Annotated in this window: 50 protein-coding genes, 1 tRNA gene and 1 other RNA gene (1 of these 52 cut by a window edge); 44 read left to right on the top strand and 8 right to left on the bottom strand. The window is 38.5% G+C overall.

Features of this window, described 5'->3' with window-relative positions; translation table 11 throughout:
• Positions 1-214: 214 nt before the first annotated feature.
• Positions 215-826, bottom strand: coding sequence for a TetR/AcrR family transcriptional regulator (locus BLR83_RS07085; RefSeq protein WP_074561008.1), 612 nt, complete (start codon positions 824-826; stop codon positions 215-217).
• A 410-nt stretch (positions 827-1,236) separates the two neighbouring features.
• Between BLR83_RS07085 and BLR83_RS07075 the strand changes: the two genes are divergently transcribed.
• From BLR83_RS07075 to tsf, 18 genes are all read left to right on the top strand, one after another.
• The gene (locus tag BLR83_RS07075; RefSeq protein ID WP_074561006.1) at positions 1,237-1,515 is read left to right on the top strand and encodes a DNA repair protein; all 279 of its coding nucleotides are present in this window, start codon (positions 1,237-1,239) and stop codon (positions 1,513-1,515) included.
• Positions 1,516-1,533: 18 nt separating this feature from the next.
• Positions 1,534-2,145: a signal peptidase I gene (lepB, locus tag BLR83_RS07070; RefSeq protein ID WP_074561005.1), complete on the top strand. Its 612-nt coding sequence runs from the start codon at positions 1,534-1,536 to the stop codon at positions 2,143-2,145.
• A gap of 35 nt (positions 2,146-2,180) precedes the next feature.
• Positions 2,181-6,698, top strand: a complete 4,518-nt coding sequence (locus tag BLR83_RS09925) for a SpaA isopeptide-forming pilin-related protein (RefSeq protein WP_159427756.1) — start codon at positions 2,181-2,183, stop codon at positions 6,696-6,698.
• Positions 6,699-6,827: 129 nt separating this feature from the next.
• Positions 6,828-8,324, top strand: a complete 1,497-nt coding sequence (locus BLR83_RS07060) for an isopeptide-forming domain-containing fimbrial protein (RefSeq protein ID WP_074561004.1) — start codon at positions 6,828-6,830, stop codon at positions 8,322-8,324.
• A 142-nt stretch (positions 8,325-8,466) separates the two neighbouring features.
• Positions 8,467-9,294 carry a class C sortase gene (locus tag BLR83_RS07055; protein WP_074561003.1) on the top strand — a complete coding sequence of 276 codons (828 nt, stop codon included), beginning with the start codon at positions 8,467-8,469 and terminating at the stop codon, positions 9,292-9,294.
• 161 nt (positions 9,295-9,455) lie between these two features.
• Positions 9,456-11,351 carry a M13 family metallopeptidase gene (locus BLR83_RS07050; RefSeq protein ID WP_074561002.1) on the top strand — a complete coding sequence of 632 codons (1,896 nt, stop codon included), beginning with the start codon at positions 9,456-9,458 and terminating at the stop codon, positions 11,349-11,351.
• 229 nt (positions 11,352-11,580) lie between these two features.
• Entirely contained in the window at positions 11,581-12,450 is an 870-nt protein-coding gene (locus tag BLR83_RS07045; RefSeq protein ID WP_074561001.1) for a helix-turn-helix domain-containing protein, read from the top strand.
• Positions 12,451-13,037: 587 nt separating this feature from the next.
• Positions 13,038-13,253, top strand: coding sequence for a hypothetical protein (locus BLR83_RS07040; RefSeq protein ID WP_015695792.1), 216 nt, complete (start codon positions 13,038-13,040; stop codon positions 13,251-13,253).
• 49 nt (positions 13,254-13,302) lie between these two features.
• On the top strand, positions 13,303-14,031 hold the full coding sequence (locus BLR83_RS07035; protein WP_074561000.1) for an ATP-binding cassette domain-containing protein: 729 nt from the start codon (positions 13,303-13,305) through the stop codon (positions 14,029-14,031).
• Complete coding sequence (locus BLR83_RS07030) at positions 13,973-15,331, top strand: hypothetical protein (RefSeq protein ID WP_074560999.1); 1,359 nt, start codon at positions 13,973-13,975, stop codon at positions 15,329-15,331. Before BLR83_RS07035 ends, BLR83_RS07030 begins: the two co-directional genes overlap by 59 nt.
• Complete coding sequence (locus BLR83_RS07025; protein WP_074560998.1) at positions 15,318-15,593, top strand: hypothetical protein; 276 nt, start codon at positions 15,318-15,320, stop codon at positions 15,591-15,593. The genes BLR83_RS07030 and BLR83_RS07025 overlap by 14 nt, the downstream gene beginning before the upstream one ends.
• A 357-nt stretch (positions 15,594-15,950) precedes the next feature.
• On the top strand, positions 15,951-16,472 hold the full coding sequence (locus BLR83_RS07015; protein ID WP_234793117.1) for a transporter: 522 nt from the start codon (positions 15,951-15,953) through the stop codon (positions 16,470-16,472).
• 257 nt (positions 16,473-16,729) lie between these two features.
• Entirely contained in the window at positions 16,730-18,580 is a 1,851-nt protein-coding gene (locus BLR83_RS07010) for a beta-glucoside-specific PTS transporter subunit IIABC (protein ID WP_074560996.1), read from the top strand.
• 12 nt (positions 18,581-18,592) lie between these two features.
• Entirely contained in the window at positions 18,593-20,050 is a 1,458-nt protein-coding gene (locus tag BLR83_RS07005; protein WP_074560995.1) for a glycoside hydrolase family 1 protein, read from the top strand.
• 13 nt (positions 20,051-20,063) lie between these two features.
• On the top strand, positions 20,064-20,924 hold the full coding sequence (locus tag BLR83_RS07000) for a PRD domain-containing protein (protein WP_074560994.1): 861 nt from the start codon (positions 20,064-20,066) through the stop codon (positions 20,922-20,924).
• A 106-nt stretch (positions 20,925-21,030) separates the two neighbouring features.
• Positions 21,031-21,101, top strand: a tRNA-Cys gene (locus tag BLR83_RS06995).
• Between the two features lie 295 nt (positions 21,102-21,396).
• Positions 21,397-22,164, top strand: a complete 768-nt coding sequence (gene rpsB / locus BLR83_RS06990; protein WP_074560993.1) for a 30S ribosomal protein S2 — start codon at positions 21,397-21,399, stop codon at positions 22,162-22,164.
• Positions 22,165-22,272: 108 nt separating this feature from the next.
• On the top strand, positions 22,273-23,310 hold the full coding sequence (gene tsf / locus BLR83_RS06985; RefSeq protein ID WP_074560992.1) for a translation elongation factor Ts: 1,038 nt from the start codon (positions 22,273-22,275) through the stop codon (positions 23,308-23,310).
• Between the two features lie 99 nt (positions 23,311-23,409).
• Here the strand turns inward: tsf and BLR83_RS06980 are convergent, their stop codons facing one another.
• Complete coding sequence (locus BLR83_RS06980; RefSeq protein WP_074560991.1) at positions 23,410-23,874, bottom strand: COG2426 family protein; 465 nt, start codon at positions 23,872-23,874, stop codon at positions 23,410-23,412.
• Positions 23,875-24,130: 256 nt separating this feature from the next.
• On the opposite strand from BLR83_RS06980, the gene BLR83_RS06975 reads away from it, so the two are divergent.
• A complete protein-coding gene (locus tag BLR83_RS06975; protein ID WP_039696152.1) occupies positions 24,131-24,592 on the top strand; it encodes a CtsR family transcriptional regulator in 462 nt (153 codons plus the stop codon).
• Complete coding sequence (locus BLR83_RS06970) at positions 24,589-27,030, top strand: ATP-dependent Clp protease ATP-binding subunit (protein ID WP_074560990.1); 2,442 nt, start codon at positions 24,589-24,591, stop codon at positions 27,028-27,030. The genes BLR83_RS06975 and BLR83_RS06970 overlap by 4 nt, the downstream gene beginning before the upstream one ends.
• A gap of 84 nt (positions 27,031-27,114) precedes the next feature.
• Here the strand turns inward: BLR83_RS06970 and dusB are convergent, their stop codons facing one another.
• From dusB to gshAB, 3 genes are all read right to left on the bottom strand, one after another.
• Positions 27,115-28,092 (bottom strand): tRNA dihydrouridine synthase DusB, encoded by a 978-nt coding sequence (gene dusB / locus BLR83_RS06965; RefSeq protein ID WP_039696154.1) that lies wholly within the window; start codon positions 28,090-28,092, stop codon positions 27,115-27,117.
• Positions 28,085-28,951: an Hsp33 family molecular chaperone HslO gene (hslO, locus tag BLR83_RS06960; RefSeq protein WP_039696155.1), complete on the bottom strand. Its 867-nt coding sequence runs from the start codon at positions 28,949-28,951 to the stop codon at positions 28,085-28,087. Before hslO ends, dusB begins: the two co-directional genes overlap by 8 nt.
• Positions 28,952-29,070: 119 nt before the next feature.
• The gene (gene gshAB, locus BLR83_RS06955; protein ID WP_074560989.1) at positions 29,071-31,320 is read right to left on the bottom strand and encodes a bifunctional glutamate--cysteine ligase GshA/glutathione synthetase GshB; all 2,250 of its coding nucleotides are present in this window, start codon (positions 31,318-31,320) and stop codon (positions 29,071-29,073) included.
• A 412-nt stretch (positions 31,321-31,732) separates the two neighbouring features.
• Here gshAB and BLR83_RS06950 point away from each other — a divergent pair, with 412 nt between their 5' ends.
• From BLR83_RS06950 to perR, 8 genes are all read left to right on the top strand, one after another.
• Positions 31,733-33,025, top strand: coding sequence for an adenylosuccinate synthase (locus BLR83_RS06950; protein ID WP_074560988.1), 1,293 nt, complete (start codon positions 31,733-31,735; stop codon positions 33,023-33,025).
• Between the two features lie 243 nt (positions 33,026-33,268).
• On the top strand, positions 33,269-34,516 hold the full coding sequence (locus BLR83_RS06945; protein WP_074560987.1) for a YkvI family membrane protein: 1,248 nt from the start codon (positions 33,269-33,271) through the stop codon (positions 34,514-34,516).
• Between the two features lie 131 nt (positions 34,517-34,647).
• On the top strand, positions 34,648-35,592 hold the full coding sequence (locus tag BLR83_RS06940) for an AEC family transporter (RefSeq protein ID WP_074560986.1): 945 nt from the start codon (positions 34,648-34,650) through the stop codon (positions 35,590-35,592).
• A 298-nt stretch (positions 35,593-35,890) separates the two neighbouring features.
• Positions 35,891-37,240 carry an MATE family efflux transporter gene (locus BLR83_RS06935; protein WP_074560985.1) on the top strand — a complete coding sequence of 450 codons (1,350 nt, stop codon included), beginning with the start codon at positions 35,891-35,893 and terminating at the stop codon, positions 37,238-37,240.
• Between the two features lie 16 nt (positions 37,241-37,256).
• On the top strand, positions 37,257-38,087 hold the full coding sequence (locus BLR83_RS06930; RefSeq protein WP_074560984.1) for a MerR family transcriptional regulator: 831 nt from the start codon (positions 37,257-37,259) through the stop codon (positions 38,085-38,087).
• A gap of 135 nt (positions 38,088-38,222) precedes the next feature.
• Positions 38,223-40,859 (top strand): DNA polymerase I, encoded by a 2,637-nt coding sequence (gene polA / locus BLR83_RS06925; RefSeq protein WP_074561116.1) that lies wholly within the window; start codon positions 38,223-38,225, stop codon positions 40,857-40,859.
• Positions 40,860-40,964: 105 nt separating this feature from the next.
• Positions 40,965-41,387, top strand: a complete 423-nt coding sequence (locus BLR83_RS06920) for a CoA-binding protein (RefSeq protein WP_074560983.1) — start codon at positions 40,965-40,967, stop codon at positions 41,385-41,387.
• A 230-nt stretch (positions 41,388-41,617) separates the two neighbouring features.
• Positions 41,618-42,118 (top strand): peroxide-responsive transcriptional repressor PerR, encoded by a 501-nt coding sequence (gene perR / locus BLR83_RS06915; protein ID WP_039696162.1) that lies wholly within the window; start codon positions 41,618-41,620, stop codon positions 42,116-42,118.
• Positions 42,119-42,203: 85 nt separating this feature from the next.
• On the opposite strand, the gene BLR83_RS06910 is transcribed toward perR, so the two are convergent.
• Positions 42,204-42,956, bottom strand: coding sequence for a DUF975 family protein (locus BLR83_RS06910; RefSeq protein ID WP_074560982.1), 753 nt, complete (start codon positions 42,954-42,956; stop codon positions 42,204-42,206).
• A gap of 265 nt (positions 42,957-43,221) precedes the next feature.
• Between BLR83_RS06910 and tgt the strand changes: the two genes are divergently transcribed.
• The 11 genes from tgt to BLR83_RS06855 all read left to right on the top strand — a co-directional run bounded on the left by tgt (position 43,222) and on the right by BLR83_RS06855 (position 51,938).
• Positions 43,222-44,364 carry a tRNA guanosine(34) transglycosylase Tgt gene (gene tgt, locus BLR83_RS06905; RefSeq protein WP_074482369.1) on the top strand — a complete coding sequence of 381 codons (1,143 nt, stop codon included), beginning with the start codon at positions 43,222-43,224 and terminating at the stop codon, positions 44,362-44,364.
• A 146-nt stretch (positions 44,365-44,510) separates the two neighbouring features.
• Entirely contained in the window at positions 44,511-44,813 is a 303-nt protein-coding gene (locus BLR83_RS06900; protein WP_419177387.1) for a CHY zinc finger protein, read from the top strand.
• A 2-nt stretch (positions 44,814-44,815) separates the two neighbouring features.
• Complete coding sequence (locus BLR83_RS06895; RefSeq protein WP_074560981.1) at positions 44,816-45,346, top strand: biotin transporter BioY; 531 nt, start codon at positions 44,816-44,818, stop codon at positions 45,344-45,346.
• Between the two features lie 54 nt (positions 45,347-45,400).
• Positions 45,401-46,177, top strand: a complete 777-nt coding sequence (locus BLR83_RS06890) for an MBL fold metallo-hydrolase (RefSeq protein ID WP_074560980.1) — start codon at positions 45,401-45,403, stop codon at positions 46,175-46,177.
• Positions 46,177-46,683, top strand: a complete 507-nt coding sequence (tadA, locus tag BLR83_RS06885; protein ID WP_074560979.1) for a tRNA adenosine(34) deaminase TadA — start codon at positions 46,177-46,179, stop codon at positions 46,681-46,683. Before BLR83_RS06890 ends, tadA begins: the two co-directional genes overlap by 1 nt.
• A 26-nt stretch (positions 46,684-46,709) precedes the next feature.
• Positions 46,710-46,807: signal recognition particle sRNA small type (gene ffs / locus BLR83_RS06880), an RNA gene on the top strand.
• Between the two features lie 188 nt (positions 46,808-46,995).
• Entirely contained in the window at positions 46,996-48,345 is a 1,350-nt protein-coding gene (locus BLR83_RS06875; protein ID WP_074480136.1) for a glucose-6-phosphate isomerase, read from the top strand.
• Between the two features lie 224 nt (positions 48,346-48,569).
• Complete coding sequence (dapD, locus tag BLR83_RS06870) at positions 48,570-49,268, top strand: 2,3,4,5-tetrahydropyridine-2,6-dicarboxylate N-acetyltransferase (protein WP_074560978.1); 699 nt, start codon at positions 48,570-48,572, stop codon at positions 49,266-49,268.
• Between the two features lie 57 nt (positions 49,269-49,325).
• Positions 49,326-50,459 carry an N-acetyldiaminopimelate deacetylase gene (locus BLR83_RS06865; RefSeq protein WP_074560977.1) on the top strand — a complete coding sequence of 378 codons (1,134 nt, stop codon included), beginning with the start codon at positions 49,326-49,328 and terminating at the stop codon, positions 50,457-50,459.
• A 283-nt stretch (positions 50,460-50,742) separates the two neighbouring features.
• The gene (locus BLR83_RS06860; protein WP_074560976.1) at positions 50,743-51,270 is read left to right on the top strand and encodes a 5-formyltetrahydrofolate cyclo-ligase; all 528 of its coding nucleotides are present in this window, start codon (positions 50,743-50,745) and stop codon (positions 51,268-51,270) included.
• Positions 51,267-51,938, top strand: coding sequence for a rhomboid family intramembrane serine protease (locus tag BLR83_RS06855; RefSeq protein WP_074560975.1), 672 nt, complete (start codon positions 51,267-51,269; stop codon positions 51,936-51,938). The genes BLR83_RS06860 and BLR83_RS06855 overlap by 4 nt, the downstream gene beginning before the upstream one ends.
• Positions 51,939-51,998: 60 nt before the next feature.
• On the opposite strand, the gene galU is transcribed toward BLR83_RS06855, so the two are convergent.
• Together galU and BLR83_RS06845 are read right to left on the bottom strand one after the other, a co-directional pair.
• A complete protein-coding gene (gene galU / locus BLR83_RS06850; protein ID WP_074561114.1) occupies positions 51,999-52,913 on the bottom strand; it encodes a UTP--glucose-1-phosphate uridylyltransferase GalU in 915 nt (304 codons plus the stop codon).
• Positions 52,914-52,978: 65 nt separating this feature from the next.
• Positions 52,979-53,995: an NAD(P)H-dependent glycerol-3-phosphate dehydrogenase gene (locus tag BLR83_RS06845; protein ID WP_015695767.1), complete on the bottom strand. Its 1,017-nt coding sequence runs from the start codon at positions 53,993-53,995 to the stop codon at positions 52,979-52,981.
• A gap of 200 nt (positions 53,996-54,195) precedes the next feature.
• Here BLR83_RS06845 and BLR83_RS06840 point away from each other — a divergent pair, with 200 nt between their 5' ends.
• From BLR83_RS06840 to BLR83_RS06820, 5 genes are all read left to right on the top strand, one after another.
• A complete protein-coding gene (locus tag BLR83_RS06840) occupies positions 54,196-54,963 on the top strand; it encodes an epoxyqueuosine reductase QueH (protein ID WP_074560974.1) in 768 nt (255 codons plus the stop codon).
• A 26-nt stretch (positions 54,964-54,989) separates the two neighbouring features.
• Positions 54,990-55,436, top strand: a complete 447-nt coding sequence (locus BLR83_RS06835; protein WP_074480130.1) for a dUTP diphosphatase — start codon at positions 54,990-54,992, stop codon at positions 55,434-55,436.
• Between the two features lie 35 nt (positions 55,437-55,471).
• Complete coding sequence (gene radA / locus BLR83_RS06830) at positions 55,472-56,833, top strand: DNA repair protein RadA (RefSeq protein ID WP_074560973.1); 1,362 nt, start codon at positions 55,472-55,474, stop codon at positions 56,831-56,833.
• A 117-nt stretch (positions 56,834-56,950) separates the two neighbouring features.
• Positions 56,951-57,448: a beta-class carbonic anhydrase gene (locus BLR83_RS06825; protein WP_074560972.1), complete on the top strand. Its 498-nt coding sequence runs from the start codon at positions 56,951-56,953 to the stop codon at positions 57,446-57,448.
• Positions 57,449-57,475: 27 nt separating this feature from the next.
• Positions 57,476-57,671, top strand: partial view of an aldo/keto reductase gene (locus BLR83_RS06820; RefSeq protein WP_074560971.1) — the 5' end (the start) only. 731 nt of this gene lie beyond the right edge of the window; only the first 196 of its 927 coding nucleotides appear in the window; it begins with the start codon at positions 57,476-57,478; its stop codon lies beyond the right edge, outside the window.

The raw sequence follows: 57,671 nt of genomic DNA, 5'->3' as shown, positions 1-57,671 counted from the left end.
CTATAAGTTGTGGATAAGGTGGTATTTTTATAAGTTGTTTAGCCAACTAACTATTAAAATCCTGTCAACTAAAAAATTATAGTGTCAACCTTTGGCAAAATGAAAACGGTAAATCTGTCAATGTTAGCGGTTTTCCTGTCAACTTTACCAAAAAAAGCTGTCAAGAAAGGTTTTACAGACATGATCACAAAAAATTTCTGAAAAATAAATATCCCTATCTTTTATCTCTTATCGCAATATGTTCTTCTGAAGGAGCATTGAAGTAACTAGGAATAGAATTAAAAAGAAGGGATAAGTTTTTTGCAATGAGTTCAGGTTCTTCAGGCTCGTCTTTACTTAACCAAAATTGTAGGATGTTAAGATAAGCACCGAATAACCCTTTGGAAATGTAATCGATGTTGCTATCTACAGTATCGTAAACACACCATGGAAGATTGATGGTTTTGTAGATTTGGGCAGATTTTTGATTGAATTTTTCTGTAAGCAGCGCAAAGTGACCACTTTTAACAAGTGATGAAATAAATGCTCTGTTGTCATACATAAAATTCAAGGTAACTAAGAAGACGTCTTCAGGTTTTTCCGCCACGATAAAGTTATCGCGTTGGTGGTAGTATCCTTTGACAAAGTTTTCTAGACAGAAATCCATTAAGTCAGCTTTATCATCAAAGTAGCGATAAAATGTTCGGCGTGAGATAGTGGCCTTGTCTAAGATTTGATAGATAGTGATTTTGTCATAATGTCGTTCAGTAATCAGTAGATAAAGTGCTTTTGATAAACGTTGTTTAGTTTCTAAAACTTGTTGATGTTTTTTTGATAAATTTGTCATAAACAATCCTCTACTTGAATGATGTAATATTTCTGAAAAGACCAAAAATTATACCTAATCAATTTAGCATTGTAACATAAAGCTAAAAATTAAGCTACATCAATCCTATGATTATGTCAATATTCGACTTTAGAAGTTTATCATTGTTAGCTTTCCTAACAACGATAGAGGACGAAATATTAAGAAAATTAGAACTAGGAAACAAAATCTTAAAAAAAGTATCACTTGCACAAAATCCCTTTTCAAAATCACGAAAAAATATTATAATGTTCTTCAAAACGCCTAGATATATAAAACGACAAAATGAAAAAATGTTTATCTAGTCTTTATTTTTTCAAAATAAGAATAAATATACATTTAAAATTATGTGAGTTTTATGTGAAAACGAATACTAAAAAGGAGGTCCTACCGTGCTTGATGCTAAACAATTAAGAAAACTGCGTCGCTCAGATTTGTTTGAGTTGCTTGTGGAGCAGGCAAAAGAAATCGAAGAACTTCAAGATCAAGTTAAAGAACTTGAAGGTAAACTTGAGCGTCGTGAGCTAGAAGTCACTGATGCGGGTTCTATCGCTGAAGCAGCCTTGGCAATTAGTAAAGTTTTTGAAGAGGCACAGGCAGCAGCGGATACGTATCTTTATAACGTAAAACGTATGGCAGATGCCAAGAATAATGCGGATGATGAAGCGTAAGAAGCTGAGGTTTTTAACATGAAACCATTAGATAAAAAATCACAGAAAATTAATTTATCCGATTTACCAAAAGCTGATGAGCTTTCAAAAGAATTGGGAAAGATTAAATATCGTGAACGCTATATTCGTACTTTACGCAGTACTGTTTTTACGTTAGTAACGGTAGCAGCATTGGCCGTACTGGTTGCGACAATCTGGTTACCTGTTTTACAAATCTACGGAAATTCAATGACTCCTACTTTGAAAGCTGGGGACATGGTTGTTTCTGTTAGCAAAAAGCATTTGAAACAGGGAGATGTTGTAGCTTTTTATTATAACAACAAAGTTTTGGTAAAACGTGTTATTGCAACCTCAGGCCAATGGGTTAACATTGATAAAAAAGGAAATGTCACTGTTGACGGGAAAAAGATTAACGAGCCTTACCTACAAAGTGGTGAGAAAAATTATGGAGAAACTAATATCGAGTTACCCTATCAAGTACCAGATGGTAAGTACTTTGTGATGGGAGACCACCGAGAGGTTTCGGTAGACTCACGTAATAAAGCTGTCGGCCCAGTAGATAGTGAACAGTTAGTTGGGAAACTAAGCTTAAGAATTTGGCCACTTAACCGAATGGGGTCAATCGATTAGAAAGTTAACAAAATTATGTTTAGAAAGGAGTTTGGATGTTAAAGCTATGGGCAAGGTTAGCGATTTTAGTAAAAAAGCGAGTCCGAGATAGTATTATCGCAAAGATTGCTTTGGTGCTATCTCTAGTCGTTGTCTTTTGTACGACATATTTACTAATATTACCAGCCCTAACAATTAGTACGGGAAATAGTTCGTCTGTTTTTCAATCCTCAGATGGTGCCTCATCTCAGGTTGAGTCCACGACGAATGATTCCCAAAAAGAAAATAGCCAGACAGAAGCTTCTTCACAAGCCAGTCCGACTGAGTCAAGTCAAGAAAAAAAGGATATGTCACAAGCAGGCACTTTGACTGCTGAAACGTCAGATGTGACGGTAACGGTCTCTTATGAGGGAGATACCTTTACAGAGCCAGTTCAATTAAAGGTAAAGCCTGTTTCTGACACGACTGCCATTGATAACAAGTTAACATCGCTTCTAAGCGAAAGTAAGCAAAGCTTATCACAAGCACACTCTTACGATATTTCATTTGTCACAGATGATGGCAAGGAAGTTGAACCAAGTAAAGACGTCAAAGTGTCAATGGCTTTTAAAAATGACTTATCCACAAGCGATGACAAACAAGCTGGTTGGAAGTTGTATCACTTTGTGGATAACGATGTTAACCAAGTTCAAGATTTGACTGAATCGACAGATACAGACATTAAAGAAACTGGTGACGGAGCAGTCGAAAGTGTTGATTTCAAGTCTAATACCTTCTCAATATACACCCTAGCGGGTGTAACCTACGCTGACTTTTCAGGGTATTTGACGGGATATAGTTATAATGAAAAATCTGTTCAAGAGGATTTATCAACAGAAGAATTAAGCGTCTTATTGCATTTGGATTTTAAGATTAACCAAAAAGACGTTGCTAAAGAAAAACATTATTACTTAGCTTTGCCAGATGATACGGCGATTGGTAAAGATTTAAAACTTGGTACGGAATACACTGGACGTGATAACAATAATACCGATGCTTTTAAGTACCAATTCAAAAAAGATGATTCGTCAGGTAAATATTATTTGCTGATTACATTCTTAGATAGTTATGTTGCTAGCATGGGACAAGGTGTTCAGTCAACAGGTTATATTGATTACGAAGCAGTCTTTGGCTTAACTCATAGAACAAGTCATGATAGCTACACGGTCAAGTTTAGTGATGGTGTGACAATTGAAATTCCACCAGAAAAAGTAACTAAAAATTATGATTTATCAACATCAAAAACTGGAAAAGTTTCATATGATGGTGATACACCGTATATCGATTACACTGTCACAGTGGATTCTAAATACGGAACGCCGGGTAATATTGATTTAACGGATAGTTTGACAGCAGATGGTGTATCAATTGCTGATGTTACAAATGTATCAATTACCAAATCAACTTATACTGGAGATACAAGTCATGTGACTGGAACAGAAACTGTTTCTACTAAGCCAAACTTTGATAAGGCTAATAAAAAGTGGAGCTTGACTCTTCCGCAATTAGTCAGTGGTGGAACAGATTCGAATGGTAATCCGATTGGTCATTTTTACACAATCACTTATCATTATAAATTTGCTGGTTTATCAGCAGGTAAAACTGTACAGGTTAATAATACTATCAAAGCTGTTTCTAAAAATGATCAAGATAAACGTGAGGCAAGTAGCAGTACTAGCGTTACGTTAAAATTAAATGATATTAAAAAGTCTGGTAAATACGATAAAAAGACTGGAAAGATTACTTGGACAATCACAGTAAACCCAGATAGTAATGATATTGGTGGTGCTACCTTAAAAGATGATTTCTTTAAGAAAGCTGAGTCGATAGAAGTTACATTGAAAGATGGATCTAGTGCTTCTGGAACTTATCGCTACTACGATTCTAATAATAATAAGTTAGATGACAATATAACGGATTTTAGTAAGGTCTCTTATATTCGTTTTAGTGGTCAAAAAGGCAAAAAGTCAAATACTAAAACCTATGTAATTACCTATACAACAGATGCTAAAAATTCAAGTTGGAATAAAAAAACTGTGAAAAATACAGTTACCTTAGATGATGATGGTGATAAAACTTCATCTTCTGCTAAACCAAGTGTTCCAGGTGATGGTAATCTAGAAAAAACATCTCTTGGAGAAAATGACACATCAGACACAGGTGTCAAGACACTTAGTTGGCAAACTAAAATCACTATGCCAGCAAGTGGTGTGATTGAAAAAGGAACGAATTTTAGGGATTTTCTAACAGATCCATACAATCAAAATTCAGAAGTTCACTGGTACACCAAAGCACAGTTGCAAGACTTGTATAAAAAACTTGTTAAAATCTTTGGTGATAGTAAGTTTACTTTGAAAGCTTGTCAAAAACCATGGGATGGTTATACCAACTATGAAGATTTAGATAACAATACTAAATATACTGAGTTTCAAATTATTTTAACCGATGATTTCAAATCAAGTAAAAATATTGTTCTTCAATACCAATCAACAGCTAAGCTAAATGGCAATGCTAATCTTGATTTCTGGAATACGATTAGTTCTGCAGACCATTCTAGCCAAGCGAAGTATCACCATACTGATAATTCAAATGTTATCAAAATGGATGGTGATGAAAATCACGCAACGACCAAGAAAACTAGCACGGATGGTGTTGTTACTTGGAAAGTTAAGGTTAATTTGAGTGACGATGCTAAGACTATGACGGTAACAGATAATTTACCAAAAGGTGTTCACCTAACCGGTCTGGTTTTTGGTCGTCACTACAGTCAAACGCCTGTAACGATTTCTGGTAATAGCATTTCAGCTATAACTGGTCAGTATGAGTGGGGCGCTACGAACATGAAGGTTGACGGAAGCATTTCAGGTGATAATGTTGTCACATTGAATTTTTCAACAACTGATGGTAGAACCCTTAAACAAAGTATTGGTGATAACAATGATTTTTGGTTAACTTACACGACAGCTTACGATAAGTTACCTGAATCAGGTAAGAAAGTAACGGATACTTTAACCAATACGGTTTCAGTTCTTGTTGATGGTAATAAAGATTACGGTTCAGATAGTCAAACTCAAATCATTACCTTTGGTAAAGACAAGCAAGTTGTCAAACCAATTACTAAGACAGGTAGCTGGGATAACACCAACAGAGTCTTGCACTACAGTTTATCAATTAATCCAGAAGCTGAGGATTTAGTAGATGGTACTGATAAGCTAACGCTGACAGATGTCATGAGTATTTATGGGACGGACATATCTCTTGCTTTAAACCAAGCTTCCGTTAAGCTTTATTATGCTGACAGCAATCAAGAAGTTCCCTCTAGTGATTGGTCTTGGAAAGTGTCGTCGACAGATGATGGTTGGGGTAATTTGACAAGTACTTTAACAATCAGTCTAAAAGATGAGACAGCTTATAAGCTGAAGTATGATTATACTTTGATTAAGAAGAATCCAGATTTGACAGCTACTTACTGGCCTAAGAATACGGCAACTTTATCAGGAGTTAGTGAGGGTTCTACTGATACGACAACCGCCGTAGCTTGGCAAAGAATTGGTACTGATGCTGGTATTGATACTGAGCATGCTTATGTTATCAATAAAGTTGATTCAAGTAACTATGCTAAAGGGCTTAAAGGTGCGGTCTTTACGGTTTATAAGGCTGATGGTGATTGTGATGACCGTAATGACGAAGTCGTTGGAGAATATGTCAGTGATGAAAATGGACATATTTCGATTTCAAAAACCTTGTTGGAACCAGGTAAATGTTATCAAGTTTATGTTCCAATTCTAGGATGGATTACAGTAGGTTGGATAGATCCAAAAGAAAACTTTGAAGATAATCAAGCCTACTACTTCAAAGAAACCTCTGCTCCACCTGGTTATGAATTACCTAAGAATCCTGAAAAGCATTATTTCTACTACTCTCCAAATGAATGTGATGCTTATGACGATTATTATAAAAAGGTATATGGAGCTGTTAACTTAGCCAAGACCAGCGCTTCGGTTTATGTTGAAAATAAAAAAATCAAGCAAACGAACTTAACCGTTAAGAAACAATGGTTAAAATCTGACGGCAGTAAAACTGAGCGTACGGATGGTTCAATCACTTATGATGTGATTCAGGTAGCGACTAACCAATGTGGTCAATCTTTCGAGTATGTTTATAAAGCCGGTGAAGTATTGACCCATGCTGATAATTGGACGCGAACGTATAAGAATCTGCCAGTTTCTGGTTATGATGCTTGTGGAAACAAGTACATTTTCACTTACTATGTCCGTGAACAAACCGTTTCTGGTTATGATACTAGTTATTCAAATGGTTCTGATAGTTCGAAAAATCCAGCCGATATGGTAACGGATGCTGAGGATGGTCAGATTACCATTAAAAATAAATCTCAAAAGCAATATGAATTGCCTGAGACTGGTGGTAGTGGTGTGAAGATGCACTATGTGATTGGTGCAAGCTTAGCACTGCTCTCCCTAGGATTAATCATCCTAAAAGTTTACAGAGATTATCAAAAAGGAGGTGACTCCTAATGATAGAGTTCCTGGTAAAGGTGGTGATGCCTGATTCACTACTGTAAGGATTTAGGTTATGACTTCAATTTTGGAGTTTACACAATTTAGTTTTTGTTTTAAAAAAGAAAGAAGGAAAAGGATTTTACAATGAAGAAATTCAAGTTGTTTTTAGCAGCTTTTGTTGCTACGCTTTTCGCATTTGCTGGTGTGAAAGCATCCGCTTATACTTTGACGATTGATCATGTCGCAGATAATCACACTTACGAAGCTTACCAAGTATTTTCTGGTACGCTTGCTTCAGATGGTAAGACACTTTCAGATATCCAATGGGGTAATGGTGTAACACCTTTTACATTCAAAGATAAATCAGAGGCTGCTGAGATTGCTAAAGCAATCGAAGGTCAAGAAGTTGACTCAGATGATGCTAAAGCATTCTCAAAAGTAGCTGGTGCTAACCTTACAACTCCAGCAGCTAGTGCAGAAAGTAAAGACGGACAAGCTGTTCTTACAGTTGCTGCACCTGGTTACTACTTGGTAAAAGATAAAGATGGTAAACAAAATGATAAATATTCAGCTTACACTCGTTTTATGATGGAAGTTGCTGGTGATGTCACTGCCCGTGTTAAAAATGATAGACCAACTGTTCAAAAGAAAGTAAAAGAAACTAACGATTCAACTGGTACAACAACTGATTGGCAAGATGCTGCTGACTATGATATTAATGATACAGTTCCATTCCAATTGAAGGCAACACTTCCAATTCATATTGATGATTATGAACACTATTATGTAGAATTTACAGATACATTGTCTGCAGGTTTAACCTTTGATAAAATCACTTTGGTAAAAGCAGATAATACAATTCTTAAAGAAGATCAATACCAAGTAAGTAAAACAGAAAATAAAGATGGTACAACAACACTTTCTGTTATCATTACTGACGTAAAAGCTGTTAGTGGCATCTCAAAAGACGATAAAGAAGTTACTGTAGAATACAACGCAACTCTTAATGATAAAGCTGTTCTTGGTTCAGCAGGTAACCCAAACAGCGTTGAATTGACATACTCAAACAACCCTAACGCTACTGGTGATGGTACATCTAAACCAGCAGATACTGGTAAAACTCCAAAAGATACTGTAAAAGTCTTCACTTACCAAACAATTATTAACAAACTTAACGAAAACAAAGAAGCTTTGAAAGGTGCCGGATTTACACTTTCTAAGAAAGATAAAGATGGTAACTGGAACACTGTAAAAGCTATCGCAGCTGGTGAAGCTACACGCTTCGAATTCAAAGGTCTTGATGCTGGTGACTACAAACTTGAAGAAACAACTACACCAGATGGTTACAACACAATCAAACCAATCGAATTCACAATCGACGCTAAATACGATGTTGAATCTGCTGACCCTCAATTGACAGAGCTTTCAACTAATGTTACTTCAGGTGATGTTAAATCAGATGATTTTAAATCAAATCTTTCAGACGGTTCATTGACTGTTGGTATTGTCAACCGTAAAGGTTCACTTCTTCCATCAACTGGTGGTATGGGTACAACAATCCTTTACGTAGTTGGTTCAATTCTTGTTCTTGTCGCAGCAATTCTTTTTATCACTAAAAAACGTATGGATGCTGCTAAATAAGCATAAGATTAGTTTGTAAATGTTGGGTTAGCAAGCATTGATAAATCATTAACCTTGTTAATCTGACAAAGGGAGTGGCAAGTGGCATTAAGCTTTCTTTCTACTCCCTTTACTCATGCAACAGTGGGGAGAGCTCTTTAGTATGTTGAAAAAGTTCAAAGAAAATTTTTTGACAAATTCACTTATTTTTATCTTAATAATCGGGCTGTCCCTCTTGTTGTATCCGACAGTTAGCGATTATTGGAATTCATTTCACCAATCAGAAGCTGTGGCTGGCTATGTCCAAAATGTTCAGGATATGAGTCAAGATAAGAAAGATAAGATGCTAGCAGATGCCAAGGCTTATAATCAGACCTTAGAAAAGGGTACGATGCCTGATTTGAATTTATCAAATGCTGAGAAGTCTGTTTATAATAAAACCCTTGATGTGACTGGTACAGGAATTATGGCTTACGTCGAAATTCCAAAGATTAACACGACTTTGCCAATCTACCATGGTACGGATGATGCGATTTTGCAGGTCGCTGTTGGTCATATTCCTGGAACATCTTTACCGGTTGGTGGCAAGGGAACACACGCTGTGATTTCAGGTCACCGTGGTTTGCCATCGGCTAAGCTCTTTACAGACATCGACCGTTTGGTTGATGGTGATACTTTCATGATTCAGGTTTTAGATGAAACCTTAACTTATGAAGTTGACCAAATTCTGACGGTCTTGCCAGATGATGTCTCAGCGCTAGCCATTGACCCAAATCAAGATTATGTGACCTTGGTGACGTGTACGCCTTATGGTGTTAATAGTCACCGCCTCTTGGTGCGTGGTCACCGCATTCCAAATAAAATTAAGAATGCGCGTGTGATTTCTGAGGCTAGTCGTGTTGAACCGTTGCTAGTCGCACCAATTTTAGCAATCTTTATCTTCATTTTGCTTTTGTTGGTGATTGCCGTTTATCGTAAACTGCGATACTAAGTTGTGAGTTATCCAAAAGTTGGCTTAGAGATAGGCTGACTTTTGGATTTTTTTGCTTGAGTTAAAAGCAGAGCTTGGAAATTTATCTTTGAAAATCCTTGTAACTGTTATTCTTCTGAATTTTTGATAGAATGTTCTTAACAGATTAGAAGGAGATTCCTATGACTCGATACCAAGATGATTTTTATGAAGCCGTCAATGGCGAATGGGAAAAGACAGCCGTCATTCCTGATGATAAACCGCGTACTGGTGGTTTTTCAGATTTAGCTGATGAGATTGAAGACTTAATGTTAGCAACCACAGATGAGTGGTTGGCTGGTAAAAATCTTCCAGACGATAGCATTTTGCAAAATTTTGTTAAATTCCACCGCATGACATCAGACTATGAAAAACGTGAAGCTGTTGGTGTAGCACCAGTTCTTCCTTTGATTGAAGAATATAAGAAATTGGCTTCTTTTGCGGATTTTGCCGGACAAATTGCGGATTTTGAAATGGCTGGAAAACCAAATGAATTTCCATTTGGTGTGGCGCCAGATTTTATGAATGCGCAGCTTAATGTTTTGTGGGCAGACGCACCTGGAACAATTTTGCCTGATACAACTTATTACGCTGAAGACAACGAAAAAGGTAAAGAATTGTTAGCGACATGGCGTCAGATGCAAGAAGAATTGCTAGCAAAATTTGATTTTTCAGCAGAAGAAATTAAAGATTTGCTGGATAAAACCATCGAACTCGATGCCAAATTAGCTAAATATGTCTTGTCACGTGAAGAATCTTCTGAGTATGTTAAGCTTTATCATCCTTATGACTGGGCTGATTTTACAAAATTAGCACCAGAGCTTCCTTTGGATAGTATTTTTACACAAATTCTTGGGGAAATTCCTGACAAAGTTATTGTTCCAGAAGAACGTTTTTGGAAAGAATTTGCGGCAGAATATTATTCTGAAAAGAACTGGGAATTGCTTAAAGCAGATTTGATTGTTTCAGCAGCGACAAGCTACAACAGCTATTTGACAGATGAGATTCGAGTGCTTTCAGGGACTTACAGTCGTGCTCTTTCAGGAACACCACAAGCCATGGATAAGAAGAAAGCAGCTTATTATCTAGCATCTGGTGCGTATAGCCAAGCTCTTGGCCTTTGGTATGCAGGTCAAAAATTCTCACCTGAAGCAAAAGCTGATGTAGAGCATAAGGTTGCGACGATGATTGATGTTTACAAGAAACGTCTCGCATCCGCAGACTGGTTAGCCAAAGAGACACGTGATAAAGCGATTGTTAAACTCAATGTCATCACGCCTCATATTGGTTATCCGGAAAAATTACCAGAAACTTATGCGAAGAAAATCATTGATGAGTCTTTGTCGCTCGTTGAAAATGCACGTAACCTTGCTAAGATTTCTATCGCACACAGCTGGAGCAAGTGGAACAAGCCCGTTGATCGTAGTGAATGGCACATGCCAGCTCACATGGTCAATGCTTATTATGACCCACAACAAAACCAAATTGTCTTCCCAGCGGCTATCTTACAAGCTCCATTTTATAGCTTGGAACAAAGTTCATCTGCTAACTATGGTGGGATTGGAGCGGTTATCGCCCATGAAATCTCACATGCTTTTGATACCAACGGTGCTTCATTTGACGAAAATGGTAGCCTAAACAACTGGTGGACAGAAGCAGATTACAAAGCCTTCACGGAACGTACCGATAAAATCGTTGAACAATTTGATGGTCTAGATTCTTATGGCGCTAAGGTCAATGGTAAATTGACAGTCTCTGAAAATGTGGCTGACCTTGGTGGTGTGGCTTGTGCGCTTGAGGCTGCGAAACAAGATGACGATTTCTCAGCACGAGATTTCTTTATCAATTTTGCAACCATTTGGCGCATGAAGGCACGTGATGAATACATGCAAATGCTAGCAAGCATTGATGTGCACGCGCCAGCCAAACTTCGTACCAATGTCACATTGCCAAACTTCGATGACTTCCATGAAGAATTTGACATCAAAGCAGGTGACCCAATGTGGCGTGCACCAGAAAATCGAGTGATTATTTGGTAAGTTATTATCCAGAAAATCGTTAGAAACAAGAACTTGGTTTAACCAAGTTCTTGTTTTTTGCTATTCCTTTTTTAAAAATGTGATACAATAAACATTAGTATACCTAGAATATACCTAGATTTTTAAAATAGAAATATAGACTATGATTTTTCTAAGTTGTTTAGGATAACAGCTAAAGACCTTTCTTGCTGGGAGAATTTGAAATCATAGACTCAAAAAAGGAGACTGTATGAAACTCGAAAAATCAATGCAATTGGGTGAACTTTACCGCGAACTGCGAATCGCGCGTGGTTTGAAACTAAAAGACGTTGCACGAGAAAACCTCTCTGTATCTCAACTCTCACGTTTTGAAAATGGACAATCCATGCTTGCCGCAGATAAACTCTTAATCGCCATCTCAGGTATCCACATGACTTTCTCAGAATTCGGCCACGCGATTAATAATTATCAAGAACCGGAGACGTTTCAAATAGTAAATAAGATTAACGAATTATATAATAAACAAGATATTGATGGTTTGTATAGTTTGCTTGAAAGTGAAAAAAGCTCTGAAACATTTGATGTCTATAAGCGTTTAAATGAGTTAATCATAAAAGCATCTATTCATACGCTCGATTCGACTTATACCATCACTGAAGATGAAAAGAATTTTTTGACATCATACCTTTATGAGATTGAAGAATGGACAGAGTATGAGCTTTTTGTTTTTGGAAATACAATGTCTATTCTATCTGAGTCGGATTTGATTTTTTTGGGAAAAGCATTTGTGGATCGTGATAAATTATATTTATCTCTTCCGAGTCATAAAAAGAATGCCGAAGTTGTCTTTTTAAATTTGATACTCATGTTAATAGGTTACGGGAAAACTTATCAAGCTAATTACTTTATTGAACACCTTGAAAAGATATTAACTTATCAGGATATGTTTGCTATGACTTGGCTTAATTTTCTGAAAAAAGTATTAAATCACATGGATGAAAAATCAGATGATTTATCTGATTTAGAAACATTTATTAAATGTGTAGAAGGAACGGGGAATCCGATTATGGTTGCTTTTTTGAAAGAGAATTTATCAAGTATTTTTCCAGATAAAATTTAATTTAACAAGGAAGCTAACTACAATAAGAGAGCGAGGGGCAATACAAACATTGGAACTACAAAAGTGGTTATTTTAAAAATTTGTTTTAGTGTTTGTGTAAACATAATAAGTATCCTCCAAATTTTATATATTACGTATTATTCATAAGTTTTGTGAGTAATAACATTTATTAGGGCAGGGGAAGGGATGAATGTTATTACTTGGGGCTGTTGATTATTTTGAATGGGTTTTACGGGTAATATACAAAGAATGGAAGTACCGGAACGACTGTTTTAAGTAATTGTTTAAGGGTTAGTTTAAGCATTAGTAGTATCCTCCTTAATGTTATGTCTTCATTGTATCAGCGAAAATATTAAAATCGGTTTATTTGCAAATACGCAAATAAACTTTTTTTGTTAAGCAAATATACAATTTTCAGAAATCTTAACTTTCGGATGATATGATGGTAGTGTAATCTGTTTAAATGGTTTACGTTATCGGTAATTATTTTTCGAAAAAGAACACCTGATAGATAAGAGTGATTTGCCATTTGTATGGGCATTTTTTATCCTCTTATTTTTAAAAAGTTGAAAGGAAAACATAAGATTATGTTAGGATTTATGGATAACTACTTGGTTGCTTTGCAAGCTAAATATGCTTCAAAAGTAACTGTTAAGTGGGTTTGGGCAGTTTGCGCTCTTGTTTCTGTCATTGCAGTTATTGGTTATGCGGCTTACTGTACGTCACAATCAGGAAACTTTGCTGGCGGAATCAAGTTAGGTGTTCCTGATGTTATTCATGTAACATTTAACTGTACTAAATAATATTTCTCTTCTCTTTCTTCTTAAGAGAAATTGTTAGAATAAGGAATTTATGATTAAGATTGAACACTTATCTAAAACATATAAGCGCTTGGTTTTAAATGATATTTCAGTAACTTTTCCTGAAAGACAAGTGAGTGTTATTGTTGGTATTAATGGTAGTGGAAAGACGACATTTCTAGATTGTGTCGTTGGTTTGAAACGTCCAAGTGAAGGAGAGATTTGGATTGATAGTCACCATAATCAATCGGATACCTTCAAGGAGCAAGTCTTTTACATTCCATCTGATTTTTATCTTCCGGATTACATGACAGGAAATGAATACATTCAATTCGTTTTGGCGCGTTATCCAAATGCAGACCTTGATAAGGTCGATTCTTTCTTTGAATTATATGATTTGAAGGAAGCTAAGAATCAGCTTTTAGAATCTTATTCTTTTGGGATGAAAAAGAAAGTTCAAATTATCGCTGCTGTCTTATCAAATGCTCCTTATGTTTTGGGAGATGAAGTTTTTAATGGTTTGGATTTTGAAACCACTTTGATTACAGTAAAACTATTTCAGGCTTTACTTGATCATCGCAGTTTTGTCTTAATTTCACATAATATGACCATAATCAATCACTTTTGTGACCATATCTTTTTGATGTCTAATGGGAAATTAGTTCCTTTTACTGGCGATGCTAGTCAATTGGAAGCAGAGGTGTTACGCACGGAGTCTGTTCATGATAAAATCACGTTCATTCAAAGATACGCAACTTTTGATGACAATGTTTCTGAATAATGCTTTGAAAGGTTTCTTAAATCGCCCGATTTTCAAATCAAAATGGGTAAGACGTTCCTTTGTCACTTTCCTATGCCTGCTTTATATTTTGTATTATCTCTACAACATGAAAGAGCTGGCAAAAATATCATCCATCAGAACAAATGTTCCTCTTGCTATTTTGGAAACTGGGCAGAAACAAATCTTTTTTAGCTATTTCAGCAATACATTTGTCTTGGGTTGCTTGTCCTTTCTTTTTGTTGAGGCAACCTTGGCTTTGGATAAGACATCTTTGTATTTCGTTAAAGCTTTACCATTTCGAAAACGTGATATTCAAAGGGCTTACTCTTTGTTCCGTTTGTTGTTAATGGTTGAGATTTATGAATTAGTCATGATCATTGCAACGCCTGCTATCAAGTTGGTTACAACTTCTGTGGGAGATTTTGGCTTGTTTTTCCTTAGTCAACATTTTTCGTTCTTTCTTGTTATCATCAGCTTAGAATGCTTATCTTTAGGGCTAGACAGGCTTTTGCAAAATCAGATAAAACACTTGCTTGTGATTAAACTACTCCTAGCAAATCTTATTTTAATAACTAGTTTGGCTTATTTCTTTCAATGGCGTTATGCACTAGAATCACGATTAGCTTCTTCTCCATTTTCCATTCATGAGTTGATTCTAGGAGCATTCCTTGGTAGTTTTTGCTGTCTAGTTGTCGCTGTTTATTTGCTTTTGCATTTGCCTTTGGCTGATACTTTAGTTACTAGTCGCAGTCGCTTTATTAAGGTACCTGTTCTTGATAAAGTCACCTTTCGTTATAAAACAAATTGGTATTATTTGATTTTTCCTGTGATTGTTCTTGGCATTATGGCTTATCAGAGTGGTGTAAAAGCAGTTCTGGCAGTCTTACCAACATTGCTTGCGTTTAATGGCTTATTATTACTTTCACATGGCGATAGCACAGAGGATTTCCGACATCAGTATAATCTCCTGCGGATTACAGTATGGGAAGAATACTTTGGTCAGTATTTGCTTCTTGTATTGTTGGAAATACCTTTATTGATTTGCTTTGCCTTTCATTTAGCTACTATTAACCAAGTGATGGTGTCAGTTGCTTTTGCTCAATCAGCTTTGATGCTGGGCTATCTTTTCCCAAAATCACGCGGGAATCTTAATGAGACCACGTCAATGTTTTTATTAGGGATTGTTTTTATCTTAGTCACGCTTGTTGTGAAAAATGCAAGCTTGGGTTTGATAGTTATTATCCTATTAGCAGGTATTCACTATAGTCTTCTTAGGAGGTTAAGATATGAAAGATTTTAGTCGTTGTCTAGGGATTAGTGTAGTGACCTACGCTGCCTTAGTTGTGTTTACAAGCCTTTGGAAATTATTTCAGCTTGGCGGATCGTCAGCTTCAGTAAAAACTTTGTTAGGCATCACCATTGATAACAAAATTACTGAGCACAAGATTTCCACAACATTTGGCTTGTCTTGGCAAACATTAATTGCATTTATCATTTATTTTTGCCTTGTCTATGCTTTAACCTATCTCACTGATAGATTCAGCGAAAAGAAACATGATTGACTTGTTTAGTTTAGTTGTTATTACGATTTTGTCAGTTTATGCTGCGGTCGGATTACATGAGATATTGCATTACTTGGTGGCACGAGCACTGCATTACCAAGCGTGTTTTAAACACGTTGGTGTTCTGGCTTTTCAAGTGGAGTATAGAAATCAAAACTGTCCCTTAGACAATTTCTTAATTGCTTTTATATCCCCATTTCTATTGACTATTATTGGCATTTTAATCCCTCTAAATTACTACACCCTCGTATTGAAGGTAACTTGTCTAATGAATCTGTTTAACCTCTTACCATTCACAGCAGATGGCGAGGTGATTTTACTGTCAATTGTTCAGCTAATTCAAAAGGAGAAAAAATAGTGAAAAATAAAAAAATGAAACTTGGTCTCTTTATCGTTTTGTTTGCGATTATTTTTGGTGGTGGTTATATCGTTACCAATAAATTAAATGGAACAAGTGCTTATGTTGATGAAACGGCTCAGCTGGTTAAAGATAATCCAGCTGATGTGGTTAGTCGCTTAGAAGCCAAAGAACAAGGCATGTATTATTTTGGCTTTCCAACCTGTCCGTGGTGTGTTGAGTTATTGCCTGTCTTAGACAAGGAATTACAAGCAGACCATGGTAAAGCCTATACAGTCGATGTTCGAGGTAAACATTATAGTGACTCTGACAATGCTATCGTGAAAAAATTCTCTCAAACTTATACCAAAGAAGACAAATTATACGTTCCTTTTGTCGTTGCAATTAATAGTTCAGGAGATGTTAAAGTTCACGTCGGTACGGTCGATGACCACGATGCCACTAAAGATAAAATGACTAAAAATCAAGAAAAACGTCTGGTTAAAATCCTGGACAAAATGATTACCTTTAGTCAAAGCTGAAAGATAAATATTTGTTTTTAAAGAGATGATTGATTTCTCGTTAAGGGAAATTCTGGTCGTCTCTTTAATTTTTTTAAAAACGTTTCCAAAAAAATGTTGACGCTTACAAAAAAGAATGCTATACTAATACCAGAAATTAAATAAATGGCATGTAACTGGTCAAGCAGGCATAACCGAATTAAACTGAGAGTAATGTTAGGATTACTTTGAGTTTAGTTCGGTTTTTTCTTTTTTCCAGTTACTAAAGGGGAGGTATTATGTCTGTTCAAGAATTAGCTCAAGCTATTTTAAACTTGGTTGGTGGAAGTCAAAATGTTTCTAACTTAGAACACTGTTCGACTCGTTTGCGATTCAATCTTGTTGACGATTCAAAAGCTGATTTGGAAGCTTTAAAAAAACTATCAGGAGTGCTAGGAGTTGTTCAAAATGTTCAAACACAAATCATTATTGGAAATTCAGTAGTTGAAGTATATAATGAATTAGAACACTTATTAGCTGATGGACCGAAGGCTAATGCTGACAATAAGAAAGGCCAATCAATCGGGACACGCATTTTAGATTTTGTTTTTTCCATTTTTCAACCTTTGATTCCAGCTATTGCTGGTGGAGGGATTTTAAAATCTTTCTTGATGTTATTTGCCCTTTTGGGATGGTTGGATAAAAGTACTCAAACTTATCAAATCTTAACTTTTATCGGTGATGCTCCGCTAAGATTTTTACCTTTACTAGTTGCTGTGACAACTGCTAAGAAAATGAAAGTTAATCAATTGGTTGCTTTATCAGCGGTTGCTTGTTTATTGACACCAGACTTAACGACTGTGCTTGGTGAAGGAGCTAAGTTGTTTGGTATTGGCTTGACCAATGTCAACTATGCTTATCAAGTTTTCCCAGCGATTTTGGCAGTTCTAGTCTATGCTCACTTGGAAAGATTTTTCACAAAAGTGACTCCGAAAGTGGTTCGTAGTTTCTTTGTGCCAATGTTTAGCTTGTTGATTGTTGTTCCTCTTACTTTGTTTGTTTTGGGACCACTCGGCTTTACGTTTGGTCAAGGTTTTGCAGCAGTTATCATGTTTATGTTTGCTAAGTTCGGCTGGATTGCCGTTGCAGTCTTAGCAGCATTCTTACCATTCATGGTTGTAACTGGTATGCACAAGGCAATGATTCCTTATGTTATCACTGCTTTAGGTCAATCTGGTAAAGAAATTATCTACAATGCAGCCTCATTAGCTCACAATATTTCAGAAGCAGGAGCTAACTTTGCCGTTGCTATCCGTACGAAAAATAAAGATTTGCGTTCAACAGCTATTTCAGCAGGTATTTCAGCTCTTTTCGGAATTACAGAACCTGCCCTTTATGGGGTAACTATCCTACACAAACGTGTCCTTTATGGTGTTATGGTTGGTAGCTTCATTGGTGGTGCTTCTTTGGGAGCAATGGCAGTTGAAGCTTATGTAGCTGTCGGACCAGGTTTAGCGACATTGTCAATGTTTATTTCTGATAAATTGCCAAATAACTTGTGGCACGCTGTGATTGGTCTTGTCATTTCATTTGTGGCTTCATTTGTAGCAACTTTCCTTTTGTGGAAGGAAGAGGCTGTAGAAACTGAAGGAGCAGAAAAAGCTATCTGTGATAAAGAGGTTTTGGAAACAGCTAAAGCATCTCAAGCCATTCTTGATACACCAGTTGAAGGAACAGTTGTTCCTTTGGAAAATGTTAAAGACGCTGTTTTCTCTGCTAAAATTTTAGGAGACGGAATAGCTATTAAACCAAGCAAAGGGGAGTTATATTCTCCTGTTGATGCAGTGGTAAAAATGGTTTATAAGACAAAACATGCGATTGGTTTACAAACCGCAGACGGTCACGAAATTTTAATTCATATTGGAATTGATACGGTTAATCTAGAAGGAAAATTCTTTGATGTTCTTGTCAAAGAAGGTCAAGCTGTCAAACGTGGTCAACTTTTGATTATTTTCGATGCTGATAGAATTGTCGAAGCTGGCTTTGACACAACCACAATGATGATTTTCACAAAACCAGCCAATGTTACTTTTGATGTTACAGATAAAGCGATTGTTCATCAATTTGAACCGCTATTGATGCTAAATTAGGAAGGATAAAAAATGTCAACGTTTAAAAAGAATTTTTTATGGGGTGGCGCCTTAGCTGCTAATCAAGTTGAAGGGGCTTGGAATGAAGCAGGTAAAGGTTTGTCAGTTGCGGATGTTGCTCTCTTTAAACCAAATCTTGATGTGAGTGACTATGCTGGTCATAATAAAATCACGACACCTATGATTGAAGAGGCTGTCAAGACTCAGGATGCGACTTATTATCCAAAACGTCGTGGAATTGATTTTTACCACCGTTATCCAGAAGATATTAAATTATTTGCGGAAATGGGCTTTAAGACCTTGCGAATTTCAATTGCGTGGACACGTCTTTTTCCTAAAGGTATTGAAGAAGAGGCAAATCCTGAGGGAATTGCTTACTATCGCAATCTTTTTAAAGAATTAAAAGCTAACCATATCGAACCTATCGTGACATTGTCACATTATGAAATGCCTTTGTATTTGAGTAGGACTTATAACGGTTGGGTTGACCGTCGTTTGATTGAATTGTTTGTGCGTTATGCAAAAGTTTGTTTTAAAGAATTTGGGCAATATGTCCGATATTGGTTGACCTTTAATGAAATTGATAGTGTAGGACGTCACCCGTTTACGACAGCTGGAATTATTCCAGATCAATGTATCGATTATACTTTGGATGAAGCTATTTATCAGGCGTTGCATCACCAATATCTTGCCGCTGCGCTTGTAACGAAACTCTGTCATGAAATGATTCCAAATAGTCAAGTTGGCTGCATGTTAACTAAGTTAACCACTTATCCAAATACCTGCAATCCACAAGATGTTTTGTTGGCTTTGGAACGTAATTTAGATAACTATGCTCCAGCAGATATCCAAATTTTTGGAGAATATCCAGCTCTTTACAAGACATTTCTAGCCAATAAAGGAATTCATTTACAAATTACCGAAGAAGATGAAGCAATTTTGAAAGCAGGGACAGCTGATTTCTTGGCATTTAGTTATTATATGTCACGAACTGAATCTGCAGACCCTAATAAAGAAAAAGCGGCAGGTAACACAATCATGAGCGTGAAAAATCCTTATCTAGCTTCAACAGATTGGGGCTGGCAAATTGACCCTGTTGGCTTGCGTATTTCTTTGGTAGAATTGTATGATCGTTATCATGTGCCGTTGATTATCGTTGAAAATGGTATGGGAGCCCATGATCAATTAGGTGATGACGGATGTGTTCACGATGATTATCGTATTGATTATCTACGTGCTCATATTGCAGAAATGAAGAAAGCTGTTGAAATGGGAGTTGACTTATTTGGTTATACAAGTTGGGCACCAATTGATTTGATTAGCGTATCAACTTCTCAAATGAGTAAACGCTACGGCTATATCTATGTTGACCAGGATGATTTAGGAAAAGGAAGTTTGAAACGTTATAAGAAAGATTCTTTTTATTGGTATCAAAAAGTAATTGCCTCAAATGGAGAAGATTTAGACTAGGAGAGATTTCCCTGTGAAAATAAAAAAATCTTTAAATGCTAATGCCGTTTTGGCTGTAAATGAAGATAATAGTGAGTATATTCTTTTTGGAAAAGGAATTGGTTACGGTAAAAAAATTGGTGATGAAGTCGATTCAGATGCGGTTAATCAGACCTTTATTCCCATGAAAAACTCAGAATTTGAAGAGTATCTTGGCATTTTGGAATCCATACCGCCCGAATTACTTGAGGTAACCAGAAAGATTGTCGATGAGGCGCAAGAAAGTTTGAATTGTCAACTTAATCCAAGTATCTATTTTATGTTAAGTGATCATTTGAATTTTGCTATTGAGCGCTTTAAAAATAATGTTACCATTACCAATCGTGTCTTTTGGGAGATTAAGAATTATTACCCTGAAGAATTTAAGCTTGGTCTGCTTGCTCTGAAACTCATCAAACGAGAGTTTGGTTTGATTTTGCCAGAAGAAGAAGCTGCCAATGTCGCTTTTCATATCATCAATGCTCAGACGACATCAGGTCGCAAGGGTGATGGGATGAATTACGCCAAATTGATAGCTTCGGTAAACAGCATTATCCGCTACAGCATTAATTTTGAAATTGATAGTCATAGCATCCACTATCAACGTTTCATAACACATTTGAAGTTTTTTGCGGAGCGTTTTTTTAGCGATAGCATGCTAGAAGACGATTCTAATCAACTCTTTGATCAAATCGCAGTGCTTTATCCAAGAGCTATTGAAATATCATTTTTGATAAAAGATCATTTGGAGTTAATCTACCATAAAAAAATCACTAAAGATGAAATTGCTTATTTAGCCATTCACATTAATCGAATGCTCACAGCACAAGAAATTGCACAGAATAACAAAGACTAACCAAAAAGCTGGAACCAAGTTCCAGCTTTTTTCATAATCCTCTTTTAGAATTTCACGAATTAGGCTTGACGTGATTTTGATTTTAGGGTAAAATGGTATCTGTTATGGCGGTATAGCCAAGTGGTAAGGCACGGCTCTGCAAAAGCTTGATCGTCGGTTCAAATCCGTCTACCGCCTTCATAATGTCAAGTAAGCTCGAGTTAATCGAGCTTTTTTTGTTTTATCTGAGAAAAAATCATGAAAATTTCATGGACATTTTCAGTTATCAAAAGGCTTTTAAAAGCTTAAAATAAAAACTCTTTCAAGCCGCATATGGCTTGCCAATAGCCTGCTTTTATGGTAAACTATGATAGTTGTATTATGCAACAAATACTCATTCTGGATGTATTGTGAGTCTGTTGCTCATCGTGAGTGGATTTGCAAGATGAAGTCTGGAAGAGGAAAAAAACATTTTATAAAGGAGAAACTACTCATGGCAGTAATTTCAATGAAACAACTTCTTGAAGCTGGTGTTCACTTCGGTCACCAAACTCGTCGCTGGAACCCTAAGATGGCTAAATACATCTTCACAGAACGTAACGGTATCCACGTTATCGACCTTCAACAAACTGTAAAAATGGCTGACGCAGCTTACGAATTCGTTCGTGATGCAGCTGCTAACGACGCTGTAATCTTGTTTGTTGGTACTAAAAAACAAGCTGCTGACGCTGTTAAAGAAGAAGCAGAACGCGCAGGTCAATACTACATCAACCACCGTTGGTTGGGTGGAACTCTTACAAACTGGGATACTATCCAAAAACGTATCGCTCGTTTGAAAGAAATCAAACGTATGGAAGAAGATGGAACTTTTGAAGTTCTTCCTAAGAAAGAAGTTGCTCTTCTTAACAAACAACGTGCTCGTCTTGAAAAATTCTTGGGCGGTATCGAAGATATGCCACGTATTCCAGACGTAATGTACATTGTTGACCCACACAAAGAACAAATCGCTGTTAAAGAAGCTAAAAAACTTGGTATCCCTGTAGTAGCTATGGTTGATACTAACGCTGATCCAGATGATATCGATGTTATCATCCCAGCTAACGATGACGCTATCCGCGCCGTTAAATTGATCACTTCTAAATTGGCTGACGCTGTTATCGAAGGACGCCAAGGTGAAGATGCTGACGCTGATTTTGCAGCAGAAGCAAAAGTTGATTCAATCGAAGAAATCGTTGAAGTTGTAGAAGGCGACAACGAATAAGATTAGAGGCTTAACAGTCTTTGATATGCTTTAAAACGGGGCAGAAAGCAAACCGCTCTGTCTCGTTTTTATTATTTGGTAAACAAAAAAATCCTGGAGGACATAAAAATGGCAATTACTGCAGCTCAAGTAAAAGAATTGCGTGAAAAATCAGGTGCTGGTGTCATGGACGCTAAAAAAGCACTTGTTGAAACTGACGGTGACATGGAAAAAGCAATTGAATTGCTTCGTGAAAAAGGTATGGCTAAAGCAGCTAAAAAAGCTGACCGCGTTGCTGCTGAAGGTTTGACTGGTACTTACGTTGACGGTAACGTTGCAGCAGTTGTTGAAGTTAACGCTGAAACTGACTTCGTTGCTCAAAACGCACAATTCGTTGAATTGGTTAAAGAAACAGCTAAAGCTATCGCTGAACAAAAACCTGCTAACAACGAAGAAGCACTTAAAGTAACTTTGGCTTCAGGTGATACTTTGGAAGCAGCTTACGTTAACGCAACTGCAACTATCGGTGAAAAAATCTCATTCCGTCGTTTTGCACTTATCGAAAAAACTGACGAACAACACTTCGGTGCTTACCAACACAACGGTGGACGTATCGGTGTTATCACTGTTCTTGAAGGTGGCGACGAAGCTCTTGCAAAACAAGTTTCAATGCACGTTGCAGCTATGAAACCAACAGTTCTTTCATACAAAGAACTTGACGAACAATTCATCCACGATGAATTGGCTCAAATGAACCACGCTATCGATCTTGATAACGAATCACGTGCAATGGTTAACAAACCAGCTCTTCCACACTTGAAATATGGTTCTAAATCACAATTGACTGATGAAATCATCGCTCAAGCTGAAGAAGATATTAAAGCAGAACTTAAAGCTGAAGGTAAACCAGAAAAAATCTGGGATAAAATCATCCCTGGTAAAATGGCTCGCTTCATGCTTGACAACACTAAAGTTGACCAACAATACACACTTCTTGCACAAGTTTACATCATGGACGACAGCAAAACTGTTGAACAATACCTTGATTCAGTAAACGCAAAAGTTGTTACTTTCGCTCGTTTCGAAGTTGGTGAAGGTATCGAAAAAGCAGCTAACGACTTTGAATCAGAAGTTGCAGCTACAATGGCAGCAGCTCTTAACAAATAAGACTAGCTTGCTAATATAAAAAGAAGATCACTTAGTGGTCTTCTTTTTTTGTGTGTAACATTAAAGAGCTTGGAATTTCCAAGCTCTTGTTTTTTCAAATTAAGATAAAGCGCCCAAACCAAGAACAGTTAGTGTTCCCATGATTAAGCCTGCAAGGATAACCCCTAGCATAACCGCTGTAATACTGCGTTTGAAGTCCCAGTCAAGAATTGAAGCAGCAAGTGTTCCTGTCCAAGCTCCTGTTCCAGGAATTGGAATTCCTACAAAGAGAAGAAGAGCAATGAAAATTCCTTTGTCACCAGCAGTATCTGCAAGTTTTTTACCGCCTTTGTGACCTTTTTTCAAACACCAAGTAAAGAAACCGCCGATAACAGGTTTATCAGCTCCCCACTCTAAAACGCGGCGAGCAAAGAAGAAGATAATTGGAACTGGAAGCATGTTGGCAACAACCCCGATAATCAGTGCTTGCCACATTGGAATACCAGTTGCGATAGCATAAGGAACAGCACCACGAAGCTCAATAAGTGGCACCATGCCGATTAAAAATGTAATAATATAGTTCATTACTTGAAACCTTTCATTTGTTACAAGGTTAATTGTATCTTATCTAGGAAACAAACTCAACTAAAATCTGTTCTAATAGAAAAATACTATTGGTTAGTAGCTGTTATTTTTCTAACTTGTGAGAAAAGCTTAGTATAGCAGGTCATTTGGTGTATTTTCGTTTATAAAAAGTGATATTTTTGTTATAATGATAGTCAGTTATAGTCAAAGAGAGTCCATCTTGAAATGGTCTTTAATCTTGAAAAGGAGGAAGCTAATGGCAAAAAATACATCTGATAGTATTGAAGAATACATCAAGCAATTACTTGCCCAATCAGGTATTGCTGAGATTAAGCGGTCAAACTTGGCAGATGCCTTTCAAGTTGTTCCTAGCCAAATTAACTACGTGATCAAAACACGTTTTACAGAAAGTCGTGGCTATACAGTCGAAAGTAAGCGTGGTGGCGGTGGCTATATTCGTATTGCTAGAGTGCGATTTTCAGACCAACACCAAATGTTTGACAACCTTATGGCAAATATCGGTGAACGTATCAGTGAGCAAGTCTTTACAGATTTGATTCAATTACTTTTTGACGAAAAAATTATTAGTGAACGTGAAGGAAATCTGATTTTAGCAACAGCTACTGATGAAGTTTTAGGAAAAGATGCTCCAGAAATTCGAGCACGTATGTTGCGAAAAATCTTACAAAGATTAGATAGAAAAGGATTCCATTTATGAGTGAATATTCAATGAAAATGCAGGAGGTTTTCAGTATCGCCCAGTACCAGGCGGCGCGATTTGAAAGCCCATATTTAGAAAGTTGGCATGTGCTTTTAGCCATGGTAGCTGTTCATGATTCAGTGGCAGGGTTGACATTTGCTGAATACCAAAATAAGATTGCTTACGAAGAATACGAAGCAGCAGCTGTTTTGGCGCTTGGAAAATCACCTTTGGCAGATGTGAAAAATGTGCAGTTCTTAGAACAATCTAAAGCTTTAAAAGACGTTTTAGCTTTTGCTGAGTCAATTTGCAAAGTGACTGGCGGCACTGAAGTCGGAACAGAGCATGTCCTTTATGCCATGTTGTTAAATCTTGATTTGTTTGCGACACGTCTTTTGGAAGTTGCTGGATTTAAAAATAAAGAAGATGGTGATTCAGCACGTTTGCTTGATTTGCGTAAATCATTGTCACGTAATGCTGGATTTACTAAAGAAAAAATCAAAGCTATCCACGATCTTCGTAAACCGAAAAAAGCCACAATGGGCGGTGCTTTCTCAGAAATGATGAAACCTCAGTCAACAGCGGGAGAATTATCAGATTTCACGCGTGATTTGACAGAAATGGCACGCCAAGGGAAATTGGAACCAGTTATTGGTCGTGAAAAAGAAATTTCTCGCATGGTGCAAGTTCTTAGTCGTAAAACAAAGAATAATCCTGTCTTGGTCGGTGAAGCTGGTGTCGGTAAAACAGCACTTGCTTACGGTCTAGCACAGCGTATTGTTAATGGTGAAATTCCTTATGAACTTCAAGACATGCGCGTTTTAGAGCTTGATATGATGAGCGTTGTAGCGGGGACTCGTTTCCGTGGTGACTTTGAGGAACGCATGAACCAAATCATCTCAGATATTGAAGAAGATGGTCATATTATCCTCTTCATTGATGAAGTGCATACCATTATGGGTTCTGGTTCTGGAATTGACAGTACGTTAGATGCTGCCAATATCTTAAAACCTGCTCTTGCACGTGGTACGCTTCACATGGTTGGTGCGACAACTCAAGAAGAATACCAAAAACACATCGAAAAAGATGCGGCTCTTTCACGTCGTTTTGCGAAAATTACGATTGAAGAACCAAGTGTTGAAGATGCTTATCAGATTTTACTTGGACTTAAGAAATCTTATGAAACTTTCCACAATGTAACGATTTCTGATGATGCTGTGTTGACAGCAGTTAAAGCTGCCCACCGTTATTTGACAAGTAAGAATCTACCAGACTCAGCTATTGATTTGCTTGATGAAGCTAGTGCAACTGTTCAAGGCTTGGTGAAAAAAGAAACACCTTCTGATTTAACTCCAGCTGACCAAGCTATCTTAGAAGGTGATTTCAAAAAAGCTACAAAATTGCTAAAAGCATCACGTAAAGCTGTGACACGTAAGCCAACAGCTGTGACAGAAGATGATATTATGGCAACTCTTAGTCGCTTGTCAGGTATTCCTGTTGAAAAAATGACGCAAGCCGACAGCAAGAAATATTTGACGCTTGAAAAAGAATTGCACAAACGTGTTATTGGTCAAGATGCTGCGATTTCTGCCATTAGCCGTGCTATTCGTCGAAATCAAGCTGGTATCCGTACAGGAAAACGTCCAATTGGTTCATTTATGTTCTTAGGACCAACTGGTGTTGGTAAGACAGAATTAGCTAAAGCTTTAGCAGAGCTACTGTTTGATGATGAATCAGCGCTTATCCGCTTTGACATGTCTGAATACATGGAAAAATTTGCGGCGAGTCGTTTGAACGGAGCGCCTCCAGGATATGTTGGTTACGAAGAAGGTGGCGAGTTAACTGAAAAAGTTCGCAACAAACCTTATTCAGTGCTACTTTTTGATGAGGTTGAAAAAGCTCATCCAGATATTTTCAATGTCTTACTTCAAGTCTTGGATGATGGCGTGTTGACAGATAGTCGTGGTCGTAAAGTTGACTTCTCAAATACGATTATTATCATGACGTCAAACCTTGGTGCAACTGCCCTTCGTGATGATAAGACAGTTGGATTTGGAGCGCGTGACATGGCTCATGATTACGATGCTATGCAAAAACGCATCATGGAAGAGCTTAAGAAAACTTACCGTCCAGAATTCATCAACCGTATTGATGAAAAAGTTGTCTTCCACCACTTAACACAAGAAAATATGCGTGATGTTGTTAAAATTATGGTTAAACCATTGATTGCAACATTGGCTGAAAAAGATATCACTCTTAAATTCCAACCATCAGCGCTTAAATACCTTGCTGAAGCTGGATACGACCCAGAAATGGGTGCCCGTCCTCTTCGCCGTACCTTACAAGATAAAGTCGAAGATAAACTATCAGAGCTTATTCTATCAGGCAAATTAGCAAGTGGAAATACTCTTAAAATTGGTGTCTCAAAAGGACAACTTAAATTTGATATTGCATAAAAAATAACCCTGCTCAGTTTATCTGAGCAGGGTTTTAGTTATAATAACTCCCCGAATAACTTTTGTTATCGGGGAGTTTCTATATCATCGTAAGCTGTTGAAAATTTCTTTGACTTCGTCGATAGTTTCTGCGCGTGAAACAGCTCCGCGGATTTTAGCAGCGCCAGCAGTACCACGAAGGTAATGTGGAGCTAAGCCACGGAATTCACGGACAGCAATTTTTTCACCCTTGAGGTCGATGAGACGTTTAAGGTGGTCTTCGGCGATGTCCAATTTTTTGACAAATGGAAGGTCTGGTAATTCTTCACCTGTTTCAAAATAATGATTGATTTGGGTGAAGATGTATGGGTTGTTCATGGCTGCGCGTCCAACCATAACAGCATCTACACCGATTTCTTCAATCATGTATTTAGCGTCGTGAACGCTGCGCACGTCACCATTTCCGATAAATGGAATTTTAGTGATGGCTTTTGAAACGCGAGCAAGTGTTTCAAGGTCACATTTACCAGTGTACATTTGTTCGCGCGTGCGTCCATGCATAGCAAGGGCAGAGACACCAGCTGATTCAGCGGCAAGCGCGTTTTCAACAGCTAGTTCGTTATCTGACCATCCAGTACGCATTTTTACAGTAAGCGGAATGTCAAGAACAGAAGTGACCTCATCGATAATGTGATAAATCTTATCAGGGTCTTTCAACCATTTAGCACCCGCTTCATTTTTAACGACTTTGTTAACGGGACAGCCCATATTGATGTCAACGATGTCAGCTTTTGTATTTTCTTGAATATATTCAGCTGCGCGTTTGAGACCATCTGCGTCACCACCAAAAAGTTGGATAGACATCGGATGTTCAGTTTCATCAATGTGTAGCATGTGCAGGGTTTTTTCGTTGTTATAGAGAAGTCCCTTTTCAGAAATCATCTCCATAACGACTAAGCCAGCTCCAAATTCTTTGGCAATAGTACGAAAAGCAGAGTTTGTCACCCCTGCCATGGGTGCTAGAACCGTGCGGTGAGGGATTTCAACGTCACCAATCATGAAAGATGAGCTGAGATTAGTCATTAATCAAGCCCTCCAAATCATCTTCGGTAAAGTTGTATGTTTTACCGCAGAATTGGCAAGTGATTTCAGCACCGTGATCTTCGTCTTTCATGGCTTTTAATTCATCTTTGCCAAGAGTGACAAGGGCAGCTTCGAAACGTTCACGTGAGCAGTCACAGTTAAAGCCAATTTCATCTTCAGCAAGAACTTTGTATTCGTCTTCGCCATAGATAGCTTTTAGAAGAGCTTCAATGTGGTCGTCAGATTCCAAAAGTTTTGAAATGGCAGGCATTTCTTGGATACGTTTTTCGTAGCGGTTGATTTCTTCTTCAGATGCACCTGGAAGAACTTGCAACATAAAGCCACCAGCAACTTCGACTTTGTCTTCGTCGTCAAGAAGGACATTAAGTCCAACGGCAGAAGGTGTTTGTTCAGATTCAGTCAAATAAAAGGCCAAATCTTCACCGATTTCACCTGAGACAAGTGGTGTTGATGATGTGTATGGGTTACCAGTACCGTAATCGGTAATAACAACGAATTGACCGTTACCCATGAATGGGCCGACCATGACTTCACCAGTAGCAGTTTTCTTAACATCAACGCCAGTATTTTGGATGTAGCCTTTAACGTGTCCTTTAGTATCAGCCACAGAAATAATGTGACCAAGTGAGCTATCACCAATGACTTTGACGGTTACTTTGCTGTCTCCTTTCTGATTGGCAGCTAGGATTTGATTGGCGATAAGCGTTCTACCTAGAGCAACTGTAGAGCTAGAAAGTGTTTGATGTTTTTCTTGAGCAGTTCTTACAGTCTCAGTGCTATCAAGCACATAAGCACGGAAAGAACCAGATTTTGAAATTGATTTTATAAGTTTATCCATAAGAATATTATAACACAAAGCAAAATTGATGGGCTAGTATTGTGAGCTGTAAAGCGTAATCATCTCATGCTTAATTTGGACAATCAAAAAAGCGAGCTGACCTCGCTTTTTAGGTATCTTTAAATCTCAGGAAATAGTTTAGCGATGATTTTTGGAGCAAGGGGTTGGCCTGGTCCTTCGTGGCAGTAGGTATGTAGGTAAATGGCTGGGTTAAAGTTTAATTCGATACAAGAGCAGTTGGGATTTTCTTTGCTGGCTGGTAAGGTCTTGTCTGGGATAATCAAGTCAACACCACAGACCCAAGCACCAACAGCGCTAGCCATTTGCGCAGCCAATTCTTTATAGCCGTCTGGCATGATATCCGTCACGTCAATGGAGTCACCACCTGTTGAGATATTAGAGTTGCGACGCAAATCAACTTTCACACCTTTAGCAAGAATGTCATCAGGTGTGTAGCCTTGTTGTTGCAACATTAGGCATTCGACGTCACCGAGATTAATGATTTCAAGCGGCGAGCGGTGGTCACGCCCTCGAAGAGGATTCTGATTTTTGAGTTCAACCAGCTCAGCAATGGTATGCTTGCCATCGCCGACGACATTTGCGGCCACGCGCAGGACAATCGCCTCACACTTACCGTCTAGAACGAAGAAGCGGTATTCAGTCCCCGCAATAAAATTCTCAACCAAGACGGTATCATCTTCAGAAAAAGCGATATCTAAGGCTTTCTGGTAGGCGGTTAAGTCTGCAGGTTCTTTGAAAATAGAAATGCCTAGGCCAAAGTTTGTCGATTTTGGTTTGACGACGATGGCTTGGTCTTTGATTTGGGTGAAATAGCGGAGCGCGCTATCTTTATCGCTAAATTCTTGCCCCGCAGGAACTGGGAAACCAGCTCGCGAAAGCAGCTTTTTAGTCACCACTTTATTTTCCATAATAAGCGGTGTGATGTAGCTGTCTTTTGCGGTCATATTGGCATTTTTGACGTATTCGATGTGGTCACCGTGCCAGAGTTTGATGAATTGGTCATTTTCATCGAGGATTTCTAAATGAAGTCCTTTTTGAATGGCTTCAAACATCAGCATCTGAGTTGACAGCTCCATATTTTCATAGCCTTTGAGAGCATAAGGAGCTTGCCAAGCATAATTGTGATAAGCTTGTCCTTTTTGGCGTCCAAACTCTTCCAGTGACAAGTTATGGATGTTTTCTAGCATGCGCCCTGCGATAGTCAATTCAGGATTTTCCAAGCAATTGCTTACTTTATCGAGAAGGTCTTGATAATAATCAGGTAAATGGAAGTGGTCAATCACAGCTTGCATAGCCGTTAAGATTTCTCTTACAGGAGCCTCATCAGGTAATGGGGTCAAAGGATGGCTAAGAGCAATCTTGTCATTAAGAGTATTTGCTGCTTTGATATTTTGGTCAATAGCAGAGCTACTATCAAGCCAGAGAAGCGCCAAGATGAAAAGATGGACAGTATCAAGGGTTTCTTGGTCAATGCCTCGGTGGTCAAATGGATTTAAATCAAAAGAACGTAATTCTAAATAAGTGACGCCCTTTTTGAGATAATCACGGTTTTGCTTGCTGCCACGAAGTCGAACCGCAGAGTAAAATTCTTTTTCAGCAATCAACTTGCCAGAAGCGACGTAAGCCTCAATATCGGAAATGTATTTTTCCAAGCTTTCGTAAGACACCTGAATGTCTTTGTGATTAACATAGCCCAAGTGACTATTTCGGATGGAGCGAACGGGCTTGGCTAAAGGTTCACTTAAAAAGCCTTCTTCAGCTATTGGCGAAGCACCGTACAGATAAGTCAAAAGCCAACGAAAACGTAGGAAATTCTGAGCTAATTTAAGGTGAATGTCATTCTTAAAATCAATGATAGACTGATAGCCGCTTTCTTTAAAAAGGCTTGCGACCAAATCTTTTCCAAGCTCCATGTTGAAGTGAATGCCAGACATTGATTGCAATGTTTTTCCATAAATATCAGCCAAGTGCTTTCTGTAATGGCGCTCGTAGTCGTCTTCTAGCTTAGCAATGTGAATGTCTGTTTCACATAGTTTGGGTGGCATTGACAAAGGCCAGAGGTATTCAGACTTATCGATGGAACGGCCAGCAACATCAGTCAGTGCTCCCAAGAAACGGAGAGCATCTTTTGTGGAGTGAGCGATAGGCGTGATAAGTTCTAGCTGTGCTTCGCTGTAGTCCGTCTGAATGTAAGGGTGAAAGGAGCGACTGCCAAGGCAAGCAGGGTGGTCAGTTTGTGCGATACGGTGGTCTTTCCCAATCCGAAGACTTTCTCTTTCCAATCCAAAAGTTGCTTGAAGAATAGGCAAAGTCGCTGGTGATTTTTCTAGTAAACCATTAAGTGACATGGTAATTCCTCGCTACTCTAAATATGATGATTTATATGATGTAAACGGTGTACATTTTGATGTAAATTTATTCTATGGAAAAGCGTCTGAAAATGCAAAGATTTACTATGTAAAAAGTAGTATTTTCTTGAAAATTATTTGAATATTTTAACTATGAGAGAAAATCTGCGAAAAAAAGCCTTTTTTTCAAAAAAAGTTCGGAAAAAATAAAATTTCAACGTCAAATATTGAAAAAAACACAGAAAAGTCATATAATAAATTGTAAGACAAACTCGCAGGTGAGATTCCTGCCAAGTTGTAGAGAAAGGACGAAGATACGAATTTTAGCTTGGAGATGGAGACGACAGGCTGGATAAGTTAGTATCGTTTTTATTTGCTCGCTAGGTGATTTCGTATCAATATCGAACAGAATATGACATCAGTAGTAGTTGTTGGTACCCAATGGGGTGATGAAGGTAAAGGTAAAATCACTGACTTCTTGTCACAAGATGCTGAAGTGATTGCACGTTATCAAGGTGGAGACAATGCAGGACACACTATCGTTATCGATGGTAAAAAATTCAAATTGCATTTGATTCCATCAGGTATTTTCTTCCCAGAGAAAATCTCAGTTATCGGAAATGGTGTAGTTGTTAATCCAAAATCATTGGTAACTGAATTGAAATACTTGCACGATGAAGGTATTAAGACAGACAGCCTTCGTATTTCAGACCGTGCACACGTTATTTTGCCATATCACATCAAACTTGACCGTTTGCAAGAATCTTCTAAAGGTGATAACAAAATTGGGACAACAAACAAAGGTATCGGCCCTGCTTACATGGATAAAGCAGCGCGTGTTGGTATCCGAATTGCTGACCTTTTGGACAAAGACATCTTTGCAGAACGTTTGCGCGTGAACTTGGAAGAAAAGAATCGTCTTTTCGAAAAAATGTACGAATGCGAACCAATCAAATTTGAAGATATCTTTGAAGAATATTATGAATATGGTCAACAAATCAAAGATTACGTTACAGATACATCAGTTATCTTGAACGACGCTCTTGACGCTGGTAAACGTGTTCTTTTCGAAGGTGCACAAGGTGTCATGCTTGATATCGACCAAGGAACTTACCCATTTGTTACTTCTTCAAACCCAGTTGCTGGTGGGGTAACAATCGGTTCAGGTGTTGGTCCAAGCAAGATCAACAAAGTTGTCGGTGTATGTAAAGCTTACACAAGCCGTGTTGGTGACGGTCCATTCCCAACAGAACTTCTAGATGAAGTTGGAGATCGTATCCGTGAAATCGGTCACGAATATGGTACAACAACTGGACGTCCACGTCGTGTTGGTTGGTTTGACTCAGTTGTTATGCGTCACAGCCGCCGCGTATCAGGTATCACAAACTTGTCACTTAACTCAATCGACGTTCTTTCAGGACTTGATACTGTTAAAATCTGTGTGGCATACGACCTTGACGGTCAACGTATCGACCACTACCCAGCAAGTCTTGAACAATTGAAACGTTGTAAACCAATCTATGAAGAATTGCCAGGTTGGTCAGAAGACATCACAGGTTGCCGTAGCCTAGATGAACTTCCAGAAAATGCTCGTAACTACGTTCGCCGTGTTGGTGAACTCGTTGGTGTTCGCATCTCAACATTCTCAGTTGGACCAGATCGCGATCAAACTAACATCCTTGAATCAGTTTGGGCAAATATTTAATTAAGCTGAAAAAATATTTAGATAAAGAAACCCTGCCAGAAGCTTTCTGGCGGGGTTTTGTGTTAAAATGAGGGTAAGAAATACCCTTGTTTTTAAAATGGCATTTGCTTGAAAAAGAGTTGTAAACAACGTGAAAATTTTCACAGAAATTTAACAAATGTCATGCTGAGATTACAATCGTCATTTTGTCTTAATCTGTTTTTGTTAACCTATTAATGTTGCCTGATTTAAAAAGGAGGAAAAATGGTTAAACGAATTTTATCAATTGCACTGGCTTATGTTGGAATTATTGTTGGTGCTGGACTTTCTTCGGGACAGGATTTGATGCAATATTTTGTCGGATTTGGTATCTGGGGAATGATTGGCGTTTTTGTTTTAGGGATTCTGAATGCTATCTTTGGACGTATTATCGTGACATTAGGAAGTTACTATCGTTCGAATGACCACTCAGAGGTACTTTCAAAGATTGCCCATCCTTTTACCAATCGTGTGTTAGACATTGCTTTGATTATTTCTTGTTATGTCATTGGCTTTGTTATGATTGCTGGAGCGGGTTCCAACCTTAATCAACAATTTGGTTTGCCTACTTGGTTAGGAGCTTTAATCTGTGTTCTCCTTGTGATTTTTGTAAGTTTCCTTGATTTTGAGAAAATTACTCAGATTATTGGGATTTTTACGCCGATTGTTATTATCATGGTATTGATTATTGCTGGTCATAGTCTGATTGGACATTCTTTTGACTTTGAACAGTTAAATACAGTGGCTAAGACTTTGCCGACAAATATGCCCAATATTTGGGTGTCTGTTCTTAATTACTTCGCCATTTGTGTGATGACCGGGGTATCAATGGCCTTTGTCCTTGGTGGGTCAATTATTCGCATTGGCGTTGCTGAAAAAGGTGGAACCCTTGGTGGTGCGATTGTCGGTCTGATTATCGCGGTTACATCACTTGTCTTGTTTGTCAATGTTGGGAAGATTGCTTCTGCAGATATTCCAATGTTGGTACTTGCCAATGAAATCCACCCTTGGTTTGCTTTTGCGTATTCGCTTGTCGTATTTGGACTTATTTTCAACACAGCCTTTAGTCTTTACTACGCTCTAGCTAAACGCTTTTCTGAAAATAAAGGTGAAGGTCAGTTTAAACGCTACATGATTATTTTTGTCGTGAGTGGATATGCCTTGTCTTTCCTTGGTTTTAAACAACTGGTTTCTGTCATGTATCCAATCCTTGGTTACATTGGTTTGGTTATGTTGGTTGTTTTGCTTCAAGCTTGGATTCGTGAAAAAGGCAATGTGCAGGACGAAAAGAAACTTCGTCGCCGCATGATTTCCTTGATTTCTAAAAAATATGACGATGACAAGAAATTTACCAAGAAAGATAAAGTAGAATATCAACAACTAGGTGAAGAATCTGTCGTTGAAACAAAAGAAATAAAAGAAGATATTCATGACCACGTTGAGCAAGTGTTTGACTCGGAAAATGATGATTAATCAAGAATAAGAAAGCTAGAAATATTATTTTTCTAGCTTTTTTAGATGACTTAGGGAATATTCATAAAAGTAGTTAAGAAAGCGCTAAAAATATGCTATACTGAAACTAAAAGATGAAAAGGAAGTAAGCAATGGCAAGGTTTGTGAGTAGTTTTTCAGGTGTTCTGATTATTCTTATCATGGTATTAGTCGGCTATGTGCTAACCAAAAAAGGTTGGTTTGACGAAAAAGCGCCGAATCTCATCGCTAGGTTAGTGACTCAGGTGGCTTTGCCGTGCTATATGATTTCAACTATTGTCGGGCGTTTTACGGCAAAAGAGTTGCTTGAAATGCTGCCACAATTGCGTTTTCCAGCGCTTTCGATGGTGATTTTATTAGCGATTGCTGTAGCGGTAGCTCATTTATTCTTGATTGATAAAAAACATCAGGGCTTATTTGTTTCTATGTTTTTTAATTCCAATACAATTTTTGTGGGGCTTCCTATCAATCAAGCGCTTTTTGGAGATAAAAGTATTCCTTATGTCTTGGTTTATTACATGTGTAACACGACATTTTTCTGGACTATCGGGACTTATTTGATTCAAAAAGATGGTCGCAAAGAAGTTACGCTTGATTTGCGAGGAACCTTGAAGAAAATCTTCTCACCACCACTTATGGGATTCATCATCGGGGTGATTTTGGTTCTTTTAAATATCAAACTCCCAGCTTTCTTGCTGAGTGATTTTCAATATTTGGGAAATCTGACCATTCCTTTGTCAATGATTTTTATTGGGATTTCGGTGGCTAATGCAGGGCTGTCACGTTTGCGGTTTACCAAAGACAATGTCTTGGTCTTAGTCGGGCGTTTCGTGATTGCTCCGCTTTTGATGTTAATCATTGTCAAACACACCCAAATGCCACAATTGATGAAGGAAGTCTTTATTATTCAATCAGCCATGCCCGTCATGACCAATGCGCCTGTCGTGGCTAAACTTTACGGAGCAGATAGTGACTATGCAGCTATCATGGTAACCGAATCGACCATTTTGACCATGGTTGTCATTCCAATTCTAATGCTCTTATTGAATGTTTTATAAATATCATCTGCATTCCAAAAGTTAGACAAACCATCTAACGATTGGGATGCTTTTTTCAATACAAAAAGCCTAGCAGAGCTAGACTTTAAGGAGATTATGAAAAAGATACATTCATCTAAATTGGGAGTTCTAGATGAACGTCAAACTAGCAAAGCTAGTTGTGAAAGTTTTAGGAATGACTATAGTATAAGTGGGGTGGCTTAAAGTAAGCTTAAGGAGAAATTCCAATCTAATCTTGACCCTACAACTATTGTAGAGTTTATACTGAATACATTAGTTGTAGAAAGGGAACATATTAATGGAAAAAAATCTTACATCGGGCAATGTATTAAAAGGTGTTGTTTTATTTGCTCTGCCATATTTACTTTCTTATTTTTTACAAATGCTTTATGGTATGGCTGACTTATTTATTATTGGGCAATTTGGAAGTGTTGGAAGTATAACAGCAGTTTCTAATGGTTCACAAGTTATGTATATGTTTACTGTAGTGATTGTTGGATTAGCTATGGGAACGACAGTTGTTATTGGCCAAGCTATTGGGGGTAGAAATCATAAATATGCTACAAAAGCCATTGGAAATACCATAACGCTATTTATAATACTGTCTGTTGTGTTAACAGTTATTTTATTGAATTTTATACAACCTATTGTTTCTGTTATGTCTACACCCAAAGAAGCGGCAAATGGCATGGTGGGCTACCTGAAGATTTGTTTTATTGGGCTTCCTTTTATTACGGCGTATAATATTATTAGTTCCATTTTTCGTGGGATGGGAGATAGTAAAAGTCCAATGTATTTTATTGCTGTAGCTTGTGCTGCTAATATTATTTTAGATTATATTTTTATAGGTGGTTTACATTTTGGTCCTACTGGAGCAGCTCTTGGAACAACATTATCACAGGCAATTAGTGTCATCGTGTCGTTGCTAGTCATTTTAAGACGTAAGGACATTTTGCTTAAGAAAGATGATTTTAAACCTGATCGTTTAACAATTGGAGAAATGCTGCGAAAAGGTATTCCTATTGCTTTTCAAAACGGTTTAATCCAGGTTGCGTTTATCATTATTACGATTATTGCAAATTTGAGAGGATTGAATGACTCAGCGGCAGTTGGAATTGTAGAGAAAGTCATGAGCTTTTTATTCTTAATTCCATCGTCAATGCTATCAACGGTATCAGCTTTAGGTGCTCAGAATATTGGAGCAAAGAAACCTGAACGTGCTATAAAAATATTACAATATGCGGTTGTGATTACTGTTGTTTTTGGTATTATGGTTTCAATCATAGTTCAATTTACGGCAGAGCCAATAATAGCTTTGTTTACAAATAGAACAACAAATGATGGAGCGAAAGTTGTTTATCTAGGAGCTCAGTATTTCAGAGGATATATTTGGGATTGTATTTTCGCTGGTATTCATTTTAGTTTTAGTGGCTATTTTTGTGCCTGTGGAAAATCTGAATTATCGTTCTTGCATAATATTTTAGCTATTATCTTGGTTCGTATTCCAGGAGCTTACTTTACATCAACGATGTTTCCTGCTACATTGTATCCGATGGGATTAGCAACTGCGGCAGGATCGTTACTTTCAGTTTTTATCTGTTTAATTGCATTTACTATCATGTATCGTCGTCAACCAAAAATGATTTAGAAGGATAGATAAAAGGATGAATAAGGAAAATATCTTTTCAATAGGTGAAGTTTCAAAAATGTTTCATGTCAGTGTTAGTAGTTTACGGCATTATGAGGCAATGGGATTACTTACACCAGAATATATTTCATCTGATTCAGGTTATCGCTATTATGGACCAGAACAATTTGAAGTATTGAATACTATACGCTATTTGCGCGCTTTAGATATGCCACTTTCTGATATTAAGGATTTTTTGCAAAATAAGGATATTAATCTAATCGAGGAAAAATTACAGCAGCAAAGAAGTGTTGTTATGGAAAAGCAACGGGAATTAAAGCGTATTGAGCAGAAAATTGACCATCGCTTAAATTGGTTATCAGATGCTAAAACAGTGCCTGTAGATAGCATTTCCTTAGTTCGACTTCCAGAGTGTCGCATAGTATGGATTGATGAACCTTTAAAAATTGATGGCTTTCTCGACATGGAAAAGCCTATTCGAAAGTTAGACCAATCAGATGCAGAAGCTGTTGTATTTCTTGGTAAGATTGGATTGGGAATTTCTAAGGAGCATTTATGTGAGTCAGAAATAGAAAGTTATGATGGTATTTTTCTACTTTTGGACCAAGAGGATATTTATTCAGGTGAAACGTCTATCTTGCCAGAAGCAATGTGTGTACGTTTGCGTTTTCACGGTGGTCACACGGAAGCTCCTGAGCACTACAAAAGATTATTAGCTTACATCAAAAAACATCAGTTGCAAATTGTGGGATTTTCTCGTGAAATAACCCTCATTGATTACGGTGTTACAAATAATCCAGACAAGTTTGTAACAGAAATTTGCATTCCAGTAAAACAGACATCATAAAATTTTTGTCGTTTTATAGTCAAAATTATAGTCACTAATCGATTATTAACTGGTGGTATTTGGGTTAATAGTTGGACAATGTTTATGAGAGGTCTCTATTTCTAAAGCTAGCTCAAGATGTGGTATAATAAAGCCATGGAAAACAAGAAGAAATTATTATTAATTGACGGGTCATCCGTTGCTTATCGTGCCTTTTTTGCGCTTTACAATCAGATTGATCGCTTTAAAAACCGTGCTGGTCTGCACACTAATGCCATCTACGGTTTTCACCTCATGCTCAATCACTTATTAGAAAGAATCCAGCCAACGCATGTCTTGGTGGCTTTTGATGCTGGGAAAACAACTTTCCGTACAGAAATGTACAAGGACTACAAAGCTGGCCGTGCCAAAACACCAGATGAATTCCGTGAGCAATTGCCATACATCCGCGAAATGTTAACAGCGCTTGGTATCAATTGGTATGAATTGGAAAACTATGAAGCTGATGACATCATCGGAACCTTGGATAAATTGGCTGAAAATGAAGATGAGTACGACGTAACCATTGTCAGCGGGGACAAGGACCTTATCCAATTGGCGGATAACAACACAACCGTTGAAATTTCTAAAAAAGGTGTGGCTGAGTTTGAAGAATTCACTCCAGCCTACCTTATGGAAAAAATGGGCATTACGCCAAAACAATTCATCGATCTTAAAGCCCTTATGGGTGATAAATCAGATAATATCCCTGGCGTTACCAAAGTCGGTGAAAAAACAGGTCTAAAACTTCTCTTAGAATACGGAAGCCTTGAAGGTGTTTACGAAAACATCGACGGCATGAAGAAATCTAAAATGAAAGAAAACTTGATTAATGATAAAGAGCAAGCTTTCTTATCTAAGACCTTGGCGACAATTAACATCACAGCGCCGATTGCGATTGGCTTAGATGATATTAATTACAGCGGACCAGACTTAGAAAAACTTGTGCCATTTTATGATGAAATGGGCTTCAAACAGTTTAAAGACAATCTTGGTGCTACTAAGAAACAAGAAAAATTTGACGTTGCCTACACTGAAGTGGACAGCTTGAGTGATGACATGTTCACAGATGACCAATTTTTCTATTTTGAAATCTTAGGTGACAATTACCACGTTGAAAACATCATTGGTTTTGCTTGGGGAAATGACAAAGCAATCTACGCTTCAACTAACCTTGAGTTGCTTAAGGATGATTTGTTCAAAGCAGCGCTATCTAAACCAATCAAGACTTATGATTTCAAACGCAGCAAAGTGCTTCTTAGTCATTTAGGAATTGATTTGCCTGCGCCAGCATTTGACAGCCGCTTGGCAAAATACCTCTTGTCAACCGTGGATGACAATGAATTATCAACGATTGCTCGTCTTTACACAGAGTATGTTCTTGATAGCGATGAAGCTGTTTATGGTAAAGGGGCTAAACGCGCGGTGCCAGATAAAGCAGTGCTTCTTAGCCACCTGGCTCGTAAGATTGTGGTCTTGAACCACTCTGAAAAAGCCATGCTAGATAAGTTGACAGAGCATCAACAAGCAAGCCTTCTTTTTGACATGGAACAACCTCTTGCAAATGTTCTTGCTAAGATGGAAATCGCTGGTATTTCGGTTAAGAAAGAAACGCTACAAGATATGGAAAAAGCCAACCAAACTGTTATTGATGAGTTGACACAAGAAATCTATGACCTTGCTGGCATGGAGTTTAACATTAATTCACCAAAACAATTGGGAGAATTGCTTTTTGACAAGATGCAATTGCCAACAAGTTACACTAAGAAGACTAAGACAGGCTATTCAACAGCAGTAGATGTCTTGGAACGCTTGGCACCAATCTCACCAATCGTGTCTAAAATTTTGGAATACCGTCAAATCGCCAAACTTCAATCAACTTACATTGTTGGTTTGCAAGATTTCATTTTGAAAGATGGTAAAATCCACACGCGTTATTTGCAAGATTTGACACAAACAGGTCGCTTGTCTAGTGTTGATCCTAACTTGCAAAACATTCCAGTGCGTTTGGAACAAGGTCGCTTGATTCGTAAAGCTTTTGTCCCTGAGACAGCAGACGAAGTACTTTTGAGCTCTGACTACTCACAAATCGAGTTGCGTGTGCTTGCACACATTTCAAATGATGAGCATTTGATTGCGGCTTTCCGTGAGGGAGCAGACATTCACACGTCAACAGCCATGCGTGTCTTTGGCATTGAAAAAGCTGAAGACGTGACACCAAATGACCGTCGAAATGCCAAAGCTGTTAACTTCGGTATTGTTTACGGTATTTCTGATTACGGTCTTGCTAATAATCTGGGCATTCCGCGTAAAGTGGCAAAACAATACATCGAGACTTACTTCGAACGCTACCCAGGTATTAAAGACTACATGGAGCGCGTGGTGCGTGATGCCAAAGATAAAGGCTATGTTGAAACGCTCTTCCACCGCCGTCGCGAATTGCCAGATATCAATGCTCGCAATTTCAACGTACGTCAATTTGCAGAGCGTACAGCCATCAACTCACCAATTCAAGGTAGCGCAGCTGATATTCTCAAAATCGCTATGATTAACCTTGATAAAGCTCTTGTTGAGGGCGGATTTAAGACCAAAATGCTTCTTCAAGTACACGATGAAATCATCCTTCAAGTACCAAAAGATGAGCTAAAAGCTATCGAAAAATTAGTTAAAGAAACCATGGAATCAGCCATCGAACTTTCAGTCCCACTAGTAGCAGACGAAAGCGCAGGCCAAACATGGTACGAAGCAAAATAGAAAAAAATGAAAAGGAAGTGACTGATACAGTCATTTCCTTTTTGCTAGGCAGAAAATCAATGATTTGCTATACTTAAGAAAAAACCAATAAAAGGAGGCAGCTAAATGACATCATTTCAAAACCCTAGCCAAGATGTGATTGCATCTTATCTTAAAAATGCTAAAACCATTGCAGTTGTTGGCTTGTCTTATCGTGAAAATAGCCCAGCTTATGGCGTCTCAAAGATTATGCAGGAAGCAGGATACACCATTATTCCAGTCAATCCTCGCCTTGCTGGTCAAAAGGTTCTTGGTGAAACTGTCTATGCTTCGCTTCAAGATGTTCCTGTCCACATTGATATTGTCGATATCTTTAGACGCAGTGAATTTCTACCAGAAGTTGCTAAAGATTTCATTGAAACGGATGCTGATGTCTTCTGGGCACAACTTGGACTCGAAAGCCAAGAAGCTGCAGATATTTTACAAGCTGCTGGACGTGATAAAATCGTCATGAACAAGTGCATTAAGATTGAATACCAAGGTTTGTAAAAGTTTTTTAAAAATAACAGTGAAAATGAGGAGATTCTTTCAAAATGAATTTTCTCATTTTTTATTGGCTAAAAATGCTAGATTAGTAGTCTCTTTGGGAAAAATAGTTAACTTTTACTCTGAAAACTTGAAATCGTCAGATTTTTATAATAAAATGAATGAGCATGTCAGGATGGCTGACAGATAAACTATGTTATAATGACCTTAATAAATAGAACAGGAGAGCCATAATGGACATTCATACCCATCACCGTCCTTTGGATGCCTATGAAAATGTCATTGAGCATCTCAAAAGAAAGCACATTCGTATCACGGAGACTCGTAAAGCCATTATCGCTTATATCATAAATAGCCATGAGCACCCAAGTGCTGAGAAGATTTATAAAGACCTTTTGCCAGAACACCCAAATATGAGCTTGGCGACGGTTTACAATAACATGAAAGTCTTGGTTAAAGAAGGGTTTGTTGCTGAATTAAAAGTGACTAACGACCCAACAACCTACTATGACTTCATGGGTCACCAGCACATTAATATTGTTTGTAAATATTGTGGCGATATTGCAGACTTTATGGATGTTGACGCTATCGATATTGGAAAAGAAGCTTATGAACAAACCGGCTACATGATTACCAAGGTTCAATTGACAGCCTACGGTATTTGTCCAAAATGCCAAGAAAAGCTCAAAGCAGCCGGCGAACCTTTCATGGCTTACCGAGAAGATAATAAATAAAGAGTTTGGGAAAATTTCCAAGCTCTCTTTTTAATCATAAAAAATCCCCAGTATTACTGGAGATTTTTTCGTTTATTAATATTTATTATTCTGCTTTATCTAGCAAATCTTCATAGAAGTAAAGTGTAGCAGTTGTAGTGTATGGAAGTGTGTAGAAATGAAGCAAGCCACATGTAAGACCAGTCAAGATATACCAGCCGATGAAGCTAAATTGTAAGCAGAAGTAGCGCCATTTGTTGCCATTCATCAATTCTTTACTCTTAGAGATAACACTGTTAGGACCATCGTAAGTACCGTTTGCAACAGCATCGTAAAGAACAAATGTAGTCATGGCATATGAGTATTGTTTGATGATTGAAAGAACAAAACCTGCAATCATAAGAACAAAACCAAGTAAAGCAAGAAATAGTCCGACATTACTGTCGTTACTTGAAGCGGCTGTAGCTCCTGCGATAAGAAGAATCATACCCACAAATGCAAGCAATGACCATAAGAAAATGTAGACCCATTTTACAATAGCGGTAATGACGTATTTACCGAATAGTTCATTGGAGAAGACACGCATATTGTCGCCTACTTCAACATGGTCGGCTTTATGACGCATGACATCAAGAACAGCATAGCTTGCTGATGCAAGGAACAATGTTAACAAGATGCTGATGATTCCTGGAACGGATTCAGTAATGCTAAATTCAGTACCATTGTAAGTATAAGTTTCCTTGTAACTGATTGAGACAGCAAGGATAGCTAAAATGATAGGAACGATAAACAATTGATACTTGCCAGAGAGAGTTTTCAAAAATTCTCTAGCTTTGCGACGAGTTTCTGAAGCTTTCATAATATGGACCTCCTTAAAAAGTTTCCTAAAATGTAATTACTTCCACGCTTTCATTATAGCACCTTGTATTAGAGAAGTCACACGAAAAGAGGTAAACATGACAAAAAAGGTGATTTCTGGTAAAATCGTAAAGGTTGCGCTTTTTAAGCAATGTATTGTAAGAATCTAGGAAGCTTTTCCGAGATTTTCTCAGTCTGATTATTTCTAATCATGACATTATTAAAAATGCCCACAACTGTTTTTTGTGGTAGCTAGGAGAAAAAAGATGACAGATTATCCGATTAAATATCGTTTAATTAAGAAAGAAAAACACACTGGAGCTCGTTTGGGTGAAATCATCACACCACACGGGACTTTCCCGACACCAATGTTCATGCCTGTTGGAACACAAGCAACGGTTAAAACACAATCACCAGAAGAACTTAAAGAAATGGGTTCAGGAATTATCCTATCAAACACTTATCACCTATGGTTGCGTCCAGGTGATGAGTTAATCGCCCGTGCTGGTGGTCTTCACAAATTCATGAATTGGGACCAAGCTATTTTGACAGATAGTGGTGGTTTCCAAGTGTATTCATTGGCTGAGACACGTAACATTACCGAAGAAGGGGTTACCTTTAAAAACCACCTCAATGGTCAAAAAATGTTCTTGTCACCAGAAAAAGCCATCTCAATCCAAAATAACTTGGGTTCAGATATCATGATGAGTTTTGACGAATGTCCACAATTCTACCAACCATACGATTACGTTAAAAAATCAATCGAACGTACAAGTCGTTGGGCTGAACGTGGCTTGAAAGCTCACCGTCGTCCACACGACCAAGGACTTTTTGGTATCGTTCAAGGTGCTGGTTTCAAAGACCTTCGTCGTCAATCAGCTAATGATTTGGTAAGTATGGATTTCCCAGGTTACTCAATCGGTGGACTTGCTGTTGGTGAATCACACAAAGAAATGAATGCGGTGCTTGACTTCACAGTGCCAATGTTGCCAGAAAACAAACCACGTTACCTTATGGGAGTTGGGGCACCAGATAGCTTGATTGATGGTGTTATCCGCGGTGTCGACATGTTTGACTGCGTGCTTCCAACACGTATCGCTCGTAACGGAACATGTATGACAAGTGAAGGTCGTTTAGTTGTTAAAAATGCAGCTTACGCAGAAGACTTTACACCACTTGATCATGATTGTGATTGCTACACATGTCGTAACTACACACGTGCTTATATTCGTCATCTTCTTAAAGCTGATGAAACATTTGGTCTTCGTTTGACAAGTTACCATAACCTTTACTTCCTTGTAAACTTGATGAAAAAAGTTCGTCAAGCTATCATGGATGATAATCTTTTGGAATTCCGTGAAGATTTCTTTGAGCGTTATGGCTACAATAAGAGTGACCGTAATTTCTAATAGACTAAAAAAGTCTGGAACGATTGTGTTCCGGGCTTTTTGTTTGCCTTTTAGATTGTATTTTAAAAAGAGTTAACCTAATCACAAAATATAGTTGACTAAAATAATGAGAAGTAGTAAACTTTGTTAAAAGGTTGGTGATAATAATGATTTATGGAATTGGTCTTGATGGTGAGGGAAGATGTCGGCACTACCATACAGCATGTGATGTGGTCGCTCTCAAGTGTGGCAAGTGCCAAGAGTATTTTGCTTGCTATCAGTGCCATGATCAGTTGCGAAATCACCTTTTTGAGCCTGTCTCGGTAGCTGATGATACGCCGGTTATCTGTGGTTCTTGCAGGCATTTACTGACGTATGAGGAGTATAAAAAAGGAGCTTGTGCTTATTGTCACCATGCTTTTAATCCAAAGTGTCAGTTACATGAGACAATTTATTTTTTAAAGGAGTAATGATGAAAAACGTTAGGGAGTTACTGTACATTGCAATGATGGCTACCATTTTGGTAATTTTAGGTTTTATTCCAGCCATTCCGCTTGGCTTTATTCCGGTGCCGATTGTTTTGCAGAATTTAGGAGTCATGCTAGCTGGGGTATTGTTGGGAGGTAAAAAAGGAAGTCTGTCAATTTTACTGTTTTATCTACTGGGACTATTTATTCCAGCATTTTCTGGTAGTACATTTTTTGCGGTTTTAGCTGGTCCGACGGCTGGCTATGTGGTCGCTTGGTTTTTCGTGCCGATTTTAATTAGCTTGATTTTGAAAGGCTTTAAAACGTCATCGTTTGTTGGAAATGTGATTGCGATTTTAGTAGGTGGGGTTTTATTTGTTGATTTGTTAGGGGCTATTTACCTGTCAGCTTATATGCACATGCCGTTGATGACCTCATTATTATCAAATCTTGCTTTTATTCCTGGAGATACCATCAAGGCAATTCTTGCAAGTCTTATCGCTTATAAATACAAAGAACAATTGGCTCTCGCGTAAAAGGACACATTTTTTGTTATAATATGGGTAAAGTAAACAAAGAAGGAGCCTATTATGAAACTCACAACACTTGGTTGCTGGGGAGCATACCCTTATAAAGATGGCGGAACAACCTCTTATCTTGTTACGAGCGAAGATGGTTTTCAATTGCTTATGGATTGTGGAAGCCGTGCCGTCACAGAATTAGAAAAAGAAATCAGTCCACTTGATTTGGATGCGGTGATTATTTCACATTATCACCCTGATCATATTGCTGATCTTGGTGTACTTCGTCATTATTTCCAACTTTATCCAAAACACCTTTGGACACCAAAAGTTTTGCCGATTTACGGTCACAACGAAGACGAAGTTGAATTTGCTAAATTGACTTTACCAGGCGTTTCTGAAGGAAAAGCTTACGATGTCACTGGCGTTGAAAAAATTGGACCATTTGATATTACCTTTATCAAAACGGTCCACCCCGTTCCTTGCTATGCCTTTCGTATTGTCGAACGTGCAACTGGTCAATCGCTAGTCTTTACTGGTGACACAGGCTATTTTGCTGAATTGGAAAAATTCGCCGCAGGCGCAGATCTCTTTTTGGCAGATGTTTACCTTTATGCAGGAAATGAAAATCACCCAGCTCATTTGACAACGAAAGAAGCAGGAGAGATTGCCAAAGCTGCAGGTGTGAAATCACTTGTCTTGACGCACACGCCACCAGTGCCACCACAAGGTATTGATGCTAAAAATCACCTTCAAGTGCTTAAAGAAGAAGCACAAAGTTTTGCTGACGGCGTGCCAGTTGACTTGGCTGAGCCACACAAATCTTGGCAAATCGGGGAGCTCTAATGGCTGAATTTACGCAGGAAGAAAAAGAGTATTTCATGCGCGAAGCGCTGAATGAGGCGAAGAAATCATTAGAAAAAGACGAGATTCCTATTGGTTGTGTCATCGTTAAGGATGGCAAAATCATCGGACGCGGGCACAATGCGCGTGAAGAAGAGCAAAAAGCGATTTTGCATGCTGAAATTATGGCCATCAATGAAGCTAATGAGAACGAAGGCAATTGGCGTTTGCTTGAGAGTACTTTATTTGTCACCATTGAACCTTGTGTCATGTGCAGTGGAGCTATTGGGCTTGCCCGCATTCCACAAGTGATTTATGGAGCTGCTAATCAAAAATTTGGCGGAGCAGGCAGTCTTTACGATATTCTGACAGATGTTCGTCTCAACCACCGTGTTGAGGTCGAAACGGGCACTCTTGAGGCTGAATGTGCTGGCATCATGCAGGACTTTTTCCGAAAAAATCGTGAGAAGAAAAAAGCAGCCAAGAAGCAAGCCAAAGAGCAGTGCTGATTTGCATAATCAAAAAAATATGATATAATAGCTATCGGAGCAACATCTGCGCGTGAAGCGGGTCAGGGGAGGAATCCAGCAGCCCTAAGCGATTGTAGGTGTGTGCTCTTTTTTATTCTTTAAAATGCTTGAAATCATGCAAAAAAAGCGGAGTTTTTCATGCATGAATGATTGTTTCATGAAAATTTTCAGCAAGTTAGAAAAAGTCCGTGAAACGCTTTATTTTATAGGATTATTTAGCAAAAATGATTGAAAAAAAGTGTATAAAAGAGTAATATAGAAGAGAAATTTAATTTTTTGAGGAGTATTGTAATGACACATATTAAATTTGACTATTCAAAATTGTTGGGTCAATTCGTCGAACAAGAAGAAATCGACTTCATGCAAACACAAGTCAACGTTGCTGACGAATATTTGCGTAAAGGTACTGGACCTGGTTCTGATTTCCTTGGTTGGGTAGACCTTCCAGAAAACTACGACAAAGAAGAATTTGCTCGTATCCAAAAAGCTGCTGCTAAAATCCAATCAGACAGCGAAGTTCTTGTCGTTATCGGTATCGGTGGTTCTTACCTTGGAGCACGTGCTGCTATCGATTTCTTGAGCAATCACTTCTACAACCTTCAAGCATCTGCAGACCGTAAAGGCCCACAAATCCTTTACGCTGGTAACTCAATTTCTTCAACTTACCTTGCAGACCTTGTTGAATACGTTAAAGACAAAGATTTCTCAGTTAACATTATCTCTAAATCAGGTACTACAACTGAACCAGCTATTGCTTTCCGTGTCTTCAAAGAACTTCTAGTTGAAAAATACGGTCAAGAAGAAGCTAACAAACGTATCTACGCTACAACAGATAAAGCTAAAGGTGCTGTTAAAGTTGAAGCAGTTGCTAACGATTGGGAAACATTTGTTGTTCCAGATAACGTTGGTGGACGTTTCTCAGTATTGACTGCTGTAGGTCTTCTTCCAATCGCTGCTGCTGGTATCGATATCGAAGCTCTTATGAACGGTGCTAACGCTGCTCGTAAAGAATTGACTTCTGCTGAAATCTCAGAAAACATCGCTTACCAATATGCTGCAGTTCGTAACGTACTTTACCGTAAAGGTTACATCACTGAAATCTTGGCTAACTACGAACCATCACTTCAATACTTCGGTGAATGGTGGAAACAATTGGCTGGTGAATCAGAAGGTAAACACCAAAAAGGTATCTACCCAACATCTGCTAACTTCTCAACAGACCTTCACTCACTTGGACAATTCATCCAAGAAGGTTACCGTAACATCTTTGAAACAGTTGTTCGTGTTGATAAACCACGTAAAAACGTTGTTATCCCTGAATTGTCAGAAGATCTTGACGGTCTTGGATACCTTCAAGGTAAAGACGTTGACTTTGTAAACAAAAAAGCAACTGATGGTGTACTTCTTGCTCACACTGACGGTGGAGTACCTAACATGTTCTTGACACTTCCTCAACAAGATGAATTTACTCTTGGTTACACAATCTACTTCTTCGAGTTGGCTATCGGTCTTTCAGGTTACCTTAACGCTGTTAACCCATTCAACCAACCAGGTGTAGAAGCATACAAGAAAAACATGTTTGCTCTTCTTGGTAAACCAGGATTTGAAGACTTGTCAGCTGAATTGAACGCACGTCTTTAATTCATCACTACACAGATAAAAAGCTTCCGAGAGGAAGCTTTTTTTGTGTGGTTGGCAGTCTACTAATCAAATTAGTGAAAATCAAAGAAATTTCTTTCCAAATTTTCTGAATATTTGGTATAATAGTATACAATTAACTAAATTTGAATTAGAAGGGATAGGGTGTTTGATGAGAAAAGAGAGCTATCTATTCTCGATTTTCTAACACTTTTGGTATCTTAAATATGACTGCACAAAAAATGACGGCTCAAGAGATTATTGCGTTTATTGGGAATGCGGAGAAAAAGACAAATGTTAAGGTGACATTTGAAGGCGAATTGGCTGCAGCAGTTCCAGAAAACGTTCTAAAACTTGGTAATGTGCTTTTTGGTGATTGGAAAGATGTTGAACCGCTTTTGGTTAATTTAACTGAAAACAAAGACTATGTTGTTGAGCAAGATGGTCGTAATTCAGCAGTGCCACTTCTTGATAAACGCCACATTAATGCTCGTATCGAACCAGGTGCGATTATCCGCGACCAAGTAACTATTGATGACAATGCCGTTGTTATGATGGGAGCAGTTATCAATATCGGTGCTGAAATCGGTGCAGGGACAATGATCGATATGGGTGCTGTTCTTGGTGGACGCGCTATTGTTGGTAAAAACAGTCACATTGGTGCTGGTGCTGTTCTTGCAGGTGTTATCGAGCCAGCTTCAGCTGAACCAGTTCGCATCGGTGACAATGTTCTTGTTGGTGCAAATGCCGTTGTTATCGAAGGTGTTCAAGTTGGTAATGGTTCTGTTGTAGCAGCAGGAGCTATTGTAACTAAAGATGTTCCAGAAAATGTTGTTGTTGCAGGTGTTCCTGCACGCGTCATTAAAGAAATTGATGCCAAAACACAACAAAAAACAGCGCTCGAAGACGCTTTGCGTAATTTGTAATAAGAGATTCAAAGGCTTGGGAGTTTTCTCAAGCTTTTCACAAATAAAGGAAAACATATGACTTTAGATTTAATTAAAATTCGTCGTGATTTGCATCAGATTCCAGAGATTGGTTTGGAAGAGTTTAAGACGCAGGCTTATCTTTTGGAGCGTATTGCAGAAATCACAGCGGGAAAAGATTTTGTGGAACAACGAACTTGGCGAACTGGGATTTTGGTCTTTTTAAAAGGCTCAGCTCCTGAAAAAACAATTGGTTGGCGTACAGATATTGATGCTCTTCCTGTGGTTGAGGAAACAGGTCTTCCTTTTGCCAGCCAGCATGAGGGGCGCATGCATGCATGTGGGCATGATATGCACATGACAGTAGCACTTGGTTTGTTAAATGAGCTAGTGCAAATACAACCAAAGAATAACCTACTTTTCCTTTTTCAACCCGCCGAAGAAAATGAAGCAGGTGGTATGCTCATGTATCAGGACAATGCCTTCGGGGATTGGAAGCCAGATGAATTTTATGGTCTGCATGTGCGACCTGATTTTGAAGTTGGGACTATCGCGACAAATACCTCAACTCTATTTGCGGGGACTTGTGAGGTCTTAATCACTTTTAAAGGAAAAGGGGGCCATGCTGCATTTCCACATGAAGCTAACGATGCCTTGGTTGCGGCGTCCTATTTTGTCACTCAGGTGCAGACAATCGTCAGCCGAAATGTAGACCCGATTCAAGGCGGTGTCGTCACATTTGGTTCTTTCCACTCGGGGACAACTAATAATGTCATTGCCGAAACAGCGCAGCTGCATGGAACCATTCGTACCTTGACGCAAGACATGAGCCTTTTGATTCAAAAACGAGTGACTGAGATTGCAAAAGGGGTAGCAGCAAGCTTTGGAATGGAAGTAGAGATTAATTTGAAACAAGGTGGTTATCTCCCTGTGGAAAATAATCCCGAATTGGCGCGTGAGGCCATGGACTTCTTCAGAAATCGCGAAGCTGTTCATCTGATTGACTGCTTGCCAGCTATGACTGGAGAAGATTTTGGCTATTTGTTAAATAAAATTCCAGGGGTGATGTTCTGGTTGGGTGTTGAAACACCGTACGCTCTTCATCATCCTAAGATGAGTCCAAATGAAGCAGCTCTTTCATTTGCGGTTAGTGAAATTTCGGCTTTCTTAAAAGAAAAAGCAAGTCATTAAATCTAAAATAGGTAGCAAGTTTTAACCTTGCTACCTTTTGTGTTTAGCAATAAAAAAAGCCGCTATTGGGAGCTAGCGGCTTAAAAAGGGAAGGACATGATTTCTCAATCATGTCCAGGAGATTTATGAAAAGGGAATAACTCCAAAAGAGCCAATTCCCAGCGGTTTGGGAGAACCGCTATTTAGGATAGATATAGTATAGCGGAGAAACCTTAAAAAAACCTTAAAGTAAATTTTAAGGTTTTTGCTGAGTAAAATACCGGTTTTGTGTTATCATAAAAGCATGGAAAAAGTTGCTTTACGAAAGAGCATCATTGCTCACTTAAAACATCAAGATAGAACAGAAAAAGCCTTGAAAGATAAGGCTTTATTAGATGAGTTGCTAGCATCTTCTGCTTATCAAAAAGCGGACACTATTGCCACTTATTTGGCTTTTGATTTTGAGTATAATACCGAATTGTTGATTAAACAAGCTCAAAAAGATGGCAAAACCATTTTAGTTCCAAAAACTTATCCACACGGCAAAATGATTTTTTGTCCTTATGATGTGGATAACTTGGTGAAAACATCATTTGGATTGTGGGAACCTGCTTGTGATAAAGCTGTGGATAAGTCAGAAATTGATTTGATTCATGTGCCAGGTGTTGGTTTTAACCAAGATGGTTTTCGAATTGGATATGGGGCTGGCTATTATGACAGGTATTTAGCAGATTATAAAGGCAAAACAATTAGTACGATTTATGAGTGTCAGAAAGCAGAGTTTCAGCCAGACAGTCATGATGTCGCTGTTATGGAGGTATTTAGTCGATGAAAAATGTTATTAAAGAAAGTCCAGTGACGATCTTTTTGCTGGCTTTAACGACTTTGGTTTTTATAGCCATGCAGGTGATTTATTTTGGAAATGCCACATCTAACCAAGCCATTTTTAATACTGGTGGGATGTATGGTGCCTACGTTAGTTTATTTCCAAGTCAATTGTGGCGCTTGGTGACACCGATATTTGTCCACATCGGTTGGGAACATTTCTTTTTCAATGCTTTAACGCTATATTTTGTTGGTCAAATAGCAGAGCAGATTTGGGGACATCACAAGTTTTTAGCTTTGTATGTTTTATCAGGAATTGTTGGGAATATCTTTACACTTTTCTTTACGCCAAACGTGATTGCTGCGGGAGCTTCAACGTCGCTTTTTGGCGTTTTTGCAGCGATTATGGTTGCTGGGTATTTTGGAAGAAATCCTTATTTAAAAGAACTTGGTAGAAATTATCAAGCTTTGATTATTGTGAATTTGATTTTCAACTTATTTACTCCAAGTATTGGGATTGCTGGTCATATTGGTGGTCTTGTTGGTGGTGTCTTATGTGCCATCTTTTTACCGACACTTGTGGAGAAAAACATGTTTAAACCATGGCAACGTTGGTTGGCAGCAGCGGCTTACGTTGGTTTAAGTCTTGTCTTGATTGCCATGGCTTTGCATTAAAGTCATAACAAAAAGTTCCTCTAGACAATGTCTAGAGGAACTTTTTTATGTTATAGCATATTATTTAGATTCTTTTTTAGTTGAGTCAGCTTCCAATTTTTTACCCAAATCGATAAGATATTGTTTCATGTTATCTTTGATTTGTGGGTGTTGAAGTGCATAGTCAATAGAAGTTTTCATGAAGCCGAATTTATCACCGACATCATAGCGATCACCGTTAAATTGACGTGCAAAAACACGTTGTGTTTTGTTCAAAGTGTCGATAGCATCTGTCAATTGGATTTCATTACCAGCTCCAGGTTTTTGTGTTTCAAGAATATTGAAGATTTCTGGAGTAAGAAGGTAGCGACCGATGATAGCAAGATCACTAGGTGCATCTTCAGGTGCTGGTTTTTCAACAAATGTTTCAACACTGTAAAGACCGTCTTTTCCTTCGCCTTGAGGTGCGATAACGCCGTAAGATGAAACTTCTTCGTGAGGCACAGGCATAACAGCGATTGTTGATGCATGTGTGTTTTCGTAGTCGTTAATCAATTGTTTTGTAAGTGGTACAGCTTTATCGTTGTTGATATCCATAAGGTCATCACCAAGCATAACGACAAATGGTTCGTTGCCTACAAAAGCTTTGGCTTGAAGGACAGCATCACCAAGTCCACGAGGGTGACTTTGACGGATGAAGTGAAGATTAATGGCTGTAGTGTCATTAACGAGTTTAAGAAGATCAGTTTTTCCTTTGTGTTCCAAATTGTATTCTAATTCGAAGTTTGAGTCAAAGTGGTCTTCGATAGAACGTTTTGATTTACCAGTAACAACCAAGATATCTTCAATACCTGATTTTAAGGCTTCTTCGACGATAAATTGGATTGTTGGTTTATCAACAATTGGAAGCATCTCTTTAGCGAGTGCTTTTGTAGCTGGCAAGAAACGAGTTCCAAGACCAGCTGCGGGAATAACGGCTTTTCTAACTTTTCTCATATTCATACGAGAACTCCTTTTCATAAATAAACTATGCTGAATTAAATTATACTATAATTCTAATTTTAGTGCCATTCGTTTTCTGAACGGAAGTCATTTGACATCATGCCAAGAATGCTATCACGAACATCAGCACCTTCGTAGATGACTTTGTAGATAGCAGTTGTGATTGGCATGTAGACATCCAATTCTTTAGCTAACTCATAGGCAACTTTAGTTGTTGAAATCCCTTCGATAACCATTCCCATATTTTTCTCGATGTCTTCGAGTTTTTCACCGCGACCAAGAGCATCACCAGCTCGCCAGTTACGAGAGTGAACAGATGTTCCTGTTACGATAAGGTCACCAACACCAGAAAGACCACTGTAAGTAAGTGGGTTAGCTCCCAATTTAACCCCGAGACGTGTGATTTCAGCAAGTCCACGTGTGATAACGGCTGCTTTAGCATTGTCGCCGAAACCAAGACCGTGAAGCGCACCAGCTCCGACAGCGATGATGTTTTTAAGTGCACCAGCTGTTTCCACACCAATGACATCAGTATTAGTGTAAAGGCGGAAGTAATTGTTGCTAAAGAGTTTTTGAACGTATTTAGCAGCTTCGTGATCTTTAGAAGCGGCAGTGATCAAGGTAATGTCTCGAACAATTGTTTCTTCAGCGTGGCTTGGTCCAGAGACAACGACGATTTCAGAGCGCAATTCGGCAGGAATTTCTTCCTCAAGAATTGTTGAAAGACGTTCGTGTGTTCCAGGTTCAAGACCTTTAGAAGCGTGCATGATAACAGCTTTGTGATCAAGTGTTTCAGCGACTTGTTTTGCAACCAAACGTGTTACTTTTGTTGGGACAACAAATAAGATAGCATCAACGTCTGTAAGTGCTTCTTTCAAGTCAAGTGTCGCTTTGATATCTTCAGAGATTGTAATGTCTTTGAAGTAGCGAGTGTTAGTATGTTTCGTATTTAATTCTTCGATTTGTTCTGGGATATTTCCCCATAGACAAACTTCATGTCCATTGTCGTTTAATACTTGTGCAAGAGCGGTTCCCCAAGAACCAGGCCCTAAGACAGCAACTTTTTGTCTTGTCATTTTTACTCCTCTCTTAAACGAGCAAGATTACAATCTCCATTATATCATAAGACGGCTATGTTTGTCTTTGTTTATAAAAAACAGGTGATAATTGTCATTTTTTTGCTCTATTTTAATTAGAAATCTTTGTCATTTTTTTGAAAAATAACTTATGGTATAATGGGGTGACCTCATCAGTACTGGAAAGGAAGACTATTTTTGTGATTGATTTAGAAGAGATTTTATCACGAATGAATCCCAATCAAAAAATCAACTATGACCGTGTCATGCAACAAATGGCTAAACGTTGGGCGCAAGAAGAAGTAAGACCTAAAATTCTTGTTCACGTTTGCTGTGCGCCGTGTTCAACTTATACATTAGAATATTTGACGCAATACGCTGATGTGACGGTTTATTTTGCGAATTCTAATATTCACCCAAAGGATGAGTATCTTCGCCGTGCTTATGTGGTGCAAAAATTTATCTCAGAATTTAATGAAAAAACAGGAAATACGGTTGATTTCATCGAAGCGCCTTATGACCCGTCTGAGTATTTTCAAAAGGTTCATGGCTTAGAAGAAGAGCCTGAAGGCGGGGAACGTTGTACGGCTTGTTTTGATTATCGTTTGGACAAGGCTGCGCAAAAAGCAGTAGAGCTTGGCTATGACTATTTTGCTAGTGCCTTGACAATCAGCCCGCACAAAAATTCCCAAGTCATTAACAGTGTCGGTATTGAGGTTCAAAAGGTTTATGCAACCAAGTACTTGCCAAGTGATTTCAAGAAAAATAATGGCTACCGCCGTTCTGTTGAAATGTGTGAAGAGTACGATATTTACCGCCAATGTTATTGTGGCTGTGTTTTTGCGGCCAAAATGCAGGGTGTTGATTTAAATCAAATCAAAAAAGAAGCTAAGGAATTCATGGTCGGAAAAGACGGCGAAAAAGAATTCCCACACATTCGCTTTACCTTTGAAGGAAAAGAAATTTAATACGAATAGATAATTAAGGAGACAAAATGAGCAAAATTAGAGGGTTTGAATTGGTTTCTCAATTCACAGACGAAACATTATTACCAAAACGTGAAACAGCGCATGCAGCTGGTTATGATTTGAAAGCGGCTGTCACAACAGAAATCGCACCAGGTGAAATCAAATTGGTGCCAACTGGAGTCAAAGCTTACATGCAAGCTGGCGAAGTGCTTTATCTCTTTGACCGTTCATCAAATCCACGTAAAAAAGGTTTGGTTTTGATTAATTCAGTTGGTGTTATCGATGGTGACTACTATGGCAACCCAGCCAACGAAGGTCACATTTTTGCGCAAATGAAAAATATCACAGATGAAACGGTTGTGGTTGAAGCTGGCGAACGCATTGTCCAAGGTGTTTTCATGCCTTTCTTGGTTGCTGACGGTGACGAAGCAGATGGCGTGCGTACTGGTGGCTTTGGGTCAACAGGAAAATAAGGTTTAGAGTGACAATATAAAGGAGGTAATGAGCTATCGCTAAGAAGAAAACAACGTTTATTTGTCAGGAGTGTGGCTATCATTCTCCTAAGTATTTAGGGCGTTGCCCAAACTGTTCGTCATGGACGTCATTTGTCGAAGAAGTTGAGGTGCAAGAGGTTAAAAATGCGCGTGTCAGCTTGACGGGTGAAAAGAGCAAGCCAACCAAATTAAAAGATGTGAGCTCGATTAACTACTCACGCACGAAGACAGACATGGATGAATTTAACCGTGTGCTTGGTGGCGGTGTGGTGCCAGGCAGTTTGGTGCTTATCGGTGGTGACCCAGGTATCGGAAAATCAACCCTGCTTTTGCAAGTATCGATTCAGCTTGCTGACAAGGGAACGGTGCTTTACGTTTCTGGGGAAGAATCAGCTGAGCAGATTAAACTGCGTAGTGAACGACTTGGCGACATTGACAATGAATTTTACCTTTATGCTGAGACCAATATGCAAGCCATTCGTGCGCAGATTGAGCAAATTCAGCCTGATTTCTTGATTATCGACTCGATTCAGACCATCATGAGTCCTGATATTTCTGGGGTTCAAGGGTCAGTATCACAAGTACGTGAAGTAACAGCAGAGCTCATGCAGCTGGCTAAGACCAACAACATCGCGACCTTTATCGTTGGCCACGTGACTAAGGAAGGTCAGCTTGCTGGACCGCGTATGCTTGAGCATATGGTGGATACAGTGCTCTACTTTGAAGGGGAACGTCACCATACTTTCCGTATTTTGCGTGCCGTGAAAAATCGTTTTGGTTCAACTAACGAAATTGGCATTTTTGAAATGCAATCTGGCGGGCTTGTCGAGGTGCTTAATCCTAGCCAAGTCTTCTTAGAAGAACGTTTGGATGGTGCGACTGGTTCAGCTATTGTGGTTACTATGGAAGGAAGTCGTCCGATTTTGGCAGAAGTCCAAGCTTTGGTGACCCCAACGGTCTTTGGAAATGCCAAACGCACAACGACAGGTCTTGATTTTAACCGAGTCAGCTTGATTATGGCGGTGCTTGAAAAACGTTGTGGGCTTTTGCTCCAAAATCAAGATGCTTATCTCAAGTCAGCTGGTGGTGTCAAACTTGATGAACCAGCCATCGACTTGGCAGTAGCGGTAGCGATTGCGTCAAGCTATAAAGAAAAGCCAACCAATCCACAAGAAGCTTTCATCGGTGAAATTGGTTTGACGGGCGAGATTCGTCGTGTCACTCGTATTGAACAACGCATCAATGAAGCGGCAAAACTTGGCTTTACCAAAGTTTACGCACCCAAGAATTCTTTAGCTGGCATTGATATTCCAGAAACGATTGAAGTGGTTGGGGTAACAACTGTCGGTGAAGTTCTTAAGAAAGTTTTTAAATAGATGCAGAGGAGAGCGCTCCTCTGTTTTTTTGTGTGAGTCTTTTTAAGCGACAAGCAAGCCTAAAAGTGATAAGATGATAAAAACGCTATCATAGGTGACTCTTAAGGAGAGATTTGAATGTCTTATTTTGAAAAATTTTTAAAAACCAATCAGGCTTATGCTGACTTGCATGGCACGGCGCATTTGCCACAGAAACCCAAGACGCATGTTGCGATTGTGACTTGTATGGATTCGCGCCTGCACGTGGCGCACGCCCTTGGTTTGGCACTTGGGGATGCTCATATTTTGCGAAATGCAGGTGGTCGTGTGACCGATGATACCATTCGTTCTTTGGTAATTTCTGAGCAGCAATTAGGCACACGTGAAATTGTGGTTTTGCATCACACAGATTGTGGCATGCAAGGACTTAGTAATGAAGGATTTGCAGAGCAGTTGGCGCGTGATTTAGGTGTGTCAGTTCATGGAAAAGACTTTTTGCCATTTTCTGATGTTGAAGAAAGTGTCCGTGAGGATGTTAAAAAGCTGCGCGAATCACCGTTGATTCCTGATGATATCGTCATTTCAGGAGCTGTTTATGATGTTGATACAGGTCGCATCAGTGAAGTGACACTCTAGGTGTTTGATTTTGAAAAAGGAGAAAAAATGAGATATATCAAATTTGGTGAGCGCCAAAAGGAAGTTTCAGAAGTTGTTTTGGGATTAATGCGCATTTCAGAAATGACGGTTGATCAAGTTGAAGAGTTGATTGAGTCTGCTCTGGCAGTTGGAATTAATGCCTTTGATATTGCAGATTGTTATGGTCATGGAAAATGTGAGCAAATCTTAGGAGAGGTGTTGA

Origin of the sequence: Streptococcus equinus (genome assembly GCF_900101445.1) — a bacterium.
Taxonomy (GTDB): Bacteria; Bacillota; Bacilli; order Lactobacillales; family Streptococcaceae; genus Streptococcus; species Streptococcus equinus_B.
This window is presented reverse-complemented; position numbering and strand designations above follow the sequence as displayed.

Bases quoted from the DNA above. Each gene is read 5' to 3' on its own strand.
- dapD (WP_074560978.1), top strand. From the start codon at position 48,570: ATGACTGCACAAAAAATGACGGCTCAAGAGATTATTGCGTTTATTGGG.
- BLR83_RS07050 (WP_074561002.1), top strand. From the start codon at position 9,456: ATGACTCGATACCAAGATGATTTTTATGAAGCCGTCAATGGCGAATGG.
- gshAB (WP_074560989.1), bottom strand. From the start codon at position 31,320: ATGTCACTTAATGGTTTACTAGAAAAATCACCAGCGACTTTGCCTATT.
- BLR83_RS06980 (WP_074560991.1), bottom strand. From the start codon at position 23,874: ATGAACTATATTATTACATTTTTAATCGGCATGGTGCCACTTATTGAG.
- BLR83_RS07040 (WP_015695792.1), top strand. From the start codon at position 13,038: ATGTTAGGATTTATGGATAACTACTTGGTTGCTTTGCAAGCTAAATAT.
- BLR83_RS07010 (WP_074560996.1), top strand. From the start codon at position 16,730: ATGTCTGTTCAAGAATTAGCTCAAGCTATTTTAAACTTGGTTGGTGGA.
- BLR83_RS07030 (WP_074560999.1), top strand. From the start codon at position 13,973: ATGATAAAATCACGTTCATTCAAAGATACGCAACTTTTGATGACAATG.
- BLR83_RS06930 (WP_074560984.1), top strand. From the start codon at position 37,257: ATGAATAAGGAAAATATCTTTTCAATAGGTGAAGTTTCAAAAATGTTT.
- BLR83_RS06835 (WP_074480130.1), top strand. From the start codon at position 54,990: ATGAGCAAAATTAGAGGGTTTGAATTGGTTTCTCAATTCACAGACGAA.
- BLR83_RS06950 (WP_074560988.1), top strand. From the start codon at position 31,733: ATGACATCAGTAGTAGTTGTTGGTACCCAATGGGGTGATGAAGGTAAA.
- rpsB (WP_074560993.1), top strand. From the start codon at position 21,397: ATGGCAGTAATTTCAATGAAACAACTTCTTGAAGCTGGTGTTCACTTC.
- tsf (WP_074560992.1), top strand. From the start codon at position 22,273: ATGGCAATTACTGCAGCTCAAGTAAAAGAATTGCGTGAAAAATCAGGT.
- BLR83_RS06875 (WP_074480136.1), top strand. From the start codon at position 46,996: ATGACACATATTAAATTTGACTATTCAAAATTGTTGGGTCAATTCGTC.
- BLR83_RS06970 (WP_074560990.1), top strand. From the start codon at position 24,589: ATGAGTGAATATTCAATGAAAATGCAGGAGGTTTTCAGTATCGCCCAG.
- BLR83_RS06920 (WP_074560983.1), top strand. From the start codon at position 40,965: ATGACATCATTTCAAAACCCTAGCCAAGATGTGATTGCATCTTATCTT.
- BLR83_RS06935 (WP_074560985.1), top strand. From the start codon at position 35,891: ATGGAAAAAAATCTTACATCGGGCAATGTATTAAAAGGTGTTGTTTTA.
- BLR83_RS06860 (WP_074560976.1), top strand. From the start codon at position 50,743: ATGGAAAAAGTTGCTTTACGAAAGAGCATCATTGCTCACTTAAAACAT.
- BLR83_RS07045 (WP_074561001.1), top strand. From the start codon at position 11,581: ATGAAACTCGAAAAATCAATGCAATTGGGTGAACTTTACCGCGAACTG.
- dusB (WP_039696154.1), bottom strand. From the start codon at position 28,092: ATGACTAATCTCAGCTCATCTTTCATGATTGGTGACGTTGAAATCCCT.
- BLR83_RS07085 (WP_074561008.1), bottom strand. From the start codon at position 826: ATGACAAATTTATCAAAAAAACATCAACAAGTTTTAGAAACTAAACAA.
- BLR83_RS06890 (WP_074560980.1), top strand. From the start codon at position 45,401: ATGAAACTCACAACACTTGGTTGCTGGGGAGCATACCCTTATAAAGAT.
- BLR83_RS07025 (WP_074560998.1), top strand. From the start codon at position 15,318: ATGAAAGATTTTAGTCGTTGTCTAGGGATTAGTGTAGTGACCTACGCT.
- BLR83_RS07060 (WP_074561004.1), top strand. From the start codon at position 6,828: ATGAAGAAATTCAAGTTGTTTTTAGCAGCTTTTGTTGCTACGCTTTTC.
- BLR83_RS06940 (WP_074560986.1), top strand. From the start codon at position 34,648: ATGGCAAGGTTTGTGAGTAGTTTTTCAGGTGTTCTGATTATTCTTATC.
- BLR83_RS06865 (WP_074560977.1), top strand. From the start codon at position 49,326: ATGACTTTAGATTTAATTAAAATTCGTCGTGATTTGCATCAGATTCCA.
- BLR83_RS06910 (WP_074560982.1), bottom strand. From the start codon at position 42,956: ATGAAAGCTTCAGAAACTCGTCGCAAAGCTAGAGAATTTTTGAAAACT.
- perR (WP_039696162.1), top strand. From the start codon at position 41,618: ATGGACATTCATACCCATCACCGTCCTTTGGATGCCTATGAAAATGTC.
- BLR83_RS07035 (WP_074561000.1), top strand. From the start codon at position 13,303: ATGATTAAGATTGAACACTTATCTAAAACATATAAGCGCTTGGTTTTA.
- tgt (WP_074482369.1), top strand. From the start codon at position 43,222: ATGACAGATTATCCGATTAAATATCGTTTAATTAAGAAAGAAAAACAC.
- polA (WP_074561116.1), top strand. From the start codon at position 38,223: ATGGAAAACAAGAAGAAATTATTATTAATTGACGGGTCATCCGTTGCT.
- lepB (WP_074561005.1), top strand. From the start codon at position 1,534: ATGAAACCATTAGATAAAAAATCACAGAAAATTAATTTATCCGATTTA.
- BLR83_RS06900 (WP_419177387.1), top strand. From the start codon at position 44,511: ATGATTTATGGAATTGGTCTTGATGGTGAGGGAAGATGTCGGCACTAC.
- hslO (WP_039696155.1), bottom strand. From the start codon at position 28,951: ATGGATAAACTTATAAAATCAATTTCAAAATCTGGTTCTTTCCGTGCT.
- BLR83_RS06895 (WP_074560981.1), top strand. From the start codon at position 44,816: ATGAAAAACGTTAGGGAGTTACTGTACATTGCAATGATGGCTACCATT.
- BLR83_RS06845 (WP_015695767.1), bottom strand. From the start codon at position 53,995: ATGACAAGACAAAAAGTTGCTGTCTTAGGGCCTGGTTCTTGGGGAACC.
- BLR83_RS07005 (WP_074560995.1), top strand. From the start codon at position 18,593: ATGTCAACGTTTAAAAAGAATTTTTTATGGGGTGGCGCCTTAGCTGCT.
- BLR83_RS06945 (WP_074560987.1), top strand. From the start codon at position 33,269: ATGGTTAAACGAATTTTATCAATTGCACTGGCTTATGTTGGAATTATT.
- BLR83_RS06855 (WP_074560975.1), top strand. From the start codon at position 51,267: ATGAAAAATGTTATTAAAGAAAGTCCAGTGACGATCTTTTTGCTGGCT.
- tadA (WP_074560979.1), top strand. From the start codon at position 46,177: ATGGCTGAATTTACGCAGGAAGAAAAAGAGTATTTCATGCGCGAAGCG.
- galU (WP_074561114.1), bottom strand. From the start codon at position 52,913: ATGAGAAAAGTTAGAAAAGCCGTTATTCCCGCAGCTGGTCTTGGAACT.
- BLR83_RS06975 (WP_039696152.1), top strand. From the start codon at position 24,131: ATGGCAAAAAATACATCTGATAGTATTGAAGAATACATCAAGCAATTA.
- BLR83_RS07055 (WP_074561003.1), top strand. From the start codon at position 8,467: ATGTTGAAAAAGTTCAAAGAAAATTTTTTGACAAATTCACTTATTTTT.
- BLR83_RS06825 (WP_074560972.1), top strand. From the start codon at position 56,951: ATGTCTTATTTTGAAAAATTTTTAAAAACCAATCAGGCTTATGCTGAC.
- BLR83_RS09925 (WP_159427756.1), top strand. From the start codon at position 2,181: ATGTTAAAGCTATGGGCAAGGTTAGCGATTTTAGTAAAAAAGCGAGTC.